The organism is Xanthomonas sp. NCPPB 1128 (assembly GCF_001043115.1).
In the GTDB taxonomy this organism is placed as follows: Bacteria; Pseudomonadota; Gammaproteobacteria; order Xanthomonadales; family Xanthomonadaceae; genus Xanthomonas_A.
The window spans coordinates 1-55,624 of sequence record NZ_LFME01000006.1; the positions used below are offsets into that span (position 1 = coordinate 1).

Annotated in this window: 52 protein-coding genes and 1 other RNA gene (1 of these 53 cut by a window edge); 33 read left to right on the forward strand and 20 right to left on the reverse strand. The window is 68.6% G+C overall.

Translation table 11 applies throughout. The features are described 5' to 3' along the window. Nucleotides 1–143 precede the first annotated feature (143 nt). Nucleotides 144–1,424, forward strand: coding sequence for an MFS transporter (locus tag ACP93_RS06000; RefSeq protein ID WP_048489862.1), 1,281 nt, complete (start codon nt 144–146; stop codon nt 1,422–1,424). On the opposite strand, the gene ACP93_RS06005 is transcribed toward ACP93_RS06000, so the two are convergent. The 3 genes from ACP93_RS06005 to ACP93_RS06015 all read right to left on the reverse strand — a co-directional run bounded on the left by ACP93_RS06005 (nt 1,405) and on the right by ACP93_RS06015 (nt 5,623). Further along, a complete protein-coding gene (locus tag ACP93_RS06005) occupies nt 1,405–2,742 on the reverse strand; it encodes a GGDEF domain-containing response regulator (protein ID WP_048489863.1) in 1,338 nt (445 codons plus the stop codon). The two genes, ACP93_RS06000 and ACP93_RS06005, sit on opposite strands and share 20 nt — an antisense overlap. Nucleotides 2,743–2,830: 88 nt before the next feature. Next, nucleotides 2,831–4,138, reverse strand: coding sequence for an NAD(P)/FAD-dependent oxidoreductase (locus ACP93_RS06010; RefSeq protein ID WP_048489864.1), 1,308 nt, complete (start codon nt 4,136–4,138; stop codon nt 2,831–2,833). Between the two features lie 105 nt (nt 4,139–4,243). Then, nucleotides 4,244–5,623 carry a glutamine synthetase family protein gene (locus ACP93_RS06015; RefSeq protein ID WP_048489865.1) on the reverse strand — a complete coding sequence of 460 codons (1,380 nt, stop codon included), beginning with the start codon at nt 5,621–5,623 and terminating at the stop codon, nt 4,244–4,246. 266 nt (nt 5,624–5,889) lie between these two features. Between ACP93_RS06015 and ACP93_RS06020 the strand changes: the two genes are divergently transcribed. The 11 genes from ACP93_RS06020 (at nt 5,890) to ACP93_RS06070 (ending at nt 20,732) form a co-directional block, all read left to right on the forward strand. Then, nucleotides 5,890–6,645, forward strand: a complete 756-nt coding sequence (locus ACP93_RS06020; RefSeq protein WP_048489866.1) for a gamma-glutamyl-gamma-aminobutyrate hydrolase family protein — start codon at nt 5,890–5,892, stop codon at nt 6,643–6,645. 5 nt (nt 6,646–6,650) lie between these two features. Beyond that, nucleotides 6,651–8,033 (forward strand): glutamine synthetase family protein, encoded by a 1,383-nt coding sequence (locus ACP93_RS06025; protein WP_048489867.1) that lies wholly within the window; start codon nt 6,651–6,653, stop codon nt 8,031–8,033. Between the two features lie 396 nt (nt 8,034–8,429). Beyond that, nucleotides 8,430–9,809 carry an aspartate aminotransferase family protein gene (locus ACP93_RS06030; RefSeq protein ID WP_048489868.1) on the forward strand — a complete coding sequence of 460 codons (1,380 nt, stop codon included), beginning with the start codon at nt 8,430–8,432 and terminating at the stop codon, nt 9,807–9,809. A 76-nt stretch (nt 9,810–9,885) separates the two neighbouring features. Next, entirely contained in the window at nt 9,886–11,007 is a 1,122-nt protein-coding gene (locus ACP93_RS06035) for a polyamine ABC transporter substrate-binding protein (RefSeq protein WP_048489869.1), read from the forward strand. 561 nt (nt 11,008–11,568) lie between these two features. Then, on the forward strand, nt 11,569–12,837 hold the full coding sequence (locus ACP93_RS06040; RefSeq protein WP_048489870.1) for an HlyD family secretion protein: 1,269 nt from the start codon (nt 11,569–11,571) through the stop codon (nt 12,835–12,837). Then, on the forward strand, nt 12,834–14,411 hold the full coding sequence (locus ACP93_RS06045; protein ID WP_048489871.1) for a DHA2 family efflux MFS transporter permease subunit: 1,578 nt from the start codon (nt 12,834–12,836) through the stop codon (nt 14,409–14,411). Before ACP93_RS06040 ends, ACP93_RS06045 begins: the two co-directional genes overlap by 4 nt. Before the next feature lie 7 nt (nt 14,412–14,418). Next, nucleotides 14,419–15,927: an efflux transporter outer membrane subunit gene (locus ACP93_RS06050; RefSeq protein WP_048489872.1), complete on the forward strand. Its 1,509-nt coding sequence runs from the start codon at nt 14,419–14,421 to the stop codon at nt 15,925–15,927. A gap of 321 nt (nt 15,928–16,248) precedes the next feature. Next, nucleotides 16,249–17,391 (forward strand): ABC transporter ATP-binding protein, encoded by a 1,143-nt coding sequence (gene potA / locus ACP93_RS06055; RefSeq protein ID WP_048489873.1) that lies wholly within the window; start codon nt 16,249–16,251, stop codon nt 17,389–17,391. Next, complete coding sequence (locus ACP93_RS06060) at nt 17,388–18,350, forward strand: ABC transporter permease subunit (RefSeq protein ID WP_048489874.1); 963 nt, start codon at nt 17,388–17,390, stop codon at nt 18,348–18,350. The genes potA and ACP93_RS06060 overlap by 4 nt, the downstream gene beginning before the upstream one ends. After that, the gene (locus tag ACP93_RS06065) at nt 18,347–19,198 is read left to right on the forward strand and encodes an ABC transporter permease subunit (RefSeq protein ID WP_048489875.1); all 852 of its coding nucleotides are present in this window, start codon (nt 18,347–18,349) and stop codon (nt 19,196–19,198) included. The genes ACP93_RS06060 and ACP93_RS06065 overlap by 4 nt, the downstream gene beginning before the upstream one ends. Before the next feature lie 169 nt (nt 19,199–19,367). After that, the gene (locus ACP93_RS06070) at nt 19,368–20,732 is read left to right on the forward strand and encodes an NAD-dependent succinate-semialdehyde dehydrogenase (protein ID WP_048489876.1); all 1,365 of its coding nucleotides are present in this window, start codon (nt 19,368–19,370) and stop codon (nt 20,730–20,732) included. A 143-nt stretch (nt 20,733–20,875) separates the two neighbouring features. Here the strand turns inward: ACP93_RS06070 and ACP93_RS06075 are convergent, their stop codons facing one another. The 9 genes from ACP93_RS06075 to ACP93_RS06115 form a co-directional block, all read right to left on the reverse strand. Further along, a complete protein-coding gene (locus ACP93_RS06075; RefSeq protein WP_017908178.1) occupies nt 20,876–21,871 on the reverse strand; it encodes a magnesium and cobalt transport protein CorA in 996 nt (331 codons plus the stop codon). A 50-nt stretch (nt 21,872–21,921) separates the two neighbouring features. Beyond that, complete coding sequence (locus tag ACP93_RS06080; protein ID WP_228135969.1) at nt 21,922–23,157, reverse strand: lipoprotein N-acyltransferase Lnb domain-containing protein; 1,236 nt, start codon at nt 23,155–23,157, stop codon at nt 21,922–21,924. A gap of 44 nt (nt 23,158–23,201) precedes the next feature. Next, nucleotides 23,202–24,083 carry an HlyC/CorC family transporter gene (locus ACP93_RS06085; RefSeq protein ID WP_048489877.1) on the reverse strand — a complete coding sequence of 294 codons (882 nt, stop codon included), beginning with the start codon at nt 24,081–24,083 and terminating at the stop codon, nt 23,202–23,204. A 111-nt stretch (nt 24,084–24,194) separates the two neighbouring features. Then, nucleotides 24,195–24,782, reverse strand: coding sequence for a hypothetical protein (locus ACP93_RS06090; protein WP_048489975.1), 588 nt, complete (start codon nt 24,780–24,782; stop codon nt 24,195–24,197). Between the two features lie 193 nt (nt 24,783–24,975). Beyond that, the gene (ybeY, locus tag ACP93_RS06095) at nt 24,976–25,461 is read right to left on the reverse strand and encodes an rRNA maturation RNase YbeY (RefSeq protein WP_017908182.1); all 486 of its coding nucleotides are present in this window, start codon (nt 25,459–25,461) and stop codon (nt 24,976–24,978) included. A gap of 165 nt (nt 25,462–25,626) precedes the next feature. Next, nucleotides 25,627–26,199 carry a hypothetical protein gene (locus tag ACP93_RS06100; protein ID WP_048489878.1) on the reverse strand — a complete coding sequence of 191 codons (573 nt, stop codon included), beginning with the start codon at nt 26,197–26,199 and terminating at the stop codon, nt 25,627–25,629. Beyond that, entirely contained in the window at nt 26,196–27,182 is a 987-nt protein-coding gene (locus tag ACP93_RS06105) for a PhoH family protein (RefSeq protein WP_048489879.1), read from the reverse strand. Before ACP93_RS06105 ends, ACP93_RS06100 begins: the two co-directional genes overlap by 4 nt. Nucleotides 27,183–27,524: 342 nt before the next feature. Next, nucleotides 27,525–27,953, reverse strand: a complete 429-nt coding sequence (locus ACP93_RS06110; RefSeq protein ID WP_048489880.1) for an ACT domain-containing protein — start codon at nt 27,951–27,953, stop codon at nt 27,525–27,527. Next, nucleotides 27,950–28,447: an OsmC family protein gene (locus ACP93_RS06115; RefSeq protein ID WP_048489881.1), complete on the reverse strand. Its 498-nt coding sequence runs from the start codon at nt 28,445–28,447 to the stop codon at nt 27,950–27,952. Before ACP93_RS06115 ends, ACP93_RS06110 begins: the two co-directional genes overlap by 4 nt. Nucleotides 28,448–28,518: 71 nt before the next feature. Here ACP93_RS06115 and ACP93_RS06120 point away from each other — a divergent pair, with 71 nt between their 5' ends. After that, nucleotides 28,519–29,181, forward strand: a complete 663-nt coding sequence (locus tag ACP93_RS06120) for an ArsR/SmtB family transcription factor (RefSeq protein ID WP_048489882.1) — start codon at nt 28,519–28,521, stop codon at nt 29,179–29,181. Nucleotides 29,182–29,194: 13 nt separating this feature from the next. Here the strand turns inward: ACP93_RS06120 and miaB are convergent, their stop codons facing one another. After that, nucleotides 29,195–30,619 (reverse strand): tRNA (N6-isopentenyl adenosine(37)-C2)-methylthiotransferase MiaB, encoded by a 1,425-nt coding sequence (gene miaB / locus ACP93_RS06125; RefSeq protein ID WP_048489883.1) that lies wholly within the window; start codon nt 30,617–30,619, stop codon nt 29,195–29,197. 132 nt (nt 30,620–30,751) lie between these two features. On the opposite strand from miaB, the gene ACP93_RS21040 reads away from it, so the two are divergent. Continuing rightward, a non-coding RNA gene (locus ACP93_RS21040) (sX9 sRNA) lies at nt 30,752–30,827 on the forward strand. A 4-nt stretch (nt 30,828–30,831) separates the two neighbouring features. Here the strand turns inward: ACP93_RS21040 and ACP93_RS06130 are convergent. Continuing rightward, nucleotides 30,832–31,449 (reverse strand): glutathione S-transferase family protein, encoded by a 618-nt coding sequence (locus ACP93_RS06130; RefSeq protein WP_048489884.1) that lies wholly within the window; start codon nt 31,447–31,449, stop codon nt 30,832–30,834. Nucleotides 31,450–31,525: 76 nt separating this feature from the next. Between ACP93_RS06130 and ACP93_RS06135 the strand changes: the two genes are divergently transcribed. The 7 genes from ACP93_RS06135 to ACP93_RS06165 all read left to right on the forward strand — a co-directional run bounded on the left by ACP93_RS06135 (nt 31,526) and on the right by ACP93_RS06165 (nt 37,665). Further along, nucleotides 31,526–32,500, forward strand: coding sequence for a helix-turn-helix transcriptional regulator (locus ACP93_RS06135; protein WP_048489885.1), 975 nt, complete (start codon nt 31,526–31,528; stop codon nt 32,498–32,500). A gap of 116 nt (nt 32,501–32,616) precedes the next feature. Beyond that, nucleotides 32,617–33,573, forward strand: coding sequence for a lytic transglycosylase domain-containing protein (locus ACP93_RS06140; protein ID WP_048489886.1), 957 nt, complete (start codon nt 32,617–32,619; stop codon nt 33,571–33,573). Between the two features lie 146 nt (nt 33,574–33,719). Next, nucleotides 33,720–34,349, forward strand: a complete 630-nt coding sequence (petA, locus tag ACP93_RS06145) for a ubiquinol-cytochrome c reductase iron-sulfur subunit (RefSeq protein WP_048489887.1) — start codon at nt 33,720–33,722, stop codon at nt 34,347–34,349. A gap of 3 nt (nt 34,350–34,352) precedes the next feature. Continuing rightward, nucleotides 34,353–35,615 (forward strand): cytochrome b, encoded by a 1,263-nt coding sequence (locus ACP93_RS06150; protein ID WP_048489888.1) that lies wholly within the window; start codon nt 34,353–34,355, stop codon nt 35,613–35,615. After that, complete coding sequence (locus ACP93_RS06155) at nt 35,608–36,354, forward strand: cytochrome c1 (protein ID WP_048489889.1); 747 nt, start codon at nt 35,608–35,610, stop codon at nt 36,352–36,354. Before ACP93_RS06150 ends, ACP93_RS06155 begins: the two co-directional genes overlap by 8 nt. A 170-nt stretch (nt 36,355–36,524) precedes the next feature. Continuing rightward, a complete protein-coding gene (locus ACP93_RS06160; protein WP_010342124.1) occupies nt 36,525–37,160 on the forward strand; it encodes a glutathione S-transferase N-terminal domain-containing protein in 636 nt (211 codons plus the stop codon). Between the two features lie 73 nt (nt 37,161–37,233). Next, a complete protein-coding gene (locus ACP93_RS06165; RefSeq protein WP_010342123.1) occupies nt 37,234–37,665 on the forward strand; it encodes a ClpXP protease specificity-enhancing factor in 432 nt (143 codons plus the stop codon). Nucleotides 37,666–37,981: 316 nt separating this feature from the next. Here ACP93_RS06165 and ACP93_RS06170 read toward each other — a convergent pair whose 3' ends face one another. The 4 genes from ACP93_RS06170 to ACP93_RS06185 form a co-directional block, all read right to left on the reverse strand. Beyond that, nucleotides 37,982–38,326: a DUF3301 domain-containing protein gene (locus tag ACP93_RS06170; RefSeq protein WP_048489890.1), complete on the reverse strand. Its 345-nt coding sequence runs from the start codon at nt 38,324–38,326 to the stop codon at nt 37,982–37,984. Nucleotides 38,327–38,599: 273 nt separating this feature from the next. Continuing rightward, complete coding sequence (locus ACP93_RS06175) at nt 38,600–39,748, reverse strand: DUF2272 domain-containing protein (RefSeq protein WP_048489891.1); 1,149 nt, start codon at nt 39,746–39,748, stop codon at nt 38,600–38,602. Between the two features lie 292 nt (nt 39,749–40,040). Next, entirely contained in the window at nt 40,041–40,916 is an 876-nt protein-coding gene (gene nadC / locus ACP93_RS06180) for a carboxylating nicotinate-nucleotide diphosphorylase (protein WP_048489892.1), read from the reverse strand. Further along, the gene (locus ACP93_RS06185; protein ID WP_048489893.1) at nt 40,913–41,182 is read right to left on the reverse strand and encodes a Trm112 family protein; all 270 of its coding nucleotides are present in this window, start codon (nt 41,180–41,182) and stop codon (nt 40,913–40,915) included. The genes nadC and ACP93_RS06185 overlap by 4 nt, the downstream gene beginning before the upstream one ends. A 58-nt stretch (nt 41,183–41,240) precedes the next feature. Here ACP93_RS06185 and purE point away from each other — a divergent pair, with 58 nt between their 5' ends. Continuing rightward, complete coding sequence (purE, locus tag ACP93_RS06190; protein ID WP_048489894.1) at nt 41,241–41,744, forward strand: 5-(carboxyamino)imidazole ribonucleotide mutase; 504 nt, start codon at nt 41,241–41,243, stop codon at nt 41,742–41,744. Beyond that, the gene (locus ACP93_RS06195; protein WP_048489895.1) at nt 41,741–42,889 is read left to right on the forward strand and encodes a 5-(carboxyamino)imidazole ribonucleotide synthase; all 1,149 of its coding nucleotides are present in this window, start codon (nt 41,741–41,743) and stop codon (nt 42,887–42,889) included. Before purE ends, ACP93_RS06195 begins: the two co-directional genes overlap by 4 nt. Nucleotides 42,890–42,988: 99 nt before the next feature. Here ACP93_RS06195 and ACP93_RS06200 read toward each other — a convergent pair whose 3' ends face one another. Continuing rightward, entirely contained in the window at nt 42,989–43,567 is a 579-nt protein-coding gene (locus tag ACP93_RS06200) for a superoxide dismutase (RefSeq protein WP_048489896.1), read from the reverse strand. Between the two features lie 125 nt (nt 43,568–43,692). Between ACP93_RS06200 and grxD the strand changes: the two genes are divergently transcribed. From grxD to ppnN, 5 genes are all read left to right on the forward strand, one after another. Continuing rightward, nucleotides 43,693–44,013 (forward strand): Grx4 family monothiol glutaredoxin, encoded by a 321-nt coding sequence (gene grxD, locus ACP93_RS06205; RefSeq protein WP_048489897.1) that lies wholly within the window; start codon nt 43,693–43,695, stop codon nt 44,011–44,013. Next, entirely contained in the window at nt 44,010–44,750 is a 741-nt protein-coding gene (locus tag ACP93_RS06210; RefSeq protein WP_048489898.1) for an SDR family NAD(P)-dependent oxidoreductase, read from the forward strand. Before grxD ends, ACP93_RS06210 begins: the two co-directional genes overlap by 4 nt. After that, entirely contained in the window at nt 44,747–45,346 is a 600-nt protein-coding gene (locus ACP93_RS06215; RefSeq protein WP_048489899.1) for a MarC family protein, read from the forward strand. The genes ACP93_RS06210 and ACP93_RS06215 overlap by 4 nt, the downstream gene beginning before the upstream one ends. Nucleotides 45,347–45,745: 399 nt before the next feature. Then, nucleotides 45,746–48,967, forward strand: coding sequence for a TonB-dependent receptor (locus ACP93_RS06220; RefSeq protein WP_048489900.1), 3,222 nt, complete (start codon nt 45,746–45,748; stop codon nt 48,965–48,967). Nucleotides 48,968–49,080: 113 nt separating this feature from the next. Beyond that, complete coding sequence (ppnN, locus tag ACP93_RS06225) at nt 49,081–50,469, forward strand: nucleotide 5'-monophosphate nucleosidase PpnN (RefSeq protein ID WP_048489901.1); 1,389 nt, start codon at nt 49,081–49,083, stop codon at nt 50,467–50,469. Here ppnN and ACP93_RS06230 read toward each other — a convergent pair. After that, the gene (locus ACP93_RS06230) at nt 50,459–51,496 is read right to left on the reverse strand and encodes a sensor histidine kinase (protein WP_048489902.1); all 1,038 of its coding nucleotides are present in this window, start codon (nt 51,494–51,496) and stop codon (nt 50,459–50,461) included. The two genes, ppnN and ACP93_RS06230, sit on opposite strands and share 11 nt — an antisense overlap. A 227-nt stretch (nt 51,497–51,723) precedes the next feature. Between ACP93_RS06230 and ACP93_RS06235 the strand changes: the two genes are divergently transcribed. The 5 genes in view from ACP93_RS06235 to ACP93_RS06255 are tightly spaced (at most 25 nt apart) and all read left to right on the forward strand, a layout consistent with a single transcriptional unit that may run on beyond the window. Then, on the forward strand, nt 51,724–52,218 hold the full coding sequence (locus tag ACP93_RS06235) for a GspH/FimT family pseudopilin (protein WP_237474212.1): 495 nt from the start codon (nt 51,724–51,726) through the stop codon (nt 52,216–52,218). A gap of 25 nt (nt 52,219–52,243) precedes the next feature. Next, a complete protein-coding gene (gene pilV, locus ACP93_RS06240; protein WP_048489904.1) occupies nt 52,244–52,720 on the forward strand; it encodes a type IV pilus modification protein PilV in 477 nt (158 codons plus the stop codon). Between the two features lie 11 nt (nt 52,721–52,731). Next, on the forward strand, nt 52,732–53,685 hold the full coding sequence (locus tag ACP93_RS06245; protein ID WP_048489976.1) for a PilW family protein: 954 nt from the start codon (nt 52,732–52,734) through the stop codon (nt 53,683–53,685). 2 nt (nt 53,686–53,687) lie between these two features. After that, nucleotides 53,688–54,257: a pilus assembly PilX family protein gene (locus ACP93_RS06250; RefSeq protein WP_048489905.1), complete on the forward strand. Its 570-nt coding sequence runs from the start codon at nt 53,688–53,690 to the stop codon at nt 54,255–54,257. Nucleotides 54,258–54,266: 9 nt separating this feature from the next. Then, a protein-coding gene (locus ACP93_RS06255; protein ID WP_048489906.1) for a pilus assembly protein crosses the window boundary here: on the forward strand, nt 54,267–55,624 show its beginning. 2,413 nt of this gene lie beyond the right edge of the window; the window shows 1,358 of its 3,771 coding nt (coding positions 1–1,358); its start codon is at nt 54,267–54,269; the stop codon falls past the right edge of the window.

Consider the following 55,624-nt stretch of genomic DNA (forward strand, 5'->3'; position numbering starts at 1 on the left):
GGCGGGCGAGCGCGAGCTGGCGGTGCTGACCGCCGCTGGTCGCGTGCAACTGCCGCACTGAGCCGGATCGTGCGGCGGACCTGCGCGAGACAAGCCGCGGCGGGACTGCCAGAATCGGCCGATTGCCTGTCGATGTCGCCTCCATGACCGCTGCCGCGTCTCCCGTTCCGCCCGTCAATTCGCCGCGTCGCGTGCTGCTGGCCAGCCTGGTCGGCACCACCATCGAGTTCTTCGATTTCTATATCTACGCCACCGCCGCGGTGTTGGTGTTCCCCACGCTGTTCTTCCCCAAGGGCGACGCCGATGCGGCGCAGCTGCAGTCGCTGGCGACCTTCGCCGTGGCCTTCATCGCGCGGCCGCTGGGGTCGGCGCTGTTCGGCCACTTCGGCGACCGTGTCGGGCGCAAGGCGACCCTGGTGGCAGCGCTGCTGACCATGGGCCTGTCCACCGTGCTGATCGGCCTGCTGCCCGGCTACGACCGGATCGGCCTGTGGGCGCCGGCGCTGCTGGTGCTGTGCCGCTTCGGCCAGGGTCTGGGTCTGGGCGGGGAATGGGGCGGGGCGGTGTTGCTCGCCACCGAGAACGCGCCGCCGGGCAAGCGCGCCTGGTACGGCATGTTTCCGCAGCTGGGCGCGCCGCTGGGCTTCCTGCTGTGTTCGGGCATCTTCCTGCTGCTGGGCGCGGTGCTGGACGAGGCGCAGTTCCTGCGCTGGGGCTGGCGCATTCCGTTCGTCGCCAGCGCCCTGCTGGTGATCACCGGGCTGTGGGTGCGCCTGCGCATCCACGAGACCCCGGATTTCCAGCGTGCGCTGGATCGCAACGAACGCGTGCGCCTGCCGATGCAGACGGTGCTGTCGCAGCACGTCGGCGCGACGGTGCTGGGTACGTTCGCGGTGCTGGCCACCTTCGTGTTGTTCTACCTGATGACGGTGTTCGCACTCGGCTACGGCACCACCTCGCTGCACTACAGCCGCGAGCAGTTCCTGCTGCTGCAGATGGTCGGCATCCTGTTCTTCGCCGCCGGCATCCCATTGTCGGCCTGGTATGGCGATCGCCGCGGCACGCGTCCGGCGATGCTCGTGGCCAGCGTGGCCATCGTCGCCTTCGGGCTGCTGTTCGCGCCGCTGTTCCAGGCCGGGCAGCCCTGGCAGGTGCTGGGTTTCCTGGCGCTGGGGTTCTTCTTCATGGGCCTGACCTACGGCCCCTGCGGCACGCTGCTGGCCGAGCTGTTTCCGGTGCCGGTGCGCTACACGGGCGCTTCGCTGGCGTTCAATCTGGCCGGCATCGTCGGCGCGGCGCCGGCACCGTACGTGGCGGTGTGGCTGGCCACGCACTACGGCCTGTCGTGGGTCGGCTACTACCTCAGCGCGGCGGCGCTGCTGACGGTGTTGGCGCTGCTGGCGATCAGGCGGCCGCGTCGCTGAGCGTCGGCTCGGCCGGCGGCGCGTGTTCGACCCGGTTGCGGCCGCCGGCCTTGGCCAGGTACAGATACTTGTCGGCCTCGGTCAGCAGCGGATGCAGGGTCTGCCGCTGCGGGCCGCTGCTGCTGACGCCGATGCTGATGGTCAGCCGCAGGGTTTGCGTGCCGAGCGGGATCCTGAGGTCGGCGATGCGCGCGCGCAGCGCTTCGAAGTAGCCGGCGGCCGCGGCGGCGTCCAGGCCTGGCACCAGCATGCAGAATTCCTCGCCGCCGAAGCGTGCCACCATGTCCTGCGGCCGCGCGTGCGCGGCCAGGGTCGCGGCCACCGCACGCAGCGCTTCGTCGCCCGCCTCGTGGCCGAAGGTGTCGTTGATGTGCTTGAAATGGTCGATGTCGAGCATCGCCACGCCGACCGGTTCCTGGCGCGCCAGCCATTTCGCCAGCACGCGCTGGCTCTGTTCGAGGAAGTGCCGGCGGTTGGGCAGGCTGGTGAGGAAGTCGCGCGTGGCCAGGTCCTGCAGGGTGCCGATCAGTTCCAGCTGATCCACGTTCTGCGAGACCCGGCAGAAGAACTCCTCGCGCGAAAAGGGTTTGCGCAGGAAGTCGTTGGCGCCGTTCTTGAGGAAGCGTGGCACCAGCGACGGGTCGTTGTTGCCGGACAGGCCGATCACCGCCAGCATGTCGCGTGCGCGCAACGCGCGCAGCCGGCGGGTGAATTCCACGCCCTCCATGCCTGGCATTTCCTGGTCCACCACCGCCAGGCGGATGGACGGATTGGCCTCGATCGCACGCAGCCCGGCGGCGCCGTCGGCGGCCTCGACCACGCGGTAGCCGTACATCGAAAGCAAGGAGGCGGCATAGGCGCGCGCCGACGGCGAGTCGTCCACCACCAATGCGGTGATGGAGCGGTTGCGCGCCAGCCGCTGCACCAGCCAGGCCAGGTAGTCGATGCTGTCCGGCGCGTTCTTCAGCACGAAGTCGATGATCTGCTGGGTCAGGATGCGCTTGCGCAGGCTTTCGTCGTAGACCCCGCTGACCACCACCGTCGGCAGCCCGCGTGCGACGAAGAAATCCACCACCGTGTCGCGGTCGCCGTCGGCCAGCACCAGCCCGGTCAGCGCCAGGAACCAGGGGCCGCCGTCATCCAGGGCGGCGGCGGCCTCGGCCAGGGTGGAGACCACCACGACCGGCAATTCGACCCGTTGCTCGATCGCCGCGCGCAGCAGGTCGGTGAAGGTGCGCGAGTTTTCCACCAGCAGGATGCGCTGCTGTGCAGGGCTGCCGTCGGGGGCGATCGGGTAGATCGGCAGCGGGTGCGACATGCATGCCTCGCGGGCGGCAATCCGGGGATGGAACCCCGTTATCGGCCGCGCGCGCGCGAACTTGAGGGCGGCGTGGGCGCGCCGGCGGCTACCACAGCGCGTCGCGCAGCTTGTACCAGGACATCGCCGCCACCAGCAGCGGCGTACGCAGCACGCGGCCGCCGGGGAACGGCGCATGCGGGATCCGCGCGAACACGTCCAGCCGCTGCGCCTGGCCGCCGATCGCCGCGGCGATGACCGCCCCGGCCAGGCCGGTGGCGGCCACGCCATGGCCGGAGAAGCCCTGCGCGAAGTACACGTTCGGGGTCAGCCGGCCCCAGTGCGGGGCGCGGTTGCGGGTGATGTCGACGTAGCCGCCCCACACCGAGTCCATCTCGACCTGGCGCAGTTGCGGGAACACCCGGCGCATGCGCCGGGTCATCACCCCGCGCAGGCCGGGCGGCGGCAGCGACGAGTAGCTGGCGCGGCCGCCGAACAGCAGCCGGTGGTCGCGGCTGAGGCGGAAGTAGTCCAGCGCCCAATTGATGTCGGCCACCGCCATGTCGTTGCCGATCAGCTCGCGCGCCAGCGCCTCGCCCAGTGGCGCGCTGGCGCCGATGTAGGTGCCGACCGGCATGATCCGCGATTCCAGTTCCGGGGCGATGCCGCGCAGCCAGGCGTTGCCGGCGAGGATGGCGAACTCGCCTTCGGCCTCGCCGTGCGCGCTGCGCAGGATCGGCCGCGCGCCGCGCACCAACTGCGTGACCGGGGTTTGCTCGTGGATGCGCACGCCCGCGGCCAGCGCCGCCCGCGCCAGGCCGCGCGCGTACTCCAGCGGATGCAGGTGGCCGCTGGCCGCGTCGTACATCGCCCCCAGATAGCGCGGGCTGCGCAACTGCGACTGCAATTGCGTGCGGTCCCACCATTGCAACGGATAGTCGTAGCGCTGCGCCATCTCGATGATGCCGGCGCGCAGCGCGCGCTCCTGGCGCGGCTTGATCGCCACGTGCGCGTGGCCGTCGCGCCAGTCGCAGGCGATGCCATGGCGGGCGATGCGGCTGCGCAGCAACTGCATGCCGTCGCGGGAGAAATCGAACAGCAGCCGCGCATCGTCCTGGCCGAGCAGGGCTTCCAGGGTGTGCTGCTCACAGCCGTAGCCGACGATGGCCTGCCCGCCGTTGCGCCCGGACGCACCCCAACCGACCCGCTGCGCCTCCAGCACCACCACCCGATACCCGGCCTCGGCCAGCGCCAGCGCCGCGCTCAGCCCGGTGTAGCCGGCACCGAGGATGCATACGTCGGCGCGTACCTTGCCTCGTAATGGTTCCTGTTCCGGGAGCGGTGCGGCGCTGTCGAGGTACCAAGACGCGCCGGGAGTCGGGAATCGGGAATCGGGAATCGGAGAAGCGCTGGTCATGGCGGCGAACAGTTGCGGTGGCGCAGGCACACCATGCGCTGGGCTGCCGGCGCTTTCGCTGTGGCTGTTTTCGATTCCCGATTCACCATTCCCGATTCCCGGCCTTCAAACCGTCCGCAGATACCAGCGATAATCCACATCGCTGACCTGCGCCTGGAAATCCAGCAGCTCGCGGCGCTTCTGCTGGCCGTAGACATGCCGGAAATGCGTGCCGAAGTGAGCGGCGGCGAAGTCGCTGTCCAGGAAGCGGGCGATCGCGCCGCGCCAGTCCGGTTCGCGTGCGGCGTGTTGCGCGTAGGCGTTGCCCTGCGTCGGCGGCCCCGGATCGATGCTTTGTGCCAAGCCGTGTTCGATGCCGGCCAGTACTGCCGCGGCGACCAGGTAGGGATTGGCGTCGGCGCCGGCGATGCGGTGTTCGATGCGGGTGTTGGCTGGGTCGCTGTGCGGCACCCGCATCGCCACGGTGCGATTGTTGAAGCCCCAGCTGTCGTTGAGCGGGACGAAGGCATTGGCGACGAAGCGCCGGTAGCTGTTGGCATGCGGCGCGAACAGCAGCAGGCAGTCCTCGGCGCTGCGCTGCAGCCCGCCGATGGCATGGCGCAAGGATGCGGCCGGCGCCTGTGGGGTGCAGGCGAACACGTTGTGGCCGGCGCTGTCCAACAGGCTCACGTGCACGTGCAGACCGCTGCCGGACTGCGCGGCGAACGGCTTGGCCATGAAGCTGGCGAGCAGGCCCTGCTGCTGCGCGATCGCCTTGATCGCGCGCTTGAGCAGCACCGCATCGTCGCAGGCGGCCAGCGCGTCGGCGCGGTGCTTGAGGTTGATCTCGAACTGGCCGGGCGCGTACTCGGCGACCGCGGTGTCGGCCGGAATGCCCTGCGCACGGCAGGCCTGCGCGACCGCATCGGTGAAGCTGCGCTGGTCGTCCAGTTCCTGCATGTAATAGACCTGGGTGCTGTCGTTGCGCAGCCCGCTGTGCGCATGCAGCGGCGGCTGCGGGCGGCCATGCGCGTCGGCGTGCGGGTCGAACAGGTAGAACTCCAGTTCCACCGCGATCACCGGGGTCAGCCCGCGTGCCTGCAGGCGCGCCAACACCTGCGTCAGCACCTGGCGCGGGGCGAAGTCGAGCGGGCCGCCGGCACCGTCCTGCATCGCCAGCAGCAGTTGCGCCGACGGCACCGGCGCCCACGGCACCGGCCGCAGGCTGCCCGGTACCGGAAAGCACAGTCGGTCCTCGTCGCCGATGTCGTAGCCCAGCCCGGTTTCCTCGACGGTGTTGCCGGTGATGTCGGTGGCGATCAGCGACATCGGCAGGCACACGCCGTCGCGGTAGACCTTGTCCAGCGCGTCGCGGGCGATGCGCTTGCCGCGCAGCAGGCCGTTGCAGTCCGGCAGCAACAGGTCGATGTGCTCGCAGCCGGCGATGCGCTGCAGGGTCTGGGCGTCGTCCGGGGGCAGCAGCGGGGCATCGTGCATGCGGGTCATCGCGGCGGACGGCGGGAGTGCTTCGAGCTTAGCAGAGCGCCATGGCGTCAAGAATACTCAACGGCCCCTGGAGCGATGCGCTCGCGTTCGATCACGCGGTTGCGCGGCGGTTGCGCGGTTCTGCGCCGTCTCAGGCGCAATGCACGTGTCACGCAGGGTCCGGTAATCGCTGCGTTCGCTCGCTCTGTGCTGCATTCCGCAGTGTGTCGTGTTGTAAAAATAAAACGCGCACGGTAAGTTGCGGCGACGCCGCACGAGTTCTTCGCATGGCCGTATCGCCCCTGGTCGGCGTACCGACCGACCGCAAGCTCATCGGCCACCATCCGTTCCTGGCGGCGGGCGAAAAGTATCTGCGCGCCGCCGTCGATGGTGCCGGGGTGACCCCGGTGCTGCTGCCGTCGCTGCAGCCGCCGGTCGATGCGCGCGCCTGGCTGACGCGGCTCGATGGCCTGCTGTTGACCGGCGCGGTCAGCAACATCGAGCCACACCATTACAGCGACGAGCCGAGCTGGCTCGGCAACATTCACGACCCGGCGCGCGATGCCAACACCCTGGACCTGATTCCGCAGGCGATCTCGCTGGGCCTGCCGATCCTGGCGATCTGCCGCGGCTTCCAGGAAGTCAACGTCGCCCTTGGCGGCACCCTGCATCAGAAGGTGCATGCACAACCGGGGCTGTCCGATCACCGCGAGGACCCGCAGGCGCTGCTGGAAGCGCAGTACGCGCCGGCGCACGAGGTGACGCTGAGCCACGGCGGCTGGCTAGAGGAGATCGCCGGCCGCGACCGGGTACGGGTCAACTCGCTGCACGGGCAGGGGGTGGCCCGCCTGGGGGGCGACCTGATCGTGGAGGCACTGGCGCCGGACGGCCTGATCGAGGCCTTCCGCGGCATCGGCCCCGGCTTCCTGCTCGGCGTGCAATGGCATCCGGAGTGGCGGGTGCTCGACGACGCGTTCTATCTCGGCATCTTCCAATCCTTCGGCGACGCCTGTCGCCACTATGCGGCCACCCGCAGGCACTGATTCCCATGGCCAGTCGACCCCGATCGCGCAAGCACACGCCGGAACAGCAGGAAAGCTCGCTGCGGCGCTGGCTCAAGGAGCGCCACATCACCGAGGTCGAGTGCCTGGTGCCGGACATCACCGGCAACGCGCGCGGCAAGATCATTCCCGCCGCCAAGTTCTCGCACGACTACGGCACGCGCCTGCCCGAGGGCATCTTCGCCACCACCGTCACCGGCGACTACCCGGACGACTACTACGACCTGACCTCGCCGTCGGATTCGGACATGCAACTGCGTCCGGACCCGGACACGGTGCGGATGGTGCCGTGGGCCGCCGATCCCACCGCGCAGGTGATCCACGATTGCTACACCAAGGAGGGCCAGCCGCACGAACTGGCGCCACGCAACGTGTTGCGCGGGGTGCTGGCGGCGTACGCGGCGATCGGCTGCAAGCCGGTGGTGGCGCCGGAGCTGGAGTTCTTCCTGGTGCAGAAGAACACCGATCCGGACTTCCCGTTGCTGCCGCCGGCCGGCCGCTCTGGTCGCCCCGAGACGGCGCGGCAGTCGTACTCGATCGACGCGGTGAACGAGTTCGATCCGATCCTGGACCTGATGTACGACTATTGCGATGCGATGGAGCTGGACGTGGACACGCTGATCCACGAATCCGGCGCGGCGCAGCTGGAGGTCAACTTCACCCACGACGACGCGCTGTCGCGCGCCGACCAGGTGTTCCTGTTCAAGCGCACCATGCGCGAGGCGGCGCTGCGCCACGGCGTCTACGCCACCTTCCTGGCCAAGCCGATGGAGAACGAGCCGGGCAGCGCGATGCATATCCACCAGAGCCTGGTGGACAAGCACGGCAAGAACGTCTTCAGCGGCCGCCGTGCCGGCGAGTACAGCCGCACCTTCGCCCATTACCTGGCGGGCCTGCAGAAGTACGTGCCGATGGCGATGGCGTTCTTCGCGCCGAACGTCAATTCCTACCGCCGGCTGATGTTCGGCGAGGTGTCGCCGAGCAATGTGCTGTGGGGCTTCGACAACCGCACTTGCGGCCTGCGCGTGCCGATCGACACGATCGAGAACATGCGCGTGGAGAGCCGCTTCGCCGGTTCCGACGCCAACCCGTACCTGGCGATGGCGGCGACGCTGGCTTGCGGCCTGCTCGGCATCCGCGAGAAGCTCGAGCCGACCGAGCCGACCACCGGCAGCGGCAAGGAGATGGGGTATCAGCTGCCGCGCTCGCTGGGCGAGGCGCTGGACGAGCTGGAGCGCTGCGCGCCGTTGCAGGAGTTGCTGGGGCCGCGGTTCGTGCGGGCGTACATCTCGGTCAAGCGCAAGGAGTACGAGACGTTCTTCCGGGTGATCAGTTCGTGGGAGCGGGAGTTTTTGTTGTTGAACGTGTGAGCGGCTGGCAGCCGTCGTGGTTGGTCTGCTGCTAGCTTGTTCGCGCCTTTGGTCGCTGCTGTTCCGACCTGCTGCCACCGCCGCCGCCGCCGCTTTAGCTGTTGCTGTTGCTGTTGCTTCGGCTGTTGTCGTTGCTTTTGATTTACCGGGTTCCCTTCCGAAGCGGCGGGCATGGCGGGGAAAAACCCGAAGGGCGGCGCACAGGGATGTGCGCCGCCCTTCGGGGTTTTTCCCCGGGCCGGCCGCCGCTTCGGAAGGGAACCCGGTAAGGCAACAGCAACGGCAACAATAAGTGCAACGGCAAAGGCAAAGGCAAGAACAACAGCAACAGCAACAGCAACAGCAACAGCAGAGCTTGGCCGCGGCGGCGGCCTTGGCACCGACACTGGAGTGAACATGGACCGGATCGACACGCGCGCCCTGCAAGACCTGGATGCCGCGCACCACCTGCACCCGTTCAACGACAACGCCGCCCTGGCGCAGAAAGGCACCCGCATCCTCACCCGCGGCGACGGCGCCTACGTCTGGGATGCCGACGGCAACCAGTTGCTCGACGCCTTCGCCGGCCTGTGGTGCGTCAACGTCGGCTACGGGCGCAAGGAACTCGGTCAGGCCGCCGCGCGGCAGATGGAGCAGCTGGCGTACTACAACAGCTTCTTCCAGTGCACCACCGAACCCACCATCCGCCTCGCCGCCAAGCTCGCCGAACTGGCGCCGGGCGACCTCGATCATGCCTTCTTCACCAATTCCGGCTCCGAGGCCAACGACACCATCCTGCGCCTGGTGCGGCACTTCTGGGCAGTGCAGGACCAGCCGCAGAAGACCATCTTCATCGGCCGCCACGACGGCTACCACGGCACCACCATGGCCGGGGCCAGCCTCGGCGGGATGAAGGGCATGCACCGCCAGGGCGGCCTGCCGATTCCCGACATCCACCACATCGATCCCCCGTACGGCTTCGGCGACGGCGGCGACATGGACCCGGAGGAGTACGGGCTGCTGGCCGCGCGGCGGCTGGAGGATAAGATCCTGGAACTGGGGCCGGAGCGGGTGGCCGCGTTCATCGGCGAACCGATCATGGGCGCGATCGGCGTGTACATCCCACCGCGCAGCTACTGGCCGGAGATCGAACGCATCTGCCGCCACTACGACGTGCTGCTGGTCGCCGACGAGGTGATCTGCGGCTTCGGCCGCACCGGCGAATGGTTCGGCGCGCAGCATTTCGGCTTCCAACCGGACGTGATGACCATCGCCAAGGGCATCACCTCCGGCTACATCCCGCTCGGTGCGGCGATGTTCGGCACGCGCGTGGCCACCGTGCTGAAGGAGCAGGGCGGCGAGTTGGCGCACGGCTGCACTTACTCCGGTCACCCGGTGTGTGCGGCGGTGGCGCTGGAGAACCTGCGCCTGCTGCAGGACGAGGGCATCGTCGAACGCGCACGCAGCGAGATCGCGCCGTACCTGGCGCAGCGCTGGGCCGAGCTGGGCGAGCATCGGCTGGTCGGCGAGGCGCGCATCGTCGGCATGATCGGTGCGCTGGAGCTGGTGCCGGACAAGCCGCGCCGGCACTACTTCCCCGAGCGCGGCAAGGTCGGCGCGCTGTGCCGCGACAACGCGCTGCGCCGCGGCCTGATCCTGCGCGCCACCCACGACGCGATGCTGCTGTCGCCGCCGTTGATCCTCAGTCGCGCCCAGGTCGACGAACTGTTCGACAAGGCCTGGCTGGCGCTGGAGGACACGGCGCAGGCCCTGGGCAAATCGCCCGGCGCTGGGTAGTCTGGGCTGTCCACCCCGGATCCGGCGCGTGTCGCGGATCCTCCCCCTCTTGCCCATGGACCTGCGGAGACCTGCCATGACCCTGCGACTGCTCACTCTTTCCCTGGCCACGGCGCTGCTCGCCGGCTGCGGCGGCTCCAGCAGCGATGCGGACAAGGCGGGGCAGGGCGAGGCGAAGGTGCTCAACGTCTACAACTACTCGGACTACATCGCCGAGAACACGATCCCCGAGTTCGAGAAGCAGAGCGGCATCAAGGTCACCTACGACGTCTTCGACAGCGACGAGATGGTGGAGACCAAGCTGCTGGCCGGCGGCAGTGGCTACGACGTGGTGGTGCCGACGCTGAACTTCTTCGGCCGGCAGATCCAGGCCGGCGTGTTCCTGCCGCTGGACAAGAGCAAGATCCCCAACCTGGCCAATCTCGATCCGCAGATCATGCAGCGCATCGCGCAGCAGGATCCGGGCAACAAGTACGGCGTGCCGTACATGGTCGGCACCACCGGCATCGGCTACAACGTGGACAAGGTCAAGGCCGCGTTCGGCAGCACCGACATCGCCAACAGCTGGGACCTGGTGTTCAAGCCCGAGAACCTGTCCAAGCTCAAGGACTGCGGCGTGACCCTGCTGGACACGCCCTCGGACCTGATCCCGATCGCGCTGCACTACCTGGGCGAGGATCCGCACAGCACCGACCCGGCCAAGATCGAGCAGGCCGCGGCGCTGATCAAGCGCATCCGCCCGTACGTGCAGAACTTCCACTCCTCGCAGTACGTGACCTCGCTGGCCAACGGCAGCACCTGCCTGGCGGTGGGCTGGTCCGGCGACATCATCCAGGCGCGCGACCGCGCCGAGGAAGCCAAGAACGGCGTGCACGTGGCCTATTCGATTCCCAAGGAGGGCGCGCCGCAGTGGTTCGACATGCTGGCCATCCCCAAGGACGCCAAGCATCCGGAGAACGCCTACGCGTTCATCAACTACCTGCTGACGCCGAAGGTGGCCGCGGCCAATACCGACTTCATCCACTACGCCAACCCGGTCCCGCAGGCGACCCCGCTGGTGGATGCGGCAATCCGCAACGATCCCACCATCTATCCGCCGCCGGAAGTGGCCGCGAAGATGTTCACCTATTCGATCAACCCGCCCGAGGTGGACAAGCTGTATACCCGCCTGTGGACGGAGATCAAGACCGGGCGTTGAGCAGTTGGCCTTTATGGTCCCGGGTAGCGGCTTGCCGTTGAACGAGCAGGCGTTGAGCGCTGCGCTTGTCCAAACCGGCCACCGCAGACGCTAACACCTGTTGTGGGAGGGACTTCAGTCCCGACGCGATGCTGCCCGGGACATCTGGCGTCTTCGCTCGTCGCGGCTGAAGCCGCTCCTACAAGGTCTGCTGGCGCACGCAGTACCGCGTCGGCAGGCTCTCCCGATTGAGATCGGACAGGCAAGAACCTCTCCCGTAGGAGCGGCTTCAGCCGCGACGGGCCTTCCCGATAGCGCCTCATCGCGCGGCTGAAGGGCACCCCGAAACATTGGTCCCCCCATCGGGATGAGACACCGGGACATCGCTCCCTCGACGCAAGCGGCCGGGTCTGGCGCTGCATAGCGTCCGCAATCGCGGAGACGCCGCAGAGGCACCGCCACGCCATGCTCACACACTCTGTACTCGCCGGTACAAATAATGCGCCGTCCGGCGTACGCTACCGTCTGGTGGCCCGCTGTCCCAACCCGGCGACGTTCTTCCTCTCCCCAGGAATCAGCGACTTGAGCAACCACGACCCACACTCCTCGCAGGCGCCGCGGCAGGCCGCCGCGCACGATGCCCATGCCGACCAGGGCCAGTCCGGCACGCCCCGGGACGACAAGCGCCGTGACGGCAAGGGCCGGGACGACGATGGCAAGCCCGACACGCCGTCGCCGCTGAAGAACCCCAAGGTCAAATGGACCCTGCTGCTGATCGGCCTGCTGGTGGTGATCGGCCTGGTGGTGTGGCTGATCTACTACCTCACCACCGGCCGCTACCTGCAGGAGACCAACAACGCCTATCTGCAGGCCGACACCGTGGCGGTGGCGCCGCGGGTCAACGGCTACGTGACCGCGGTGTACGTGCGCGACAACCAGACCGTGGTCTCCGGGCAGCCGCTGCTGGAGATCGACCCGCGCACCTACCGCGCCACCCTGGAGCAGGCGCAAGCCGTCATCGCGGTGCGCCAGGCCGACATCGCCGCCGCCGAGGCCGGGTTGCAGGCGCAGCGCGCCAGCGTGCTGCAGGCGCGCACCCAGGTCACCGCGGCAGCTGCCAGCCTGCGCTTCGCCCAGGGCGAGGCCAAGCGTTTCGGGCCGCTGGCCGCGTCCGGCGCCGACACCCACGAACACTACGAAAGCATCCTCCACGACCGCGAGCGCGCGCAGGCGCAGTTCGACGCGGCCAAGGCCCAGGTCGCCGCTGCCGAGAGCCAGGTGCAGGGCACCAGCGCCAAGCTCGATCAGGCCCGCGCCGGCCTGGTACAGGCGCAGGCCGACGCCACGCAGGCGCAGGTGGCGGTAGAGGACACCCGCCTGACCGCGCGCATCGCCGGCCGCATCGGCGACAAGACCGTGCAGGTCGGCCAGTTCGTCGCCGCCGGCACCCGGCTGATGAGCGTGGTGCCGGTGGAGGCGCTGTACCTGAGCGCCAACTTCAAGGAAACCCAGGTCGGGCTGATGCGGCCGGGGCAGCCGGCGCGGATCGAGGTCGATGCGCTGTCGGGCGTGGAACTGGATGGCGTGGTCGAGAGTATCGCCCCGGGCACCGGGTCGCAGTTCGCGCTGCTGCCGCCGGAGAATGCCACCGGCAACTTCACCAAGGTGGTACAGCGGGTGCCGGTGCGGATCCGCCTCAAGGCCGGCGCCGAAGCGCGCAAGGTGCTGGTGCCGGGCATGTCGGTGACGGTGACCGTCGATACGCGCGGCGCCAAGGACGCCAAGCAGCGCGTGGAGGAAGAAGACGCGCAGGGCCAGGATGCGGTCGCCCCGCGCGGGCGCACCCCGTGAGCGAAGCGGCCGCGGCGGCTGGCGCGCAGGCGCCGCAAAAGGCCGACAGCGGCGCCTGGCTGGCGGTGGCCGCCGGCACCATCGGCTCGTTCATGGCGACGCTGGACATCTCCATCGTCAACGCCGCGCTGCCGACCATCCAGGGCGAGGTCGGCGCCAGCGGCACCGAGGGCACCTGGATCTCGACCTCCTACCTGGTCGCCGAGATCGTGATGATCCCGCTGACCGGCTGGTTCGTACGCACCCTCGGGCTGCGCAATTTCCTGCTGATCTGCGCGCTGCTGTTCACCTTCTTCTCGGTGGTGTGCGGGCTGTCCAACAGCCTGACCATGATGATTCTCGGCCGCGTCGGCCAGGGTTTCGCCGGCGGCGCGCTGATCCCCACCGCGCTGACCATCGTCGCCACGCGCCTGCCGCCGGCGCAGCAGACCCTGGGCACGGCGCTGTTCGGCATGACCGTGATCCTGGGCCCGGTGATCGGGCCGCTGCTGGGCGGCTGGCTCACCGAGAACGTCAGTTGGCACTACGCGTTCTTTCTCAACGTGCCGGTCTGCGCCGGTCTGGTGGCGCTGCTGCTGCTCGGGCTGCCGCACGAGCGCATGTATCTGCGCGGGCTGCTGGATGCCGACTGGCTCGGCATCTTCGGCCTGACCGCGGGGCTGGGCGCCTTGACCGTGGTGCTGGAGGAGGGCCAGCGCGAGCGCTGGTTCGAATCCACCGAGATCGTGCTGCTGAGTGTGGTCTCGCTGGTCGGCTTCATTGCCCTGGTGGCCTCGCAGTTCTTCAGCCGGCAGCCGGTGATCCGCCTGTCGATCCTGCTGCAGCGCAGTTTCGGCGCGGTGTTCGTGATGGTGATGGCGGTGGGCATGATCCTGTTCGGGGTCATGTACATGATCCCGCAGTTCCTGGCGGTGATCTCCGGCTACAACACCGAGCAGTCCGGCTACGTGGTGCTGCTGTCGGGCATCCCCACCGTGCTGCTGATGCCGATGATGCCCAAGCTGCTGACCACGGTGGACGTGCGCGTGCTGGTGCTCGGCGGGCTGACCTGCTTCGCCACCGCCTGCTTCGTCAACATGCATCTCACCGCCGAATCGGTCGGCATGCACTTCGTCGCCGGGCAGCTGCTGCAAGGCTGCGGGCTGGCGCTGGCGATGATGTCGCTCAACCAGGCGGCGATCTCCTCGGTGCCGCCGGACCTGGCCGGCGATGCCTCGGGCCTGTTCAACGCCGCGCGCAACATGGGCGGTTCGATCGGCCTGGCGCTGATCTCCACCTTCCAGGAGCGGCGCATGGTGTTCCACACGCAGATGCTCGGCAGCGGTACCACTGCCAACTCGCCACTGGCGCAGGACTACCTGCACGGCATCGCCGCGCAGCTGCAGTCGGTCTCCGGCGCCGGCGCGGCGATGCAGTCGCTGGCGCAACTGGCGCGGATGGTGCAGCAGCAGGCGCTGGTGATGACCTACAACGACCTGTTCTGGATCTTCGGGGTGATCGTGGTCTGCACGATCCCACTGACGTTCCTGCTCAAGCCGCTGCCCAAGGGCGGCGCCCCGCTCGCGATGCATTGAGGATTCCATGGCCCAGCGTTTCTCCCGCGTTCTCGTCGCCGCTGCACTGCCGTCGCTGCTGACGGCCTGCATGCTCGGCCCGGACTACGTGAAGCCGCCGCCGGTGGCCGAGGCGGCGCTGGCGCAGCCGCGGCTGCATCGCGCCGATGCCACGGCCGCCGCTGCCGGGGTGGTGCCGGCACCGCCGCCGCAGCGCTGGTGGGACACCCTGCAGGACCCGCAGTTGACCATGCTGGTCGAGCAGGCCCTGCAGCACAGCCCGAACCTGCGCTTGGCCCAGGCGCGCCTGCGCGCCTCGCGCGCGCTGGTCGACCAGCGGCACGCCGAGCAGTTGCCCAGCGTCGGCGCCAACGCGGCCTATCTCAACGCACACGCGCCGGATGCGCTGACCGATCGCCTGGGCAGCATCGCCGCCGGCACCGGCCAGCCGGTGGAGATCGATCCGCGCGCGCAGCTCTACAGCGTCGGCATCGATGCCAGTTGGGAACTGGATTTCTTCGGCCGCCGCCGCCGTGCCAGCGAGGGCGCACTGGCCGATGCCCAGGCCGACGAGGCCGACCTGGCCGACACCCAGGTGCAGATCGCCGCCGAAGTGGGGCAGGCCTACCTGGGCTACCGCAGCACCCGTGCGCGCATGGCCGTGGCCCAGCGCAATCTGGAGGCCGCCCGCCAGACCCTGCAACTGACCCGCCAGCGCCGCGAGCGCGGCGCCGACGCCGACCTGCAGGTGGAGCGCGCACAGGCGCAGCTGCAGCAGCAGGAGGCGGTGCTGCCGGACCTGCAGGCGCAGGCGCAGGTGGCGCTGGACCAACTGGCGCTGATGATCGGCCGCGAGCCGGGCGCGCTCGACGCCGAACTGGCCGCGGACCGGCCGTTGCCGACGCTGCCGGCAACGGTGCCGGTGGACGATGCCGGCGCGCTGATCCGCCGGCGCCCGGACGTGCGCCGCGCCGAGCGCCAGCTGGCGGCCTCGTCGGCGAAGATCGGCGAAGCGCTGACCGCGTACTTCCCGCAGGTCACCCTGCTGGGCAACATCGGCATGGCCGCGACCTCGCCGGGCGATCTCGGCCGCGACGCGGTCAATAGCGTGGTGGCGCCGTTCCTGCGCTGGTCGATCTTCGATTTCGGCGGCACCCGTGCCAAGGTCGAGCAGGCCCGCGCCGGCAACGCCGCACGCCTGGCCGCCTACGAGGGCACGGTGCTGGCCGCGCTGCAGGACGCCAACGGCGCGCTGGCGCGATTCGGCGGCGCGCGCCAGCAGGCGCTGGCCGCGGACAAGGCCGCGGCCAGCGCGGATCGTTCCGCCGCGCTGCTGCAACAACGCTATGCCGCCGGCGCCTCGTCGCTGATCGATGCGCTGGACGTGCAGCGCCAGCAGGCCTCGGCGCAGGACAGCGCACTGCAGGCGCATACCCAGGTGCTGCTGCGCTACGTGGCCTTGCAGAAGAGTCTGGGCCTGGGCTGGGCGGCGCCTGAGGCACCAGCGTCCGCGTCAGCGCCAGCCACGGCGCAGTGAGCACGCGCTGCTGTTACGAATCCCCAATCCCGATTCCCGAATCTCGTGCGGCCGTGCCGCGCGGCATAGCCGCTGCCGTATCGCCGACACAACGGCCGCAGCCACACTGAAGGGCCTGGGCTGGGCCTGGGCTGGGCGGCGCCTGAGGCACCAGCGTCCGCGTCAGCGCCAGCCACGGCGCAGTGAGCGCGCACTGCTGTTACGAATCCCCAATCCCCACTCCCGAATCCCGCGCCGTCACAGCTACACTGAAGCTCACCGCGCCGCGGTCGCCACTGCAGCGGCGCTCCGCACGACGGCGTGCTTTACGGGGAATCAGCGATGGCGTTGAGCGAAGCGAGAACCGACCATCTGCCGGCACCGCCGCCGGCCAAGGGTGCCGGCTATGTGTCCATCGCCGGCCTGCGCAAGGAGTTCGACGGGTTCGTCGCGCTGGACGACATCGACCTGGACATCGGCCAGGGCGAGATCTTCGCGCTGCTCGGCGGCTCCGGCAGCGGCAAGTCGACGCTGTTGCGCTGCCTGGGTGGGTTCGAGCAGCCCAGCCGCGGCCGCATCGTGCTCGACGGCCAGCCGCTGGATGGACTGCCGCCGTACCAGCGTCCGCTCAACATGATGTTCCAGTCCTACGCGCTGTTCCCGCACATGAGCGTGGAGCAGAACATCGCCTTCGGGCTGAAGCAGGACGGGCTGTCGCGCAGCGCCATCGCCAGCCGCGTCGGCGAGATGCTGGAGCTGGTGCGGCTGGGCACGCTCGGCAAGCGCAAGCCGCACCAGCTCTCCGGCGGACAGCAGCAGCGCGTGGCGCTGGCGCGCTCGCTGGCCAAGCGGCCGAAACTGCTGCTGCTGGACGAGCCGATGGGCGCGCTGGACAAGAAGCTGCGCTCGCAGATGCAACTGGAGCTGGTGTCCATCATCGAGACCTCGGGCGTGACCTGCGTGATGGTCACCCACGACCAAGAGGAGGCGATGACCATGGCCACGCGCATCGCGCTGATGGAGCAGGGCCGCATCCGCCAGGTCGGGACGCCGGGCGACATCTACGAGTCGCCGAACAGCCGTTTCGTCGCCGAGTTCATCGGCTCGGTGAACATGTTCGAGGGCCGCATCGGCGAGGACCACCCCGACCATGTGACCGTGCTGTGCCCGCAGTTCCCGGTGCCGATCTACATCAGCCACGGCATCACCGGCGTGGAAGGGCAGGAGGTGGCGTTCGCGGTGCGTCCGGAAAAGGTCTGGATCACCAAGGGCGAGCCGGAGCAGATCTACAACAAGGCGCTGGGCACCATCGAGGACATCGCCTATTTCGGCAGCCACTCGATCTTCCACGTGCGCCTGCCCAGCGGCATCCGTGTGCAATCCAACTTCGCCAACCAGAAGCGCTGGGACAGCGAAGGCATGACCTGGGGCGACACGGTGTGGGTGTCGTGGGACGACAACGACGGCGTGGTGCTGACCGCATGAGCGCGCCCGTCGTGCCGGTGCCGCCCGAGCCGACGCCGCGGCTACGCCTGCAGCAGCGCCTGCGCCTGCGCTCGCTGCCGGCGATGCGCTGGCTGGTGATCGCCGCGCCGTACCTGTGGCTGCTGCTGTTCTTCGCGATCCCGTTCCTGATCGTGCTGCGCATTTCCTTCGCCGAACAGGCGATCCGCAGCCCGCCGTACAGCGAACTGCTGGAGGTCCGCGACGGCGTGCTGACGCTGAAGCTGACCCTGCAGAACTACCTGGCACTGCTGCGCGACCACCAGTACATCGAGGCCTACTGGGGCTCGATCAAGATCGCCGGCATCTCCACCGTGCTGACCCTGCTGATCGGCTACCCGATGGCCTATGCGATCGCGCGGCTGTCGCCGTCGGCGCGCAACATCGCGATGATGCTGGTGGTGCTGCCGTCGTGGACCTCGTTCCTGATCCGCGTCTATGCCTGGATCGGCATCCTCGACAGCAACGGCGTGCTCAACCGCGCGCTGCTGGCGCTGGGCGTGATCGATGCGCCGCTGCACATCCTCTACACCCCGGTCGCCGCCTATATCGGCATCGTCTACTGCTATCTGCCGTTCATGGTGCTGCCGCTGTACGCGACCCTGGTCAAGCTCGACCAGCGCCTGCTCGAGGCCGCCTACGATCTCGGCGCGCCGCCGTGGAAGGCGTTCCTGACCGTGACCCTGCCGCTGTCGCGGCCGGGCATCGTCGCCGGCTGCATGCTGGTGATGATCCCGGCGGTGGGCGAGTTCGTGATTCCGGAGATGCTCGGCGGCCCGGACACGCTGATGATCGGCCGCGTGCTGTGGGGCGAGTTCTTCAACAATCGCGACTGGCCGACCGCCTCGGCGGTGGCGATCGCGATGCTGGCGTTGTTGATGGTGCCGATCCTGATCTTCAACCGTTACCAGCAGCGCCAGCTCGAAGGCGGGCAGGCATGAGCGGCGCGCGCGGCGGCATGGGCACGGTGCTGCGCTGGACGGTGCTGGGCGCCGGCTTCGCCTTCCTGTACCTGCCGATCCTGCTGTTGATGGTGTATTCGTTCAACGCCTCCAAGCTGGCGACGGTGTGGGCCGGCTTCTCCACCAAGTGGTACGGCGAGTTGCTGCGCGACCGGCAGATCCTGCAGGCGGCCTGGATCAGCCTGAAGGTGGCGTTCTGGACCGCCACCGCGTCGATGGTGCTCGGCACCCTGGCGGCGATGGCGATGACCCGCTTCCGCCGCTTCCCCAGCAAGAGCCTGTTCGGCGCGCTGGTGACCGCGCCGCTGGTGATGCCGGAGGTGATCATCGGCCTGTCGATCATGATGATGCTGGTGTCGATGGGCGGCGTGCTCGGCATCCCGCCCAAGGGCGTGATGGCGATCTGGGCCGCGCACGTCACCTTCACCCTGTCCTTCGTCACCGTGGTGGTGTCCTCGCGCCTGCAGGAGCTGGACCGCTCGCTGGAAGAGGCAGCGATGGATCTGGGCGCCAACCGCCTCAAGGTGTTCTTCCTGATCACCGTGCCGATCATCGCGCCGGCGCTGGTGTCCGGCTGGCTGCTGGCGTTCACCCTGTCGCTGGACGACGTAGTGATCGCCAACTTCGTCGCCGGTCCGGATTCGACCACGCTGCCGATGACCGTGTTCTCGTCGGTGCGCATGGGCCTGAAGCCCAAGATCAACGCGCTGGCCACGCTGATGGTGCTGGCAGTGTCGATCGCCGCCGTCGTCGGCTGGTGGCTGATGGCGCGCAGCGAGAAGCGGCGCCAGCGCGATATCCAGCTTGCCCAGCAGCAAGCGGGCTAGGGCATGACGTTGCTTCACGTAGGAGCGGCTTCAGCCGCGACACGCCTTGCCGACAATGCCTGTCGCGGCTGAAGCCGCTCCTACAGGACATCGCACTCGACGGCATCGCCACGTCGCCGCAACGTTCACGGCGCTAGGCTGACTGGACATTTTTCCAGGAGTCCGCGCGATGCCTTACGACACCGTCAATCCGGCCAATGGCCAGGTCGAATACAGTCTCGAGCTGATGGACGCCGCCGCCGTCGAACAGCGCCTGGCCGCCGCGGCGCAGGCGTTCCCGGGCTGGGCGGCGACCCCGCTGGAACAGCGCGGCGCGCTGCTGCGCAAGGTCGGTGTGCAGTTGCGCGACCAGCGCGATGCGATCCAGCGGGTGATGACCGCGGAAATGGGCAAGCTGCGCAAGGAAGCCCTGGCCGAACTCGACAAGTGCGCCGCGGCCTGCGACTACTACGCCGAGCACGCAGCCGCGTACCTGCGCGAGCAGGCGGTGGCCACCGATGCGCAGCGCAGCTACGTGCGCTACGAACCGCTGGGCTGCGTGCTGGCGGTGATGCCGTGGAACTTCCCGATCTGGCAGGTGTTCCGCTTCCTGGCGCCGGCGCTGATGGCCGGTAACGTCGCCCTGCTCAAGCACGCCAGCAACGTGCCGCGCTGCGCCGACGCGATCGCCAAGGTGCTGGCCGACGCCGGCGTGCCGGACGGCGTGTTCGACGTGCTGCACATCGACAACGACCAGGCTGCCGAAGTGCTGCGCGATGCGCGCGTGGCCGCGGTCACCCTGACCGGCAGCGAGCGCGCCGGCCGCTCCATCGCCGCCAACGCCGGCGGGCAGTTGAAGAAGTGCGTGATGGAACTGGGCGGCAGCGACGCCTTCGTGGTGCTGGACGACGCCGACCTCGACGCCACCGTGGCCGCGGCGGTGAAGTCGCGCTTCGACAACGCCGGGCAGACCTGCATCGCGGCCAAGCGCTTCGTAGTGGTGGAGGCGATCGCCGACGAGTTCGTGCGCCGCTTCGTGGCCGCCGCTGCCGAGCGTCGTCTCGGCGACCCGCAGGAGGAGACGACCACGCTGGCGCCGATGGCACGCCAGGACCTGCGCGACGAACTGCACAAGCAGGTGCAGGCCAGCATCGCCAAGGGGGCGAAGGCGCTGCTCGGTTGCGAACCCGAGCGCGGCAGCCATGCCGGCTATCCCGCGTCGATCCTCGACCAGGTGGTGCCGGGCATGCCGGCCTACGACGAGGAACTGTTCGGCCCGGTCGCGGCGATCCTGCGCGTGGCCGACGAAGCAGAAGCCGTGCGCGTGGCCAACGACACCACCTTCGGCCTCGGCGGAAGCGTCTGGAGCAGTGATCGCACCCGCGGCGAACGTGTGGCCTGCCAACTCGAGTGCGGCGCCGCCTTCGTCAACGCCATCGTCAAGAGCGACGTACGCCTGCCGTTCGGCGGCATCAAGCGCTCCGGCTTCGGCCGCGAACTGGCCGAGCATGGCATCCATGAGTTCATGAACATCAAGTCGGTGTATGTGGCTTGAGGGCGGGGATTCGGGAGTCGGGATTGGGGATTCGCAAATGCGGCTTCCTCCGCTGATGCATCCCGTGCAACCGCAGACTTAAGCCATCAGTTCGCAGCGCACCGCTTCAACGAATCCCAACTCCCCAATCCCCACTCCCGGCCTCACAACCACCTCGCCCGCTTGAACGCCACATACAGCGCCACGCACACCGCGGCGACGCCGCCGACCATCAGCGGGTAGGCCCAGGGCCATTCCAGTTCCGGCATCTGCTTGAAGTTCATGCCGTACCAGCTGGTGATCAGGGTCGGGGCGGCGAGCAGGGCGGCCCAGGCGCCGAGGCGCTTGACCGTCTCGCCCTGGGCCAGGGTCACCAGCGACAGGTTCACGCTGAGCGCGGTGCCCAGCATCTCGCGCAGGGTGTCGATGGCGTCGTTGGTGCGCACCGCGTGGTCGAGCACGTCGCGCACGTACAGCCGCACTTCCTCGGCGATCAGCGGGCCGGGGTGGCGCTTGAGGTGCGCCAGCACGTCCTGCAGCGGCGCCACCGCCAGACGCATCTGGTTGAGTTCGCGCTTGAGTTCGTACAGGCGGATCGCAGTATCGCGGCGGTACGACTCGGCGAAGATGTCGGCTTCCAGCCGCTCCAGGCTCTGCCGGAAGGCGTCGAGGATCGGCTGGTAGTTGTCCACCACGTAGTCCAGCACCGCGTACAGCGCGTACGACGGGCCGAGCTTCATCAGCGACGCCTCGCGCTCCAGCCGCTCGCGCACCGGCGCGTAGGGCAGCGAGGCGCCATGGCGCACGGTCAGCAGGAAGCGCGCGCCGAGGAAGGCGTGGGTCTCGCCATAGACGATGCGCTCGTCGATCACCTGTGCGGTGTGCACCGCCAGGAACAGCGAGTTGCCGAAGGCCTCGACCTTCGGCCGCTGGTGCGCCTTGCGGGTGTCCTCGATCGCCAGTTCGTGCAGCTGGAATTCTTCCTTGAGCTGCTGCAGCACCGCGTCGCCCGGCTCGTACATGCCGACCCAGACGAAGCCGTCGTCGTGGCCGGCGAGCACGTCGCTGATCTGCTCCAGGGCGATGTCGTGGCGGCGGCCGTGGCCGTCGTAGTGCACGCAGTTGATGACGCAGGCGGGATTGGCGGTCGCGGAGGCCATGGCGGGATCGGGTTCGGCGGAGGCGCGCGTGGCGAGGTGGCGCGACGGTATCAGGGCTGCGGGCGAGGGCGGGTGAGCGCCCAGGCCAGCGCCGCGTGCACCGGCAGCAGCAGCGCGATCCATTGCAGGTTGAACTGCGGCTGCAGCATCGACAGCCAGTGGATCAGCAGCGCGGCGCCGGCCAGCGCCACCACCAGCCACAGCAGCACGTCGAACCAGCGCCCGGGGCGGCGCCCGCGCACTACCGCAAGACCGCCGAACAGCAGCGGCAGGCACAGCGGATCCAGCAGCAGCAGATTGCGGTTGCCCCAGGCGGCGCGATGCTCGCTGAAGCCCCATAGATACAGCAGGACCGCGCCGCCGAGCGCGCACAGCAGCCAGAACGGCAGCGCCAGCGCGGCCAGCCAGCGCGGGCGGCGCCCCAGTGCCAGCACGCCCGCCGCCGCGGCCAGTCCCACCAGCAGCCACGGCCACCAGTGCCGCAGCTGTTCCGGCGGCTCGGGCGGCAGCCGCTGCGGCAGCAACTGCTGGCGCGCCTGCACCAGCGGGCGGCCTTCGCTGTTGCGCACCTCGTTCAGGCTCTCGGCCAGGCGCATCGGCACGAACGCCTCTTCCCAGCGCGACAGCGGCTTGTCGGCGTACGGGCCCAGGCCCAGGTCGAAGCCCAGCCACATCCATGGCGCCGGCGAGGCCAGGCGCACCGATTCGCTGCGATAGGTGTTGCCGCGCGAGCGGCCGGACAGTTGCGCGTGCAGCGCCCCGCCCATCGCCCGGTCCAGCGCGTCGCGGACCATCGTGGCGCAGTTGGCGGTGTAGTAGTCGTAGCGGTAGCGGGCGTTCTCCGGGCGCGCACGCCAGGCCAGCGCCTGCTCCAGCGCACGCGCCTGCGCCGGCGCCAGGTCCAGCCACTGGATGTCGACGCCGCGGCCGGCCTCGCGGTATTGCTGCAGGTCCTCCTGCAGCGGCAACGCGACCAGGTAGTAGCGCATGTCGCCGGCGGCGAAGCGGCCGACGAAGCCCGGTTCGCTGGGGTCGAAGAAACCGAAGTTGTACGAGGTGGCCTGGCCCGTGCGCGGGTCGAGCACCACGATGGCGTCGTGGCCGAAGCGCTCGAAGAACACTTCGCCGGGCTGCATCGTCGCCACGCCGATGCGCGGTGCCGGGTCGTTGGCGGCGGCGGTGGTCGCAGCCGTCGTGGCTGCCGGTGCGGCCAGCGGCGGCGGTGCCGCCGGATCCGCGGGCGCGGTCTGCGCGAAGGCCAGTCCGGCCCACAGCGCCAGCAGCATCCCCAGCCAGCAGGCCGCGCTGGTACGCGGCGCGGTGCGCGCGCTCAAGCGCCGTCCTGCGCGGCGGGCGGCAGGATGGTGACGTGGAAGGCTTGCACCCGGCGCGCGTCGGCCCGCGCCACGCGGAACGCGAACCGCCCCAGGGTCAATTCCTCGCCGGTCTCGGGCAGGTGGCCGATCGCCTCGGTGACCAGCCCGCCGATGGTGTCGTAGTCGTCGTCGGGGAAGTCGGCGCCGAAGCGCTCGTTGAAATCCTCGATCGGGGTCAGCGCGTCCACCACATACTGGCCGTCGGCCTGCGCGGCGATCAGCGAGGCCTCGTCCTCGGCGTCGTCGTGTTCGTCGTCGATGTCGCCGACGATCTGCTCCAGCACGTCCTCGATGGTCACCAGTCCGGCCACGCCGCCGTACTCGTCGACCACGATCGCCATGTGGTTGCGCGACAGGCGGAACTCCTTGAGCAGCACGTTGAGCTTCTTCGACTCGGGGATCAACACCGCCGGGCGCAGCAGTTCGCGCACCGTGCCCGGACCGTGGTCGGCGACCACGCCGCGCAGCAGGTCCTTGGCCAGCAGGATGCCGAGGATGTCGTCCTTGTTGTCGCCGTGCACCGGGAAGCGCGAATGGCCGGATTCGACCACCTGCTTCATCAGGTCGAGGAAGCGCGACTCCACCGGCAGCGAGACCATCTGCGCGCGCGACACCATCACGTCGCCGACGGTGAGTTCGGAGACCGACAGCGCGCCCTCCATCATGCGCAGCGTGTCGGCGGCGATCAGGCCATCGTGCTGTGCGTCGCGCAGCACCTCGACCAGATCGTCGCGGGTGTGCGGGTCGCCGGAGAACACCGAGGTCAGGCGTTCCAGCCAGCCGCGACGTTTTTCGTGGGATTCGGGGGAGGAGCTACTCGGTCCGTCTTCAGACATGTTCTGGGGCTAGGCGCCCGATCGAACGGGCGGTAAGCCCAAGTCTAGCAGGGCGGTCGCGACAGCATCGCGACGCCGACGGCCCGTGCCGGCAGGGCCGCCGGCGCGGGTTCAGCCGCCCTTGGGCGGCGTGTGCAGGGCGTCCGGCGCAGGGGGCGCGCCCGGTTCCTCGGGCAGATCCAGGCTGTAGCTGCAGCCGGCCAGGGTCTTGCCGGGATGCGATTTCACCGTGGACACGCTGAGGATGATCGACTCGATCATCGGCTCACCGGTCTTGGGATCGTGGACGTCGCGGCTGAGCACCTCGCGGCCGAACATGGCCTTCTCCGGGGTGTCCACCGCCGCTTCCAGGTTCAGGCGCTTGGCCAGCGGCCGCGGATCGGGCAGGTCCAGGATCGCCATCACGCTGGCGCCGGAAAAGGCGATGCGCTCGCTGCTGTAGCCGAATACCTGGATCGGCCGGGTCAGCGCGTACTCGGTCATGAACAGATTGGACTGCGGCAGCGGCCGCCAGCCGTGCGCCACCGCCTTCAGCGGATCGGCCAGCAGCGGCGCCAGTGCGGTGAAGTCGGCCACATGCTGGCGGCATTCCAGCAGGGCCGGCAGGTCGATGGCCGGATCGGCGGCCGCGGCCGCGGCAGGCGCTGCAGTGGGCGGCGCGGCGACAGCCGCAGGAACGGCGCAGGCGAGCGCGAGCAGGACGAGCGAGGGACGGATCAACGCACAGAACCTCGAAGGGAAACGGGGCGGCGGCGATCGCCGCGCGGCCACGTTACCGCCGGCGCCTGCGCTTGACCAGCGCGGGGAGGTGGGCGATACACCGAGCCCCTCTCCCCCCGGAAGAGGGGTTGGGGTGAGGGTCGGTCGCGGCAGGGGGCGTGGGGATATCGGATCAGCGCTCGCCGGCGTAGGGGTCGGAGACGCCGAGGTCGGCGAGGATCTCGCGCTCCAGTTGCTCCATTGCCTCGGCTTCCTTGTCGTCCTCGTGGTCCCAGCCGAGCAGGTGCAGCACGCCGTGCACGGTCAGGTGCGCGTAGTGCGCGTTGAGCGGCTTGTCCTGTTCGGCGGCTTCGCGCGCCACCACCGGCGCGCAGATCACCAGGTCGCCGAGCAGCGGCAGCTTGACGCCCTTCGGCAGCCCCTCCGGCAGTTCCGCCGGGAAACTGAGCACGTTGGTGGCGTAGTCCTTGCCGCGGTAGTGCTGGTTGAGGGCGCGGCCTTCGCGGTCGTCGACCAGGCGGATCGCCAGGTCGGCCTCGCGGATGCGGCCCTTCAGCGCCGCGGCGACCCATTTGCGAAAGCTCGGCGCCGCCGGCAGCCCGGCACGGGGCAGGGCGTAGCTGACGCCGACATCGAGGCGGACGGGACCTTTGGTCATGGCGGAACGGCCAGGTGCAGCGGTGGGCGCACAGTATCGCGCGTGGGGCGGCTCAGGGCGACTTTCCGTCCTCGGCGCCCTCGATCTCGACCGCGACCATGGCAGTGGCGTGCGTGGCGCAACAGGGCCGTAAACGTGCGGCGCAGTTGCAGCTTTACAGCGGACTCAGGTCACGCACGCGATCAGGAACAGCAGCGGCGTCTTCTCCGCTTCTGCCACGTACACCGTGCTACCCATCGGGCCGTGCTGGCAACGCGGATTGCTGCGCCGGACCTCGACCGTGGCGGCGAAGCGCGCCGCTGCCGTCAGCCACACGGCGGCCTGGCCGCGTTCGAGCAGGTCGCCGACCAGATAAAGGCTATCGGTGGGCACTTGCGCGAGCGCGAGTGCCGTGCAGCCGAAGCGGTCGCGGCGTGCGTTCGCGCCGTCCCTGCTCGCCGCATCCAGCAGGCCTTGTGCACGCGTGCCGGCGATCCAGGCCAGGCGTTGCGCTTGGTCGTCGCGCGGCGCGGTCGGCGAGGTGCGGGCGATCGCCGCGGCACGCTCCAGGGCGTCGCGCGGCAGGCCGATGCTGGCCGTGTCCTGCTCGATCGACAGGCAGGATGGGATCAACGATTGCGCCAGGGCGATGCGTTGCGGCGCCGGATCCTGTGCTGATGGAGCATCCGGCGTCTGGCCGCCGGCACTGCCGGCCACGCCAAGCAGCGCTGCCAGCAGGCCGGCCCAGGGCCGGATCATGCCGATGGGCCGCTGGCGCGGTCGACGACGTCGCGCTTCTCGTAAGCGTTGACGATGCGCGCGACCAGCGGATGCCTGACCACGTCGCGTGCCTCGAAGAAGGTGAAACTGACCCCGTCCACCTCGTGCAGCACCTCGATGGCATCGCGCAGGCCGGACTTGACATGCTTGGGCAGGTCGATCTGGGTCAGATCGCCGGTGACCACGGCGGTGCTGCCGAAGCCGAGGCGGGTCAGGAACATCTTCATCTGCTCGATGGTGGTGTTCTGCGCCTCGTCCAGGATCACGTAGGCGTCGTTGAGGGTGCGCCCGCGCATGTACGCCAGCGGCGCGATCTCGATGACGTTCTTCTCCAGCAGCTTGACCACCTTCTCCACGCCCAGCATCTCGTACAGCGCGTCGTACAGCGGGCGCAGGTAGGGATCGACCTTCTGGCTGAGGTCGCCGGGCAGAAAGCCCAGCTTCTCGCCGGCCTCCACCGCCGGGCGTACCAGGATCAGGCGCTGCACCCGCGACTCGTTCAGCGCTTCCACCGCGCTGGCCACGGCCAGGAAGGTCTTGCCGGTACCGGCCGGGCCGACGCCGAAGTTGATGTCGTGGGTGGCGATCTGGTGCAGGTACTTGGCCTGGTTGGCGCCGCGGCCGCGCACGGTGCCGCGCCTGACCTTGATCGCCACGTCCTGCGGTTGGTAGGCGCGCTGCGCCACCTGGTCGACGTTGGACTGGTTGAGCCGCAGGTGGATTTCCTGGTCGTCGAAGGCGACCTGGTCGGCCTCGGTGTACAGCGCCTGCAACAGCCGCTCGGCCGCCGCCACCGCCTGCTCCGGCCCGGTCACCCGGTACACGTTGCCGCGGTTGGAGATCTCCACGCCCAGGCGCAGTTCGATCTGCCGCAAGTGCGCGTCGAACGGGCCGGCCAGGTTGGCCAGGCGCTCGGTGTCGGCGGGATCCAGGGTGAAGTCGCGTTGCGCAGGGGTGGTCATGGCGGGCGCACGCCGCCGGTGGCGACGTCGAAAAACGAGGGGCGCAAAGGGTAGCGCGCAGCGCGTAGCCGGGCCAGTGAAGGGCGTGCGGCGGCGTCGGCGTATGCATGCCAGGTGCAACCCTGCGCAAGCGACACCGCGCCGCCGCCACGAACTCGCGCCGCGGCAATGGCAACGTTGTCCACAATGCATGTGGATCGATTGTCCAAAAGCCTGTGGACAACCCCGCGAACGGGTTGCCGCACAAGGCGCTGGCCTGTGGTGGCGAAAAAAATCGCACCGGTCCGGCCGGCAACGCATGCAGGGCGGCGGGCGTCCTCTCGAAATCGATTGCGACGCGCCTTATCGACCGCCGCCGCCGGTGTCGCCTACGCACCGCGCATCGCGGGCCTGCATCCAGGTGTCCGCAATCGCGCGTGCACCAACGGGGTCGTCCACGACCAGGATCAGTTGCCCGTGGTGGTCGCTGTACTGCACTGCGATGTCGATGCCTGCGGCGCCGAGCATGCCGGTCAGCAGGCCGAGCTGCCCCGGCGTTTCCTGATCCAGACGCACGCTCACCACCGGGTGTTCGGCCGCCACGTGGAAACCGTACGTGCGCAAGGTCTCGCTTGCCGGTGCGGCGGCATCGAACAGGAAGTGCGCGACCGCGCGTCCGTCCACGCGCCACACGCCACCGCCTTCGATGCTGATGCCGGCCGCGCCGAGCGCCTGGGCCATGGCGGACAGGGCGCCGGGGCGGTCTTCGAGGTGGATTTCGACGTCCTTCATCGCGCGGCCTCCGGCGGCTCGCCAGGGTGCACGATCGTCGCCTCGCAACGCACCGGCATGGCGCAGCTGTTGGCGATGAAGCACTGCGCGTGGGCCTGCGCATGCAAGGCCTGTGCGCGGTGCGCGTCACTGTCCACCGCGATGGTCACCCGCGGCGCCAGCGCCACCTCACGAAAGCGTCCGCCGTGGCCGGGGCGTATCTCCAGCCAGCCCTGGGCCTGGTCCTCGTAGGCCAGCACCTGGATGCCGGCGTGCGCGCACAGGGCCAGGTAGGTGAGCATGTGGCAGGCGGCGAGAGCGCCGACGAACAGGTCTTCCGGATTGTGTAGCGCCGGGTCGCCGAGGAAGAGCGGGTCGGCGCTGCCGGTCAGGGTGGGTTTGCCGGGAACGGTCAACGCGTAATCGCGACCGTAGCCGCTGTAGTCGACGGTGCCGCCGCCGCGGTTGCCGATCCAGTGCAACTGCGATGTGTAGTGGTGCAGCGTGTCGGTCATGCGCCTGCCTCGTGTGGGGAGCGGGCACGGTAGGCCGGGGCGCGGCGGCATGCTTCGTCTAGAATCGAAGCATGAGCGAGGACACCCTGCTTGCACGTGCCGCCTTCCTGCTCGGTGACCCGGCGCGCAGCCGCATGCTGGCGGCGCTGATGGGCGGCCAGGCGCGCACTGCCAGCGAACTGGCGCTGGACGGCGCGGTGGCGCCGTCGACTGCGAGCCGGCACCTGGCGCAACTGGTCGACGCCGGCTTGCTCGCAGTGGCCCGCCAAGGGCGTCACCGCTATTTCCGTCTGGCCGGCGCAGACGTCGCCGCGGCGGTCGAGGCGATGATGGGGCTGGCGCCGTCGCCGACGCGACGGGTCGGCCCGGCGGATCCCGGCCTGCGTCGCGCGCGGGTGTGCTACGACCACCTTGCCGGCGAACTGGCGATCCGCTGGCGTCAGCAGATGGAAGCGCGTGGGCATCTGCTGTGCAGCGATGGCATGGCCCTGAGCGCATCCGGTGCCGCCTGGTGCGCGGCGATCGGCATCGACGTGGCGGCGCTACGTGCGTCGCGGCGGCCGCTGTGCCGGCCATGCCTGGACTGGAGCGAGCGCCGCGACCACGTCGCCGGTGCGCTGGGCAGCGCCCTGCTCCGGTATCTCCTCGACACCGGCCTGGCCCGGCGCGTGCCGGATTCGCGGACGGTGCAGATCGGCGCGCGCGGGGAGGCGTTCCTCAGCGCGCTCGACTAGGGCGCGGCCGCGCTCAGGCCGCGGCGTCGTCCTCGGCCAGGTGCAGGCGGCCGCGCAGCGAATTGCTCAGCGCCTCGGTGATCGTCACCTCGACGAACTGACCGATCAGGCGCGGGTGGCCGGGGAAGTTCACCGAGCGCATGTTCTCGGTCTTGCCGGTCAGCTCGGCCGGGTTCTTCTTCGACGGGCCTTCCACCAGCACGGTCTGCACGCTGCCGATCATGCTTTGCGAGATCTGCTGCGCATGCGTGTTGATGTGCGCCTGCAGCCGCGCCAACCGCGCATGCTTGACCGCCTCGGGGGTGTCGTCTTCCAGGTCGGCGGCGGGCGTGCCCGGGCGCCGCGAATAGATGAAGGAGAAGCTCTGGTCGAAGCCCACGTCCTCGATCAGCTTCATGGTCTTGTCGAAGTCGGCATCGGTCTCGCCGGGAAAGCCGACGATGAAGTCCGAGCTGATCGAGATGTCCGGGCGCACCGCGCGCAGCTTGCGGATCTTCTGCTTGAATTCCAGCGCGGTGTAGCCGCGCTTCATCGCGCTGAGGATGCGGTCGCTGCCGGCCTGCACCGGCAGGTGCAGGTAGTTGGCCAGCTGCGGCACGTCGCGGTAGGCCTCCACCAGCGAGTCGCTGAACTCCAGCGGATGCGAGGTGGTGAAGCGGATGCGGCCGATGCCCTCGATCTGCGCGATGCTGCGGATCAGCAGGCCCAGGTCGGCATGCTGCACGTCCTCGCCGGCCTCGGCATCGGCGTAGGCGCCGCGGTAGGCGTTGACGTTCTGGCCGAGCAGGTTGATCTCGCGCACGCCCTGCGCGGCCAGCTGCGCCACTTCCACCAGCACGTCCTCGAACGGCCGGCTGATCTCTTCGCCGCGGGTGTAGGGCACCACGCAGAACGAGCAGTACTTGGAGCAGCCCTCCATGATCGACACGAAGGCCGAGGGGCCTTCGGCGCGCGGCTCCGGCAGGCGGTCGAACTTCTCGACCTCGGGGAAGCTGATGTCCACCTGCGACTTGCCTGATTCGCGCCGCGCGCGGATCAGCTCCGGCAGCCGGTGCAGGGTCTGCGGGCCGAACACCAGGTCCACGTAGGGCGCGCGCTTGACGATGGCCTCGCCTTCCTGCGACGCCACGCAGCCGCCGACGCCGATGATCACCGGCTTGCCGCCGGCCTTCAGCGCCTTCCAGCGGCCGAGCTGGCTGAATACCTTCTCCTGCGCCTTCTCGCGGATCGAGCAGGTGTTGACCAGGACCACGTCCGCTTCTTCCGGGTTGTCGGTCAGCTCCAGGCCCTCGGACGCGGCGAGCACGTCGGCCATCTTGGCCGAGTCGTACTCGTTCATCTGGCAACCGTGGGTCTTGATGTACAGCTTGCCGCGCACCGGCGCGGGTGCGGCGGCGGTGCCGGCGGAGGGCAGGGGATGCAGGACGGTCCCGGGCATGGCGCTTAATCCAGGCGGGTGGAAAGGAAGCCGGCTAGTCTACTCGTGCCTGCGCGCGGGCGCAGGTCCAAGAGCGGCTGACAAACCTACTGCGCAGCCGCCAGGCGTGCGCGGGCGGTGCTCGGAATCCTCATGTACCACTCATGCACTGCAGTTTCTGCGCGCCGTCCGCACCCACCTGGCGACCGCTCGCGACGTTGCGTTAGCAACTCTTAGCCGGCCGCGGCGTCCACCGCCAGCGCGCGCTGCACCGCCGGCCGCTCCGCCATCCGCGCGGCGTAGGCGCGGGTCGGCGCCGGTGGATCGAGCAGGCCGAACTGCAGCATCCAGCCCAGCGCGCTGCCCCACAGCACGTCGGCGGCGCTGCAGCGGTCGCCGAGCAGGTAATCGCCGCGCGCCAGCTGTGCGTCCACCACCGCCAGCACGGTGTCGCAGTCGGCATACGGCGACATCGCCCGCGGTGCCGGCGCGCGCTTGAGCGCGCGATCGACCAGCGCCGGTTCGAAGCAGGCGCCGTAGAACGCCAGCCAGCGCAGGTAGGGGCCGCGCAGCGGGTCGCCGATCGGCGGTGCCAGCCCGGCTTCGGGATACAGGTCGGCCAGGTAGGGGTAGATCGCGCCCTGTTCGGTGACCACCGCGCCGGCATGCACGATCGCCGGCACCTTGCCCATCGGGTTGATCGCCAGATACGCCGGCGCCAGTTGCGCCTGCCGATCGAAGTCGATGCGCTCGATGGCGTAGTCGGCGCCCAGCTCCTCGAGCAGGATCAGCACGCCGCGCGAGCGCGAATGCGGGTTGTGGAACAGGGTAACGTGGCGGTCGGTGGTCATGCGCGGCTCCTGGGTGGTCGGTGCGGACAGCCTAGCCCCCATTGCGGACAGCTTCTGTCCGCAATAGCGTGCACCGATGTCATCGCCCGCCGCCCGCCTGTTGCGCCTGATCGCCCTGCTGCAGACCCGCCGGCTGTGGTCCGGTGCCGAACTGGCGGCGCGGCTGGGGGTGGACCGACGCAGCCTGCGCCGTGACGTGGAGCGGTTGCGCGCGCTGGGCTATGCGGTGGAGGCGGCGGCCGGCGTCGGCGGCGGTTACCGGCTGGCCGCGGGCGCGCAGATGCTGCCACTGCTGTTCGAGGAGGACGAGGCGGTCGCGGTCGCGGTGGCGTTGCGCGCCGCCTGCGCCAGCATGGCCGGCCTGGAGGACACCGCGGTGCGGGTGCTGGCCAAGCTCGAACCGCTGCTGCCGGCGCAGGTGCGGCGGCGTGCCGAAGCCTTGCAGGGGGCGACCCTGGCGCTGGGCCAGGATCCGCTGCGGCCGGACACGCGGGTGCTGATCGGCGTCGCCAGCGCCTGCCGCGACCGGCGCCTGCTCGGCTTCGCCTACCGCGACCATGCCGGCCGCACCAGCCAGCGGCTGGTCGAGCCCTTGCGCCTGGTCAACGCCGGTCGCCGCTGGTACCTGCTGGCCTGGGACCGCGACCGTGCCGACTGGCGCACCTTCCGCGCCGAGCGCATCGTGCCGCCCTTGCAGCTCGGCGCGGCGGTGGCGGTGCGCCTGCCGCCGCAGGAACCGGCGGCCATGGTCGACGCGGCGATTCGCTACAGCCCGCAGGCGCTGGGCTTTGCCCTCAGCGTGCGGCTGCCCGGCAGTGCCGCCGAACTGGGCACGCGCATTCCGTTGTGGTGCGGCACCCTGCAGGACGAGGCCGACGGCCACTGCCGGCTGTCGCTGCTGGCCGATGCGGTGCCGTGGCTGGCGGCGCAGTTGCTGACCATCGGCGTGCCGTTCGTCGGACTGGAGGCCACGCCCGAGGTACGGATGGCGCTGCGCGAGATGCTGAACGCGTTGCTGGAACAGGTGCCGGTGCCGGAGCCAGCCGAATAGGCTGCGCGCCCGCGCCCGCCCTCGGCACCGGCCCGCCGCGCCGCGCCGCGCCGCCGCGTCGCCGCCCGGGTGGTGCGGACTTGGCAAGCGCCGGGGAAGTTGGGACACTCGCCGCCATGAAGGGGATGCTGTGGCTCCTGGGGCTGGGACTCGCCACGTTGACGGCTGCGCCGGCCAGCGCCGGCACCCTGTACAAGTGCACCGGCAACGACGGCGTGCCCAGCTACGGCAGCAAGCGCGTGTCCGGCGCCAGCTGCAGCGTGATCGGCCGCTACACCCCGGACCGCCGCGCCGCGCGCACCGCCCCGGCGCCTGCGCCGGCCAAGGCCAGCACCGAGCGGCCGCCCAGCCGCGGCGTCATCGCCAGCGCCGGCACCGTGGCGCCGGCCACCCTGATCAGCGCCCCGGTCGCTGCTCCGGCCCCGGTCACCGCCAACGCCGTACCCAACCGGGTCGTGCCGGTGCCGCCAGGCAACAGCGGTGCACCGCGACGCTTGGTCAGCGGCCAGCTGTATTCGTACATGAAGGACGGCGTACGCCACTACACCAGTGCGCGTCCGACCCAGGTCGCCAATCTCGGCGCGGTGCGCACGATCCGCTACAGCTTCATGGAGACCTGCTACGCCTGCGCCAACCCGGGAGTCAACTTCGGTGCGGTGCGCCTGAACACCACCGCCTACCAGAGCGAGATCGCCGCCGCCGCGCGCGAGTACGGGGTCGACGAAGCGGTGGTGCGTGCCATCATCCACGCCGAGTCCGCCTACAACCCGACGGCGCTCAGTCGCGCCGGCGCGCAGGGGCTGATGCAGCTGATGCCGCCGACCGCGCGCCGCTTCGGCGTCAGCGATTCGTATGATGCAGCGCAAAACATTCGCGGCGGCGTACAGTACCTGGCGTGGCTGCTGAAGCGCTTCAACGGCAACCTCAGCCTGGCCGCGGCCGGCTACAACGCCGGCGAAGGCGCGGTAGACAAACACGGTGGGGTGCCGCCGTACAGCGAGACCCAACGCTACGTGCAACGGGTGGGCGTGCTCGCCGAGCGCTACCGCGGCGTGCTGGCGACCGCGCATTGAGCCGTCGCCGAGGCCCGGCAGGAGGCGTTGCGCGTCCATTGTCGGCGCGTTAAGGGTTCCGCTACACTGCAGTGGATTCAGTGCGGCTCGACCCCCACCGAGCTGCTGGCAGCCTCACGCTACCCAATCACAGATCGGAGTGCCGGATGGCCAACGATGGGGTCAACGATTCTGTAAATGTAGGACGCCGCCGCTTTCTCACCGCCACCACGTCCGTCGTGGGCGCGGTCGGTGCGGGGTTCGTCGCGGTTCCTTTCATCAAGTCCTGGAATCCGAGCGCAAAGGCCAAGCTGGCCGGCGCGCCGGTCACCGCCGACATCAGTGCTCTCCAGGAAGGCCAGCGCCTGATCCTGGAGTGGCGTGGCCAGCCGATCTGGATCGTCAAGCGTTCCAAGGCGATGCTCGATGCGTTGCCGTCGCTGGACGGCCGGCTCAAGGATCCGGAGTCCACCAACAAGGACCAGCAGCCGGACTACGTGCTGAAGAATCCGGAGTACCGCTCGATCAAGCCCGACGTCTCGGTGCTGGTCGGCCTGTGCACGCATCTGGGTTGCTCGCCGGAAATGGTCGCCGAGATCCGCCCCGAACCCTACGACCCCGACTGGAAGGGCGGCTATTTCTGCCCTTGCCACAAGTCGCGCTTCGACATGTCCGGACGCGTGTTCCAGGGGGTGCCGGCGCCGATCAACCTGCTGGTGCCGCCGCATCACTACCAGGACGACAACACGCTGGTGATCGGCGTGGACCCGAGCGCGTCCGCGAAGGGAGGGGCATAAGTCATGGCCGACAACATCCTCACCCGCACCGCGGGCAACGTGTTCGACTGGGTCAACGAGCGCGCCCCCGGGCTGATGCCGTTCTACCGCAAGCACGTCACCGAGTACTACGCGCCGAAGAACTTCAACCTCTGGTACTACTTCGGCTCGCTGGCGATGGTGGTGCTGGTCAACCAGATCGTCACCGGCATCTTCCTGACGATGCACTACAAGACCAGCGCGGCCGAGGCGTTCAACTCGGTCGAGTACATCATGCGCGACGTCGAGTGGGGCTGGCTGATCCGCTACATGCACTCCACCGGCGCCTCGCTGTTCTTCATCGTGGTGTACCTGCACATGTTCCGCGGGCTGATGTACGGCAGCTACAAGAAGCCGCGCGAACTGGTGTGGATCCTGGGCATGCTGATCTACCTGGTGCTGATGGCCGAAGCCTTCATGGGCTACGTGCTGCCGTGGGGGCAGATGTCGTTCTGGGGAGCGAAGGTGATCATCTCGCTGTTCGGCGCCATCCCGGTGATCGGCAACGGCCTGACCGAGTGGATCATGGGTGACTACCTGCCGTCCGACGCCACGCTCAACCGCTTCTTCGCCCTGCACGTGATCGCCCTGCCGCTGGTGCTGTTGCTGCTGGTGGTGCTGCACCTGGGCGCACTGCACGAGGTCGGTTCCAACAACCCCGACGGCGTGGAGATCAAGAAGGGGCCCAAGGGCAACCGCTGGAGCCCGATCAAGCCGGCCGACGGCATCCCGTTCCATCCGTACTACACGGTCAAGGACCTGGTCGGCGTCGGCTTCCTGCTGATGATCGGCGCCTTCATCATCTTCTTCGTGCCCGGCTTCGGCGGCCTGTTCCTGGAGCACGACAACTTCACCGAGGCCAACCGCCTGGTGACGCCGGAACACATCAAGCCGGTCTGGTACTACACCCCGTACTACGCGATGTTGCGGGTGGTGCCGAACAAGCTCGGCGGCGTGCTGGTGATGTTCTCGGCGATCGCGATCCTGTTCCTGGTGCCCTGGCTGGACCGCGCCAAGGTCAAGTCGATCCGCTACCGCGGCTGGATCTCGCGGGTGATGCTGGGAATCCTGGTGGTGTGCTTCGTCTGGCTCGGCGTGATCGGTTCCGGCCCCGGTACCGAGATCATCGAGACCTACATCGGCCGCGTGCTGACCGTGCTGTATTTCGCCTTCTTCCTGACGATGCCGATATGGACCTCGCTGGATCGAACCAAGCCGGTGCCGGAGCGGGTGAGCAGCCATGACTAAGCGCCTGATCGCCGTGCTTGCCGGCTTCGCGTCGGCCTTGCTGCTCTCCGCCTCGGCCATGGCCGCCGAGGGCGCCGCCACCCTGCAGGCCGGCAACGACCTGGGCGACCGCGCCTCGCTGCAACGCGGCGCCAAGCTGTTCATGAACTACTGTTCCGGCTGCCATTCGCTGAAGTACCTGCGCTACCAGCGCATGGCCGAGGATCTGGGCCTGAGCGAGGACGAGGTGATGCACAACCTCAACTTCACCGGCGCCAAGATCGGCGAACACATCGAGACGGCGATGCCGCACGATGCGGCGACCAAGTGGTTCGGCAAGGCGCCGCCGGACCTGAGTTTGATCGCCCGCGTGCGCGGTACCGACTGGGTCTACACCTACCTCAAGTCGTTCTATCTCGACCAGTCGCGGCCGCTGGGCTGGAACAACAAGCTGTTCGCCAACGCCTCCATGCCCAATCCGCTGTGGGACCTGCAGGGCCTGCAACAGCCGGTCTACGGCAAGGCCGAGCAGCCGGGCGTGGACAAGCCGGTGGAACGGCTGCAGCTGGCGACGCCGGGCAAGCAGAGCCCGGTCGAGTTCGACCAGACCGTGCGCGACATCAGCAATTTCCTCGAATACGCCGGCGAGCCGGCGGCGTTGAAGCGGCAGAGCCTGGGCGTGTGGGTGGTGCTGTTCCTGGCGCTGCTGACCTTCCTGGCCTATCTGCTGAAGAAGGAATACTGGAAGGACGTGCATTGAGCGGCGGCCGTTTCGGCCGCATCCCGGCTGCACCGTTGCTGAGCCGATCCCCTGTTCATCCTATTGGCTTTTGTGAGCGAGGGTTGCACACTCAGGGGCCGTGACGACCGTCCGCAATGTGCGGGCGGCGTCGATGCGGCCGGCGGATTCCGGCCGTCGGAGAGCCTTGAATGGCGGCGAGTTTGCGCATGCGAAATACCTTGACGTTGTTTTCCTCCACGGATGATGTCCTGTGCCACCGCGTCCGCCTGGTGCTCGCGGCCAAGGGCGTGACCTACGATTTCGTGGCGGTGGATCCGCAGAATCCGCCGGAAGACCTGATCGACCTGAATCCCTACCATTCCGTGCCGACGCTGGTGGAGCGCGAGTTGGTGCTGTACGCCGCCTCGGTGGTCAGCGAGTACCTGGACGAACGCTATCCGCATCCGCCGCTGATGCCGGTCGACCCGCTTTCGCGCGCGCGCCTGCGCCTGGCGATGCTGCGCATCGAGCACGACTGGGTGCCGCAGGTGCAGGCGATCCAGCTCGGCAACAAGGCCCAGGCCGAAGCCGGGCGCAAGCGCCTGAAGGAACTGCTGACCGCGTCGGTGCCGCTGTTCAAGGCCAGCAAGTTCTTCCTCAATCCGGAGATGAGCCTGGCCGATTGCGCGATGGCGCCGATCATCTGGCGCCTGCAGGCGCTGGACATCCCGCTGCCGAAGGACGGCAAGGCGATCGAGGATTACGGCAACCGCATCTTCCGCAATCCCGGTTTCATCCGCAGCCTGACCGACCAGGAAAAGAAACTGCGCGACCTGCCGGCATGATGCCGTCCGTCGCGCGGTCCCCGCTGTGTTCCGAGCTGTACCGGCGTCGCGCGCCGGCACGTAGAATGGGCGCATGACCGAAGACACTTCCCGCATGACCAGCCATCGCCCGTACCTGCTGCGGGCGCTGGTGGAATGGATCAACGACAACGGCATGACTCCGCACATCCTGGTGGATGCGGGCCTGCCCGGCGTGCAGGTGCCGCCGAGCGCGGTCAAGGACGGGCGGGTGGTGCTCAACATCGCCGAGCGCGCGGTCGTACGTCTGCAGATCGACAACGACGGGGTCAGCTTCACCGCCCGCTTCGGCGGCGTCAGCTACCCGGTGCAGGTGCCGATGTCGGCCGTGTTGGCGGTCTACGCACGCGAAACCGGGCAGGGCATGGCGCTGCCGGACGATATCCACGGCGCCAGCGAGCCACCGGGCGACGACACCCCGCCACCGCCGCGTCCGGGCGGTTCCGACGACGCCGGCAAGCGCCCGCGTCTGCGCGTGGTCAAGTAAGCAGCGGATGCGCGGCCTTGGTGGCCGCGCGCTGGCCCCGCGCGTTGGTGTTTTCGGTGCGCACGCAGCGCACGCACCGCGTTCTTTCGTAGGAGCGGCTTCAGCCGCGACGGGCGTTATCGGTAACGCCCGTCGCGGCTGAAGCCGCTCCTACAACACGCGGGATGGATCCCTGCGAATGCCGCTGGATGCACCGGTGCCGAGGATCGAGGGCGGTCGCCGTCCATGCCGATGTGGCATGGTGAAGCCGCCTTGCAGTCTTTTTTGCTGTCGCCCGAAAGACCGCGCGCCATCGTGCGCGGCCGTGGCGCATGACTCAGTCGCGCTGCGCGCGCGCTTCCTGCAGGCTGCTCACGCTGGCCACCGCCGGCCCGCTGAAGGCGATCAACTGGTCGCCGAGCAGTACCAGGCGCCCGCTTTGGCGATCGGTGCCGTCGTAGGAATAGTCGAAGCGGAAGCTGCGCTCGAAGCCGAGCCAGCCGTTGGGCAGGCGCCGCAGGCGCAGGCCGGTGCCGTGCACGCTCTGGTCCAGCCACTGCACGTCGGCGGCCTTGCAGGCGTTGCGGCCGAGGATTTCGGCGCGTTCGGCGGCGGCGCGCGAGGCGTTCCAGAACGCGAACACCGCGGCGCCGGCGATCATCAACAGGATCAGGCTGGGCATGGCGCCACTGTAGCGAGGCGCCGGTAGGCGGGCAATCTTGCTTGGGGCGGGGATTGGGGATTCGGGAATGGGGATTGGCAAGAGCCGCGCCCTTGGCCGGCGTCGCGCGCTGCTTGCAGATGTCTGGGGCGAGGTGCCGCGGCTGACGGACGCCTCCAGTCCTCACCATGGTCCTGAGCGAGGCACGTGCAAGGCATTGATGACGCGAGGTGTGCGTCCACCGGAATTTCGGTGTGGAGAGGTGCCCTGGCGTCACGATCGGGCGAGCACGCCTCAGCGCTGTGGTTGTGACTGCGGTTCGGTCCTGGGTGCCTGGTGACCGGTGGGCGTGGTGGCTTGCGGCGGTGCCGGTGCCGCGGTGGGGACGGGGGATGTGGCCGCCGGCGTGTTCGGGCTCGTGTGTGCTGCGGGCGGTGCCGGCGAGGCGGCGGGCGTGCCGGGAGCCGCGCCGGCCGCGGGCGCGGCTGGCGTCGTCATCGGTGCGGCGGCGGGATCGGTTGGGACGGTCGGCAGCAGCACCTGCGCCTGCGGTTGCAGCTTCAGCAGGGCCGACCAGTCCTGGCGGTTGAAGTCGCACAGTTCCTCGTGGCCGGGTGTGCATTCGAGCGCGGCGCCTTCGTCGTTCTGGTCCTGCGCCAGCGGCGCATCCAGTTGCAGGCGCCCACTGCGGTCCAGTTTGAGCTTGCGCATGGTCACCGCGTTGAACACGTTGCCGCCGATCAGGTACAGGGTCTGGTCGCCACCGACATTGGCCGCGACCACGATGTCGCAATGCGATTCCCACGGCAGCGGGCGGCCGCGTGCCAGCGCCTCGCGCAGGCCGGCGGTGCCGACCGGCTGCCGGCGTCCGCGCAGGAAGCACAGCAGGTCGCCGGGGGCGGGCTTTTCCTGCTGCGGGTCGGCAAAGCGATAGGGCAGGCCGTCGGCGCCGGCCTGGTAGGCGGCGCGGATGTAGTCGATATGCCGGATCGAGGTGCGGAAGCCGGCCACGCCGGCGCGCACCATGACATAGGACACGAAGGCCGCCGACCACGGGTTGTCGACGATGAAGGCGCGGCAGTCGTTTTCGCGATAGCGCGACCCGTCCAACTGCTGGCAGCTCTCGGCGCCGTCGAAGCGGCCCATCGCACCCAGCGTGCCGCTGTCGCGCCAGTAGGCGGCGACGCGCTGCCAGGCTTCGATGCCGTCGTCGGCAAGGTCGGCGCGCTCGGCCTCGGTCACGCGCAGGCCGGCCAGGCGGCCGTTGCGATCGATGAACGGGCGCCACCACAGCCGGTGCTCGTTGCAGGCGGTGCGCACGATCGCCACCGCCGCCGGGGTCAGGCCGAAGCGCGGCGGCAGATCGCAGACTTCCGCGGCCGCGGCGCGGCCGGCGGGAAACAGGGCGGCGACACACAGCAGCGCGAACCAGGGGCGGAACATCGGCGAACTCGGCGGGGAGGGGAGCGCGCAGCGTCGCAGAGCGGCGTCGGCGTTGCCGTGAAGTGTAGGGAGTCTGCACGACGATTGGCTCGGTCGCGCGTGCCGGTGTCGGCGCTGGCACACGCACGTGTGGCCACTCCACGTCGTTTTTCGGCCTGATTGGCGGGCTGCCAGCGTGATTCCGCGGCGGCTGGAGGCGTCGACATCGGTACCGCGGCGCACTGCGAGAGCGCGCGTTGCTGGCCTGGAAGGCGCCGCACAGGCGGTTCCGTCGTCCAGATGCTGGTCGTTACTACGGCGGCGTTCCGAGTTTCAGCGACAGATCCACGGCCTGCACATGCTTGGTCAGGGCACCGATGGAGATGCAGTCGACGCCGTCCTGCGCGATCGCGCGCACCGCCTCCAGGTCGACACCGCCGGAGACTTCCAGCGGAATCGCGCGATTGAACGGTGCGGCCGCGGCGATCGCCACCGCCTCGCGGCGTTGCTGTGCGGTGAAGTCGTCGATCAGGATGCGGTCGCAACCGGCCTGCAGTGCTTCGCGCAGTTGGTCCAGGGTTTCCACTTCCACCACCAGCGGCAGCGCGGGCCATTGCGCGCGCGCGGCGGCCACCGCCGCAGGCAGCGAGCCGGCGGCGTGGATGTGGTTCTCCTTGAGCATCACCGTGTCGTACAGGCCGATGCGATGGTTGCTGCCGCCACCGCAGCGGACCGCGTATTTCTGCGGCAGGCGCAGGCCGGGCAGGGTCTTGCGCGTGTCCAGGATGCGCGCGCCGGTGCCGGCGACCGCGGCCACGTAGGCGGCGGTGGCGGTGGCGGTGGCCGACAGGGTCTGCAGGAAGTTCAGCGAGGCGCGCTCGGCGCTGACCAGGGCGCGGCTGCGCCCGTGCAGCAGGGCGAGCACGGTGCCGGCGGCCACGCGCTGGCCTTCGGCCACGTGCCAGTCGATCCGAACCTGCGGATCCAGCGCCCGATGGCAGGCGTCGAACCAGGGGCGGCCGGCGATCACGGCGTCCTGCTTGCACAGCAGGTAGGCGCTGTTGGCGCGGTCGGGCAGCAGCGCGGCGGTGACGTCGCCGCTGCCGAGATCCTCGGCCAGCGCGCGCGCGACGTCGGCGGCGATCAGGTCCGCGGCGGGCGCCTGCAACGGCGCCGTGTCGCGGCTCATTTGGCCGGGAAGTCGGCGAGCTGGGCGGTGCCGATGGCTTCTTCGGCCAGCAGCACCGGAATGCCGTCGTCGACGCGGAACACCTGCTTGCGGTCGCGGGTGATCAGGGCTTCGCGCAGCGGTTGCGCCTGCGCACTGCCATCGGCGCGCTGCACGCCGGCGGCGGCGATGGCGCGGTTCAACGCCTCCAGGCCGCGCGCCTCCAGCAGCGCCAGCGGTTGGCGGGTGTCGGGCGAGCACAGCAGGTCGAGCAGTTTGCGGTCCATCCGGTCTTCGTCTTGCGTGGAAGACGGCTAGAATACGTCTTTAAGGCAGGGGACGGCCATGACCTCCAAGCAAACCGCGCCGCTCGTCGGCATCGTGATGGGTTCCCGCTCCGACTGGGAGACCATGCAGCACGCGGCGCAGAAACTCGATGCGCTGGGTGTGCCCTATGAAGTGAAGGTGGTGTCGGCGCACCGCACCCCGGACGTGTTGTTCTCCTATGCCGAGCAAGCGGCCGCGCGCGGCTTGCGTGCGATCGTGGCCGGCGCCGGCGGCGCCGCGCACCTGCCGGGCATGCTGGCGGCCAAGACCGCGGTGCCGGTGCTGGGCGTGCCGGTGCAGTCCAAGGCACTCAACGGCATGGACTCGCTGCTGTCGATCGTGCAGATGCCGGCCGGCATCCCGGTGGCCACGTTTGCGATCGGCGTTGCCGGTGCGGCCAACGCCGCGCTGTTCGCCGCGGCGATGCTGGCTCATGACCATGCCGAGATCGGTGCCGCGTTGGGCGAGTTCCGCCAGCGTCAGACCGACGAGGTGATGGCCAAGGACGATCCGCGCCAATGACCACCGTCGGCATTCTGGGGGCGGGGCAGTTGGCGCGCATGCTGGCGGTGGCCGGCGTCCCGCTGGGCCTGCGCTTCGCGCTGCTGGATCCGGCGGCCGATGCCTGCGCCGGGCAGGTGGCGCCGCTGCGGGTCGGCGACTATGCCGACCAGGCCGCGCTGGCCGCGTTCGCGGACGCGGTCGACGTGGCGACCTTCGATTTCGAGAACGTGCCGGCGGATAGCGCGGCGGCCCTGGCCGGGCAGGTGCCGGTGTTTCCGAGTCCGGATGCGCTGGCCGTGGCGCAGGACCGCCTGGCCGAGAAGACCCTGTTTCGCGAGCTCGGCATTCCGGTGCCGGCCTTCGCCGCGATCGACACGCGCGCCGATCTGGACGCGGCGCTGGCGCAGGTCGGTACGCCGTGCATCCTCAAGACCCGTCGGCTCGGTTACGACGGCAAGGGCCAGTTCCGCATCGCCTCCGCCGCGGACGCCGATGCGGCCTGGGCGGCACTGGGCGCGCAGGCGGCCAGCGTCGGCCTGATCGCCGAGGCGTTCGTGCCGTTCCAGCGCGAGGTCAGCGTGGTGGCAGTGCGCGGCCGCGATGGCGAATTCCGCACCTGGCCGCTGACCGAGAACTGGCACGTGCATGGCGTGCTCTCGGCCAGCCTGGCCCCGGCGCAGGCCGATGCCGCGCTGGAGCAGGCGGCGGTGGCGCATGCGCGGGCCCTGGCCGAGCGTCTGCAGTACGTGGGCGTGTTCGCGCTGGAACTGTTCTGCCGCGACGGCGAGCTGCTGGCCAACGAGATGGCGCCGCGCGTGCACAACTCCGGCCACTGGACCATCGAAGGCGCGGAAACCTCGCAGTTCGAGAACCACCTGCGCGCGGTGCTGGGGTTGCCGTTGGGCTCCACGCGCATGCGCGGCCATGCCAGCATGCTCAACTGGATCGGCGCGATGCCCGATGCCACGCCGGTCCTGGCGCAGCCCGGCGGTCACTGGCACGACTACGGCAAGGAGCCGCGCGAGGGCCGCAAGGTCGGCCACGCCACCTTGCGCGAGGACACGCCCGAGGCGCTGGCGCAGGCCCTGCAGGCCGTGGGCACGCAACTGCAGCGCCAGACCCAGGTCGCCCCGGTGATCGCGGCACTGCGCGGCGAGCGCTGAACCAGTTGCACCAGGCCCAGGCCACGCCTGGGCCAGGAGCCGGCGGCAGCCACGGCGGCCGCTCCTGCGAATCCCGAATCCCGACTCCCCAATCCCGGCTCACCGCAGATTGGACGCCGCGAATTCCCAATTGACCAGCTTCCAGAACGCCTGCAGATAGCGCGCGCGGTCGCCGGGGTGGTCGATGTAGTACGCGTGTTCCCAGACGTCGCAGCCGAGCAGCGGCGTGTCGTCGCCGGTCAGCGGGGTGCCGGCGTTGGCCGTGCTGACCACGGCCAGGTTGCCGTCCGGACGCTGCACCAGCCAGACCCAGCCGGAGCCGAACAGCGCCAGCGCCATGCGCTCGAACTCGGCCTTGAACCGTGCCACGTCGCCGAAGCTCTTGGCCAGGCGCTCGCTGAGTGCGCCGGCGGGCTCGCCGCCGCCGCGCGGGCGCAGGCCGCGCCAATAGAACTCGTGGTTCCAGACCTCGGCCGCTTCCTGGAACAGCCGACCCTGCGCGCGCCGCAGCAGGTCCGGCAGCGCCAGCTCGGCCAGGTCGCTGCCGGCCAGCCGCGCGTTGAGCCGCTCCACCAGGGCGCGCTGATGCTGGCCGTGGTGCTGTTCCACCGCGGCAGCGGACAGGTGCGGGGCCAGCGCTGCAGCGGCGTAGGGCAGGGGAGCGAGTTCGATGGGCATGGATCCTCTGGCGGTTTTGGGCGCGCGTCGCGGTACTGCCGCGCGCAGGGCTTACACTATGCGGCTACGCGAGAGTCTAGCCGACCGCCAAGGTCGTTCTTTCGCCCCAGCAGGAGAGAACCCGCATGCAGGTGATGGAGCGCATCCAGGCCGACGTCGAACGCCATCCCATCGTGTTGTTCATGAAGGGCACGCCGCAGTACCCGATGTGCGGCTTTTCCAGCCGCGCGTTGCAGGCGCTGCTGGCCGCCGGCGCCGACCGCCTGCACACCGTCAACGTGCTCGACGAGCCGGAGATCCGCGCCAACCTGCCGCGCTACTCGAACTGGCCGACGTACCCGCAGTTGTTCATCCACGGTGAGCTGATCGGCGGCTGCGACATCACCATGGAACTGTTCGAGTCCGGCGAACTGCAGCGCATCGTGACCGAGGCCTACCAGTCGTGAGCGCGCCTGCGTCGCCGCCGGCCGGCGCGCTGGCGCAGCGGGTGATCCTGGTCAGCGGCGCCGCCGGCGGGCTCGGCAGCGCCGCGGCGCTGGCCTGCGCCCAGGCCGGCGCCACCGTGGTCCTGCTCGGGCACAAGCCGGCCCGCTTGAACCGCGTCTACGACGCGATCGCCGCCGTCGGCGCCGCGCCGCTGCTGTATCCCCTGGACCTGCTCGGCGCCACCCCGTCGGACTACGCGACCCTGGCCGAGCGCCTGCAGGGCGAGCTCGGCCGCCTGGACGGGCTGCTGCACTGCGCCGCCGACTTCGCCGGGCTGACCCCGTTCGAACACGCCGATCCGGCCCAGTTCGCGCGCGCCATCCACGTCAACCTGACCGCCGCGGCCTGGCTGACCCAGGCCTGCCTGCCGTTGCTGCGGCAGGCCGAGGATGCCGCCGTCGTGTTCGCCGTGGACGATCCGGCGCGGGTCGGCCAGGCCTACTGGGGCGGCTACGGCGCGGCCCAGCACGGTCGCCGCGGCCTGTTGACGAGCCTGCACGGCGAACTGGCCGCCTCGCGCGTGCGCGTGGCCGGCCTGCAGCCGGGGCCGATGCGCACGGCCTTGCGCGCCCGTGCCTACACCCATCAAGAAGACCTCGACGCGGTCGACCCGGCACGCTACGCCGGCGCCTGTGTCGAACTGCTGTCGCCCGCCGGCGCCGCGCACCGCGGCGCGATCTGGAATCCCCTGGCATGACCATCCTGTCGGCAGCGTTGCTGCTGTTCCTGATCCTCGACCCGCTGGGCAACATCCCGGTGTTCCTCAGCGTGCTCAAGCCGCTGCCGGCGCGGCGCCAGCGCATCGTGCTGGCGCGCGAACTGCTGATCGCGCTGGGTGTGCTGATGGGCTTCCTGTGGGGCGGCAAGTACGCCCTGGAAGTGATGCACCTGCGCCAGGAGTCGGTGGCGATCGCCGGCGGCATCGTGCTGTTCCTGATCGGCATCCGCATGATCTTCCCGCGCCCGGAAGGGCTGATGGGCGAGATTCCCGACGGCGAGCCCTTCATCGTGCCGCTGGCCATCCCGCTGGTGGCCGGCCCCTCCGGCATGGCCGCGGTGATGCTGATGGGCAGCAACGAGCCGACCCGGCTGGGCGAATGGAGCCTGGCGCTGATCCTGGCCTGGCTAGCGACCTCAGCCCTGCTGTTCTCCGGTACGCTGCTGTACAAGCTGCTCGGCATGCGCGTGCTGACCGCGGTCGAGCGGCTGATGGGCATGTTGCTGGTGGCGATCTCGGTGCAGATGTTCCTGGACGGGCTCAGCGCCTACCTGAAGCTGCCGGTCGCCGGCTGAGGCCGCCAGCCGGGCGTTGAGCGCCGTGGGGACGGCGCGGTGTTGGCCGGAAGGGGGCATGGCGCCCACGCCAGGCCGTCGGCCTGGGCAGGGAGTACGGCCGTGGGGCAGGGCATCGCGGCCGATCGCCGTCCTGGACCGCCCCCGATCCTGTCCTGGTCATGCCGCCGATGCCTGCCAGACTGGGATCTGCGTCTTGTGATGTCCGCTTGTGCCGGGTTGTCACGATTCGGCAACAAATTGGCCCTATGGTGTTAAACTCATGTTAACCCTTGCGGGGAATCGGCAAGGGTGACCAACCCCCATTCCGCGGCCGTGCGCCCGTACTCGCACGGCACTGCCATGCGCATTTCGTCAAACTCCATCGAGGCTATTGCAATGATTCAACCCCGTCTGCGGATGTCCAAGCTCACCCTGGGCCTGGTTGCGGCGCTGGCCGCTGCGCCGGTGTTCGCCCAGAGCACCTCCGCCGGTGTCGGCGGTGTGGTGACCCATGGTGGCCAGCCGGTCGCCGGCGCCGAGGTGACCATCACCCACGTCGAGTCGGGCACGGTCAGCCGCGCCACCACCGATGCCGCCGGTCGCTACAACGCGCGCGGCCTGCGCGTCGGCGGTCCGTACAGCATCACCATCACCAAGTCGGGCGACGGCACCAAGACCGAAGACGGCGTGTACCTGAGCGTCAACCAGAACGCCACCATCAACGCCGACCTGACCGGCGACATGGCTGCGCCGACCACGCTGGAGACGGTCAATGCCGTCGCCATCGCCACCGGCTCGGAAGTGTTCAGCGCCACCAAGATGGGCTCGGGCACCAACGTCGGCCGCGAGCAGATCGAAGCGCTGCCGTCGATCAACGGCAACATCCAGGACTACATGCGGCTGGATCCGCGCGTGGCCTTCGTCGATCGCGCCTCGGGCACGATCAGCGCCGGCGGCCTGAACCCGCGCTACAACTCGATCAACATCGACGGCGTCTCGGCCAGCGACACCTTCGGCCTGGAAGGCAACAACATGACCACCCGGCGCCAGCCGGTGTCGATGGAGGCCATCGAAGCCATCGACGTCAACCTGTCCAACTACGACGTCAGCATCGCCAGCGCCGCCGGCGCCACCGTCAACGCGGTGACCAAGTCCGGTACCAACGAGTTCCACGGTTCGGTGTACGGCAGCTATCGCGATGGCGACTGGTTCGGCGACAACCCGGACGGCAGCAAGTTCAACGGCTTCACCAAGGAGAAGACCTACGGCGCGACCTTCGGCGGCCCGATCGTCAAGGACAAGCTGTTCTTCTTCGCCAACTACGAGAAGTTCCAGCAGGACGCGCCGGGCCTGGACCTGGGCAGCACCGCGCTGGGCAAGGCCAATGCCAAGTACGGCATGGCCGACGTGACCCGCGCCCAGCAGATCGCCAAGAACTACGGCTTCGACGCCGGCACCCTGGACAGCGACGGCAACACCGACCTGAAGGAATACGCGCTCAAGCTCGACTGGAACATCAGCGACAACCACCGCGCCAGCTTCCGCTACAGCAAGCTCGACCAGAGCAAGCTGCGCATCAATGGCGCCGGCAGTTCCAGCCAGGCCTCGCTGAGCTCGTACTGGTACCAGCACGAGAAGTCGGTCGAGAGCTACGTCGGCCAGCTGTTCAGTGACTGGTCCGAGAACTTCTCCACCGAGTTCAAGGTGTCCTACCGCGACTACTCCGCGATCCGCGTGGTGCCGACCAACGCGCCGAGCATCGCCGTGTACTTCGACGGTTCGGTCGCCAACCCGACCGGCGACGTGCTGTACCTGGGCACCGAGACCAACTCGCAGGGCAACATCCTCACCACCAAGACCTGGAACTACTACGGTGCGGGCACGCTGACCCTGGACAACCACAACCTGAAGTTCGGCGTCGACTACAGCACCAACGACATCTACAACCTGTACGGCCGCAACACCTGGGGCGTGTACACCTTCTTCGGCCTGGACAACTTCGCCAGCGGCCGCTGGAGCTCGTACCAGCTCAACCAGGAGCGTAGCCCGGGTTCGATCGCGGCCGACTACAAGAACAGCAACCTCGGCCTGTTCGTGCAGGACACCTGGTACGTCAACAACAACCTGACCCTGACCCTGGGCCTGCGCGGCGATCGTGCGAAGGTGAGCCCGGATCCGACCTACAACGCTGCGGCGCAGGCCTACTTCGGCTACGACAACAGCAAGGTCTTCAACGGCGATTTCCTGATCCAGCCGCGCTTCGGCTTCAACTACACCTTCGACACCGACCGTCCGACCCAGCTGCGCGGTGGCGTGGGCCTGTTCCAGGGCGATGCGCCGCAGGTGTGGATCGGCAACAGCTACTCCAACACCGGCTTCAACTACAACGCCTACAGCTACACCGCCTACAACCCGGCCCTGCCGTTCAGCGCCAACAAGGACACCCAGCCGGTCCCGACCACGCCGGGTTCCGCGACCCAGGGCGTGAGCTTCGTCGGCAACGACTTCAAGCTGCCGTCGCTGTACAAGGCCAACCTGGCCCTGGATCACGAACTGCCGTGGTACGGCATCGTGGCCTCGGCCGAGCTGCTGGTGACCAAGGTCAAGGACGGCCTGTACTACAAGAGCCTGAACATCGGTCGCGTCAACGGCCAGGGCCAGGATCCGAGCCCGGCCTACTATGGTCCGGACGGCCGTGCGCTGTACTGGAACCCGGCCCGCACCGGCCGTCCGTGGGCGACCGGCGACAACCGCTACAACCGCAACACCGCGTACAGCGACGTCTACCTGATCGACAACACCGACAAGGGCAAGACCCAGCAGTTCACCGTGTCGCTGTCCAAGCCGTTCAGCGAAGGCGGCGACTGGTCCTGGACCCTGGGTTACACCTACACCCACGCCACCGAAGTCGGCTCGCTGACCAGCTCCACCGCCAGCTCGGGCTGGGGCTACCAGTACGCGTTCAACGCCAACTCGGAAACCGAGAACACCTCGCGCTACGAGATCAAGGACCGCATCTCCGGCTCGCTGGACTGGAAGCACATGTTCTTCGGCGACTACGAGACCCGCGTGGGCCTGGTCTACGAAGGCCGCAGCGGCCGTCCGTACAGCTACGTGTTCAACGGCGACGCCAACGGCGACGGCCGCTCGACCAACGACCTGTTCTACGTGCCGAAGGGCCCGGGCGACGTGCTGTTCGGCACGCTGAGCAGCACCGGTGCGTTCACCGCCAACCCGGCACTGCAGCAGCAGTTCTTCGACTGGCTGGCCAAGAACCCGCAGCTGGCCAAGTACGCCGGCAGCTACGCCCCGGCCAACGGCTTCCGTTCCGGCTGGATCAACACCTTCGACGTGCGCATCACCCAGCAGCTGCCGGGCTTCTTCAAGGGCCACAAGTCCGAAGTCTGGCTGGACATCCAGAACGTGGGCAACCTGCTGAACAAGAAGTGGGGCCGGATCTACGACTACGGCTTCTATGCCGACGCACGCGTCGCCAACCTGCAGGGCATCTACCAGGGCAAGTACGTGTACAACACCCTGTACACCGATCAGCCGACGGCTGCCAATGCCGACGCCGACGGTTTCAACACCGGCGTGTCGCAGTGGTCGCTGCAGTTGGGCTTCCGCTATCAGTTCTGATCGCGGCGCAGGCTAGCTGAAGCGTTGGAAACGGCCGGGGCGACCCGGCCGTTTTCTTTTTGCGGGGGCTGACGTTAAAGTCGCCGGCTGACGACACCGACAAGACATTCGATATGACGACCAGCAATACGGCGGCGCGCGCGCTGCCGGTAGTGGATGCGCGGATCTACCCGCGCGGCGGCCTGGACATCCTCTCGCGCGTGGAAGTGGCGCGTTTGCGCGATGCCTCCAGCGGCGGCCTGCACGAACTGCTGCGGCGCTGCGCGCTGGCGGTGCTGACCAGCGGCAGTGCGTCCGACGATCCGCGTGCGGCGCGCGATCTGTATCCCGACTTCGACATCCAGGTGGTGCAGCGCGACCGCGGCGTGCGCATCGACCTGCTCAACGCGCCGGCGATGGCCTTCGTCGACGGCGAGATCATCAACGGTGTGGCCGAGCTGCTGTTCGCCGTGGTCCGCGACCTGGCCTACATGGCCATCGAGCTCGGCCCCGAATCGACCACCGACCTGCAGTCCAGCGAAGGCATCACCAACGCGGTGTTCGGCCAGCTGCGCAATGCGCGCATCCTGCAGCCGAACGATCCCAAGCTGGTGGTGTGCTGGGGCGGTCACTCGATCTCGCGCGACGAGTACCTGTACACCAAGCAGGTCGGCTACGAGCTGGGCCTGCGCGGGCTGGACATCTGCACCGGCTGCGGTCCGGGCGCGATGAAGGGGCCGATGAAGGGCGCCACCATCGCCCACGCCAAGCAGCGCAAGCACGACAACCGCTACATCGGCGTGACCGAACCGGGCATCATCGCCGCCGAGTCGCCGAACCCGATCGTGAATCACCTGGTGATCATGCCGGACATCGAGAAGCGCCTGGAGGCCTTCGTCCGCATCGGCCACGGCATCATCGTGTTCCCCGGTGGCGTCGGCACCGCCGAGGAGATCCTGTACCTGCTCGGCATCCTGCTGCGCGAGGAGAACCGTGACCTGCCGTTCCCGCTGATCCTCACCGGCCCGACCATCGCCGCGCCGTATTTCGAGCAGATCGACCGCTTCCTGCGCCTGACCCTGGGCGAAGTGGCGACCTCGCGCTACGAGATCGTGGTCGGCGATCCGGTGGCGGTGGCGCGCAAGATGGCTGCCGGCATCCAGCAGGTGCGCACGCACCGCAAGGAGCAGAAGGACGCGTTCTACTTCAACTGGTCGGTGGACATCCCGCTGGAGTACCAGCGTCCGTTCGAGCCGACCCACGAGGCGATGGCCGCGCTGGATCTGCACCATGGCCGTCCGCCGCACGCGCTGGCCGCGGACCTGCGCCGCGCCTTCTCCGGCATCGTCGCCGGCAACGTCAAGGAAGACGGCATGCGCCGCATCGAGCAGCACGGCCCGTTCGAGATCCATGGTGATGCGGACATGATGCAGGCCCTGGACGAATTGCTGCGCGCCTTCGTCGAACAGCGCCGCATGAAGATCTCCGGCGAGTACCGGCCCTGCTACCGGGTCATGGCCTGAGTCCGATCCGGATCGTCGCGACGAACCAGGCGCCATCGCTGGCGGTGTGCAGCGAGGCGCCTTCCAGGCTGTCCAGGCGCGTGCGCAGCGCCGACAGGCCGACACGGTGGCCGCGGCCGATGTGCGGCGACAGGCCGCCCACCGGTACCGCGTTGCGCACGCGGATCTCCAGGGCGCCGTCGCGCTCGCCGATGGCGATGCCGATCTCGCCCCCCTCGGCACTGCATTCGATGCCGTGGTGGACGGCGTTCTCCAGCAGCGGTTGCAGCGACAGCCGCGGAATCCGCACCGGTGCCGGCGCCTCGGGCACGTCCCAGTGCACGCGCAGGCGCGGCCCGAAACGGATCGCCTCGATGTCCAGGTAACGCCTGGCCAGGTCGATCTCGTCTTGCAGGTCGACCAGGTCAGGCGCGGCCAGCGCGGCGCGGAACAGGTCCGACAGGTCCATCAGCAACTGTTCCACCTGCTGCGGTTGCCGGTGCACCAGCATCACCGCCGTGTTGAGCGTGTTGAACAGGAAGTGCGGCTGCACGCGCGCGGTCAGCGCATCGATCTCGGCCTGCTTGGCGCGCTCGACCAGTTGCTTGATGCGCACGTGGTTGTGCAACGCGGCCATGCCGAGCAGGCCGATCAGCAGGGCGATCCCGGACAACTGCAGCGACAGCGTCAGCCATGCGTGATCGGAGAGCTGCCAGTAGTCGCCGAACGCATACAGGATCACGCCGCTGATCAGCCAGGTCAGCGCCTGCATCAGGCCCAGCGTGGCCACGGTGATGGACAGGAAGCCGCAGTTCGCCAGTGCCCGGCGCAGCAGCAGCAGGCTGGCCAGGGTCAGCAGTGCGACCCACTGGATGCCCAGCGACGCCAGGCCGAAGTAGACCCAGCGGCTGCCGCCCATGCCCGCGCCCGGGACCGGGGTCAGGGCCAGGATGGCGGCGATGCATTCGCCGGCCATCACGATCCAGATCAGGGTCGAGGGTTGCTTGAGGACCTGCAACTGGTCGGTGGAGTAAGCGGAGGCGGGCATCGGGGGCGGAGGCGGTGGGGCAGGGCCGAGGTGCATCATGCCGGCTGGCGCGGTGCCGCGCACGGTCCGTCCACTCCCCCATATCCGCCATCCGTCGGCAACGGCTGGCGCGGGCGCGGTCCGGCCGCTAGCGTGGCCGGCGGGAGAATCTGGGGAAGGATATGGCTGTTCCTTGCGCGCGTGGCCTTGCCGAGCGGATGCAGCGTGGCTTCACGCTGGTGGAGCTGATGGTCACGGTGGCGGTGCTGGCCATCATCATGGCGCTGGCGGTGCCGAGTTTCACCGGTTTGATCCGCAGCAACCGCCTGACCGGCGCCGCCAACGAGTTGATCGCCGCGGTGCAGTTGACGCGCTCGGAGGCGGTGCGCCTGAACGGCGGGGTCAGCCTGTGTCGCAGCGACGATGGTGCGACCTGCGCCAGCGGCGGCAACTGGACCCGCTACCTCACCGTCGCCCGCGACGGCACCGTGCTGCGCAGCACGACCCTGCGCACCGGTCTGGTCGTCACCAGCACCACCTTGGACGCCATGGGCGACAAGCTGACCTTCGGCGCCGACGGCATCGCGCGCAACAGCAGCGGAACGCCGGTGACGGGGGGCATCGTGGTGTGCATGGCGGTCACCAACCCATCCAGCAATGTCAGGACCGTCAAGCTGATGGGCGGCAGCCGCGCCCAGGTCACCTCGACATCCGACGGCGGCAGTTGCACCACCATCGGCTAATTCGGTTCCGGCAAGCGGAGACACCATGAAGCGGTTCCAGAGCGGCAGACACATGGCGGGGGTCACCCTCATCGAGGTGATGATCTCGGTGCTGATCCTGGGGGTCGGCATGTTGGGCGTGGCGGCGATGCAGACCACCGCGCTGCGCAACAACCAGAGCGCGCTGCAGCGCAGCCAGATCGTCATGCAGACCTATACGATCCTCGATGCGATGCGTGCCAACCGCAATGCGGCGATGCTGGGGACCTACAACACCGGCGGCATGCTGTGCACGGCGCCCGCGGCAGGCGATCTGGTGGCGACCGACAAGTCGGTCTGGCTCAACGGTCTGAAGACGGCGATCGGTGGCGACCCGGCCACGACCTGCGGCTCCATCGCCTGCAACGACGGCAATTGCACGATCACCGTGCAATGGGACGACAGCCGCGGAGTGAACTCGAGTGCTAACGGCAACACCAGCGGCAGCGCGACCCAGACCCTGATCACGACGGCACAGCTGTGAAGGCCTCCAACATGCATGCTCTGCCACGGCGCCAATCCGGATTCAACCTGATCGAATTGATGATCTCGATGTTGCTCGGCCTGCTGGTGGTCGGCGCGGCGATCGGCATCTTCCTCTCCAACCGCCAGACCTATGCGGCGACCGAGGGGCTGAGCCGGATCCAGGAGTCGGCGCGGACCGGCTTCGAGATGATGGCGCAGGACATCCGCGAGGCCGGCGGCAATCCCTGCGATTCCGGATTGCCGGTGGCGAACGTCCTGAACAATCCGACGGCGAGCTGGTGGATGAATTGGGCGTTGCCGCTGACCGGTTACGAGAACAGCAACCCATCCGGCCTCACGCTCACGGCCGGAACCGACGCGATCCAGATCCTCTCCGCCGGTACCGGCGGCGCCACCGTGACCGCGCACAATGCCGCGACCCAGACCCTGGCCCTCAACGCCGCCGCCCCCGACCTGCACAGCAACGCGATCATGTTGTTGTGTGATCGCCAGCAACTGGCGGTGCTGCAGATGAGCAGCGTTTCCGGCACCACGGCCAGTTACGCAAGTGGTGGCCTCAATAGCTGCACGCGGCTCGGACGTCTGCCGGGCGTGTGCGTCGCCGGCTCGAACAACTACACCTACGAGATCAACTCCATCCTGACCGAAGTGCGCGCCGTGCGCTGGTATGTGGCGGCCAGCAGCGGAGGAACCGGGGGCACCTCGCTGTATCAGGAAGTGATTGCGCCAGGCGGCGCGAGTCAGAAGAACGAAATTGCCGATGGCGTCACCGGTCTCCAGTTCAAGTACCTGTCCACCGGCGGCACTGCCTATGTCGATGCCAATGCCGTGGGCAACTGGGCCAATGTGATCGCGGTGCAGATCAGCATGACCGTCAGTTCCAACACTACGGCTGGCCCGGGGAAGACGCCGGCGACGCGGACCTTCAGCACGATCGTGAGCATCAGGAACCGGAACCCGTGAACATGTCTCCGTCGCCCCGCCGGCAGGCCGGCATCTCGCTCATCGTCGTGCTGCTGCTGTTGCTGGTGATGACCCTGCTGGGGTTGGCCGTGCTGCGCGGCACGCTGCTGCAGGAGCGCATGTCCTCCAACATGTACGACCGCAGCCTGGGCTTCCAGGCCGCCGAAGGCGCCTTGCGCGATGCGGAGAAGGCCATCCAGAACGCTGCCAAGTCTGGCAATACCATCGGCTTCAACTGTTCGTCGGGAACGACGGTATGTCCGGCCGTTCCCAGCAACACGTATACCGGCAATGCCTCCGGCTGCGCGCTGGGCGCCCAGGAGTGCTGGGTGGACGGCACGGTGAAGCCGACCGGCCAGGCGGTCCCGGCGCAGTACTACATCCAGTACCTGGGCCAGCGCACCAGCGAGGATCAGCTGGGCCTGGGCTCGAGCATCAACCAGAACCAGTACGGCGGCACCGGCGGTACCTCGCTGGAACACTACTACCGCGTCATCGCGCGCAGCGGCAATCCGGCCGCGTCCGGCGGCCGGGCCATCGTCGTGCTGCAGACCAACGTCACCGTCAAGTAAGGGCCTCTTATGACCAGTCGAGCGAAGAAGACGACGTACCGGGACTGGCTCCTTGCCGTGGTGGCCGGTGTGTTCATCGGTACCGTCGGCGGCGCCGGCGCCGATGTGGATGTTTCGCAGTCGCCGCTGTACGTTGGCAGCGACGTGCCGGGCAACCTAGCGTTCGTGCCGTCGGTGGAATTTCCGACGGTGATCAGCAAGGCGAATCTGTCCGATACCTATTCGACCACAAGTAGGTTCGTCGGCTACTTCGATTCTGAGAAATGCTACAAGTACCACTATAGCGACGATGAAACTGATCGTTATTTTTATCCGGTCAGCCTGCTGGGCAACAATCCGAGCAGCTACGCCTGCTCCGGCACGGGCGTGTGGGCGGGCAACTTCCTCAACTGGGCTGCGACCCAGACCATTGACCCGTTTCGTTCTGCGCTGACTGGCGGCTATCGCGCGCGCGACACCGCGACAGAGACGATTCTGGAAAAGGCGGTTTCGGATCATGAGGGGAAAACAAATTTTCCGCGGCGTTACATCAATAATAATCCCACGCTCATTGCTGGTGCTACTCCGGCAAGTTGGCGGAACTTCGGAATGCGCATCGATGGGCTAGGCGTTGCTGGAGTGGGGCGCGGCAACCAGATGAATTTCGCGGCAACTAATCTTGATGGTGCGTCTACTCGCGCTATTCCATATAATCCAAGCAAGCATTCGTTGGATGGTAGTCTTATCAGGGCTGATGGCTCTCCCTGTTTGGTCGCTATTCTTGGTTGCGCGCCCGATACCAACTATATCTTCGAAGTGTCGGTTCGAGTCAAGGTCTGCGATGCCAGTCTGGGCAAGGCATACCTCGAAGATAATTGCGTGGCCTATCCTAATGGCAATTACAAGCCGGAAGGTTTGATTCAGCAATACTCTAATCGAATTCGGTATAGTATTTTTGGTTACAAGAATGTGGATATCCAGCAGGGCGATGGTGCCGACTCTGGAATTCTGCGCGCCAAGCAAAAGTTTGTAGGTCCTTACACCTACAATCCTGACGAGGGTCGTCTGGCTAATGCGGCGAGGGAGTGGGATCCACAGACGGGTGTGATTTATCAAAATCCGGATGTCGCCGATGCTGCTGCCACTACGGCGATGGTGGGCGCCAGCAATCCAATCGTCAATAGTGGTGTCATTAATTATCTGAATAAATTTGGGCAATTAAACACCGGAAAGAATGTCAAATCGTACGATGATGTTAGTGAGTTATACTATGCGGCAATTCGATATTTCAAGCATCAAGGAAATATTGCGGCTTACTCGTCGCTGACCGGTAACTCTTTGGTTAGGTACCAGCAAGCCGACGGCTTTCCGGTTATCACCAATTGGAA

Excerpts from the sequence above, each read along its gene's own strand:
- ACP93_RS06000 (WP_048489862.1), top strand. The coding sequence starts at position 144 with ATGACCGCTGCCGCGTCTCCCGTTCCGCCCGTCAATTCGCCGCGTCGC.
- ACP93_RS06005 (WP_048489863.1), bottom strand. The coding sequence starts at position 2,742 with ATGTCGCACCCGCTGCCGATCTACCCGATCGCCCCCGACGGCAGCCCT.
- ACP93_RS06010 (WP_048489864.1), bottom strand. The coding sequence starts at position 4,138 with ATGACCAGCGCTTCTCCGATTCCCGATTCCCGATTCCCGACTCCCGGC.
- ACP93_RS06015 (WP_048489865.1), bottom strand. The coding sequence starts at position 5,623 with ATGACCCGCATGCACGATGCCCCGCTGCTGCCCCCGGACGACGCCCAG.
- ACP93_RS06020 (WP_048489866.1), top strand. The coding sequence starts at position 5,890 with ATGGCCGTATCGCCCCTGGTCGGCGTACCGACCGACCGCAAGCTCATC.
- ACP93_RS06025 (WP_048489867.1), top strand. The coding sequence starts at position 6,651 with ATGGCCAGTCGACCCCGATCGCGCAAGCACACGCCGGAACAGCAGGAA.
- ACP93_RS06030 (WP_048489868.1), top strand. The coding sequence starts at position 8,430 with ATGGACCGGATCGACACGCGCGCCCTGCAAGACCTGGATGCCGCGCAC.
- ACP93_RS06035 (WP_048489869.1), top strand. The coding sequence starts at position 9,886 with ATGACCCTGCGACTGCTCACTCTTTCCCTGGCCACGGCGCTGCTCGCC.
- ACP93_RS06050 (WP_048489872.1), top strand. The coding sequence starts at position 14,419 with ATGGCCCAGCGTTTCTCCCGCGTTCTCGTCGCCGCTGCACTGCCGTCG.
- potA (WP_048489873.1), top strand. The coding sequence starts at position 16,249 with ATGGCGTTGAGCGAAGCGAGAACCGACCATCTGCCGGCACCGCCGCCG.
- ACP93_RS06060 (WP_048489874.1), top strand. The coding sequence starts at position 17,388 with ATGAGCGCGCCCGTCGTGCCGGTGCCGCCCGAGCCGACGCCGCGGCTA.
- ACP93_RS06065 (WP_048489875.1), top strand. The coding sequence starts at position 18,347 with ATGAGCGGCGCGCGCGGCGGCATGGGCACGGTGCTGCGCTGGACGGTG.
- ACP93_RS06070 (WP_048489876.1), top strand. The coding sequence starts at position 19,368 with ATGCCTTACGACACCGTCAATCCGGCCAATGGCCAGGTCGAATACAGT.
- ACP93_RS06075 (WP_017908178.1), bottom strand. The coding sequence starts at position 21,871 with ATGGCCTCCGCGACCGCCAATCCCGCCTGCGTCATCAACTGCGTGCAC.
- ACP93_RS06080 (WP_228135969.1), bottom strand. The coding sequence starts at position 23,157 with ATGCTGCTGGCGCTGTGGGCCGGACTGGCCTTCGCGCAGACCGCGCCC.
- ACP93_RS06085 (WP_048489877.1), bottom strand. The coding sequence starts at position 24,083 with ATGTCTGAAGACGGACCGAGTAGCTCCTCCCCCGAATCCCACGAAAAA.
- ybeY (WP_017908182.1), bottom strand. The coding sequence starts at position 25,461 with ATGACCAAAGGTCCCGTCCGCCTCGATGTCGGCGTCAGCTACGCCCTG.
- ACP93_RS06100 (WP_048489878.1), bottom strand. The coding sequence starts at position 26,199 with ATGATCCGGCCCTGGGCCGGCCTGCTGGCAGCGCTGCTTGGCGTGGCC.
- ACP93_RS06105 (WP_048489879.1), bottom strand. The coding sequence starts at position 27,182 with ATGACCACCCCTGCGCAACGCGACTTCACCCTGGATCCCGCCGACACC.
- ACP93_RS06110 (WP_048489880.1), bottom strand. The coding sequence starts at position 27,953 with ATGAAGGACGTCGAAATCCACCTCGAAGACCGCCCCGGCGCCCTGTCC.
- ACP93_RS06115 (WP_048489881.1), bottom strand. The coding sequence starts at position 28,447 with ATGACCGACACGCTGCACCACTACACATCGCAGTTGCACTGGATCGGC.
- ACP93_RS06120 (WP_048489882.1), top strand. The coding sequence starts at position 28,519 with ATGAGCGAGGACACCCTGCTTGCACGTGCCGCCTTCCTGCTCGGTGAC.
- miaB (WP_048489883.1), bottom strand. The coding sequence starts at position 30,619 with ATGCCCGGGACCGTCCTGCATCCCCTGCCCTCCGCCGGCACCGCCGCC.
- ACP93_RS06130 (WP_048489884.1), bottom strand. The coding sequence starts at position 31,449 with ATGACCACCGACCGCCACGTTACCCTGTTCCACAACCCGCATTCGCGC.
- ACP93_RS06135 (WP_048489885.1), top strand. The coding sequence starts at position 31,526 with ATGTCATCGCCCGCCGCCCGCCTGTTGCGCCTGATCGCCCTGCTGCAG.
- ACP93_RS06140 (WP_048489886.1), top strand. The coding sequence starts at position 32,617 with ATGAAGGGGATGCTGTGGCTCCTGGGGCTGGGACTCGCCACGTTGACG.
- petA (WP_048489887.1), top strand. The coding sequence starts at position 33,720 with ATGGCCAACGATGGGGTCAACGATTCTGTAAATGTAGGACGCCGCCGC.
- ACP93_RS06150 (WP_048489888.1), top strand. The coding sequence starts at position 34,353 with ATGGCCGACAACATCCTCACCCGCACCGCGGGCAACGTGTTCGACTGG.
- ACP93_RS06155 (WP_048489889.1), top strand. The coding sequence starts at position 35,608 with ATGACTAAGCGCCTGATCGCCGTGCTTGCCGGCTTCGCGTCGGCCTTG.
- ACP93_RS06160 (WP_010342124.1), top strand. The coding sequence starts at position 36,525 with ATGGCGGCGAGTTTGCGCATGCGAAATACCTTGACGTTGTTTTCCTCC.
- ACP93_RS06165 (WP_010342123.1), top strand. The coding sequence starts at position 37,234 with ATGACCGAAGACACTTCCCGCATGACCAGCCATCGCCCGTACCTGCTG.
- ACP93_RS06170 (WP_048489890.1), bottom strand. The coding sequence starts at position 38,326 with ATGCCCAGCCTGATCCTGTTGATGATCGCCGGCGCCGCGGTGTTCGCG.
- ACP93_RS06175 (WP_048489891.1), bottom strand. The coding sequence starts at position 39,748 with ATGTTCCGCCCCTGGTTCGCGCTGCTGTGTGTCGCCGCCCTGTTTCCC.
- nadC (WP_048489892.1), bottom strand. The coding sequence starts at position 40,916 with ATGAGCCGCGACACGGCGCCGTTGCAGGCGCCCGCCGCGGACCTGATC.
- ACP93_RS06185 (WP_048489893.1), bottom strand. The coding sequence starts at position 41,182 with ATGGACCGCAAACTGCTCGACCTGCTGTGCTCGCCCGACACCCGCCAA.
- purE (WP_048489894.1), top strand. The coding sequence starts at position 41,241 with ATGACCTCCAAGCAAACCGCGCCGCTCGTCGGCATCGTGATGGGTTCC.
- ACP93_RS06195 (WP_048489895.1), top strand. The coding sequence starts at position 41,741 with ATGACCACCGTCGGCATTCTGGGGGCGGGGCAGTTGGCGCGCATGCTG.
- ACP93_RS06200 (WP_048489896.1), bottom strand. The coding sequence starts at position 43,567 with ATGCCCATCGAACTCGCTCCCCTGCCCTACGCCGCTGCAGCGCTGGCC.
- grxD (WP_048489897.1), top strand. The coding sequence starts at position 43,693 with ATGCAGGTGATGGAGCGCATCCAGGCCGACGTCGAACGCCATCCCATC.
- ACP93_RS06215 (WP_048489899.1), top strand. The coding sequence starts at position 44,747 with ATGACCATCCTGTCGGCAGCGTTGCTGCTGTTCCTGATCCTCGACCCG.
- ACP93_RS06220 (WP_048489900.1), top strand. The coding sequence starts at position 45,746 with ATGTCCAAGCTCACCCTGGGCCTGGTTGCGGCGCTGGCCGCTGCGCCG.
- ppnN (WP_048489901.1), top strand. The coding sequence starts at position 49,081 with ATGACGACCAGCAATACGGCGGCGCGCGCGCTGCCGGTAGTGGATGCG.
- ACP93_RS06230 (WP_048489902.1), bottom strand. The coding sequence starts at position 51,496 with ATGCCCGCCTCCGCTTACTCCACCGACCAGTTGCAGGTCCTCAAGCAA.
- ACP93_RS06235 (WP_237474212.1), top strand. The coding sequence starts at position 51,724 with ATGGTCACGGTGGCGGTGCTGGCCATCATCATGGCGCTGGCGGTGCCG.
- pilV (WP_048489904.1), top strand. The coding sequence starts at position 52,244 with ATGAAGCGGTTCCAGAGCGGCAGACACATGGCGGGGGTCACCCTCATC.
- ACP93_RS06245 (WP_048489976.1), top strand. The coding sequence starts at position 52,732 with ATGCATGCTCTGCCACGGCGCCAATCCGGATTCAACCTGATCGAATTG.
- ACP93_RS06250 (WP_048489905.1), top strand. The coding sequence starts at position 53,688 with ATGTCTCCGTCGCCCCGCCGGCAGGCCGGCATCTCGCTCATCGTCGTG.